We start from the raw sequence: 57,671 nt of genomic DNA, 5'->3' as shown, positions 1-57,671 counted from the left end.
TGGTTGTTTGAGGCCCATCAGCATCGGCCCGACCGTGGGCGAGCTGGAGGAGGCGGAGAGCGCCGTCAGCGTGATGTTGGCCGCGTCAAGATTGGGCATCACCAGCAGATTGGCCGGACCTTCAAAGCGCGAGTCGGGAATGAGGCGTTCGCGCAAAGACTGGCTGAGCGCCGCGTCGGCGTGCATTTCACCATCGACCATCAGTTCGGGCGCGGCTTCGCGGACCAGTTTGAGCGCCGACCGCATCTTGCGCGCGCTGTTGCTGTGCGAAGCACCGAAATTGGAGTGGGACAGTAGTGCCGCGCGCGGGGTCAGGCCGAAATTGAGCAATTCCGCCGCCGCCAGCAACGTCATTTCGGCCACCTGCTGCGGTGTCGGATCGGGCACCATGTGGGTGTCGGTGATGAACAGCGCGCCTGCGTCCAGGATCAGGCCAGACAGCGCATAGACGCGGCTCTGTCCCGGCTCCCGGTCGATGATGCGCAGCACATGTTCGACCTGGCCCCAATATTCGCTGTTGCCGCCGACCAGCGCAGCATCGACACGACCGGTACGCAGCAGCATGGCGGCAGTAACGGTCGGACGGCGATAGACATGGCGGACGACTTCGGCGGCCGGCACGCCGCGCCGGGACGCGATGGCGCGATAGGCTTCGACCAGTTCGCCCATGACCAGATGGTCGGTTTCCGGGTCGATCACTTCGACATCGCGGTCCAGCTGAAAGCGCAGGCCAAGATCTGGCAGCTTCTGGTTCAGGATGCGGCGACGCGCGACGATGACCGGGCGCACAATCGCTTCGTCCAGCGCGTCCTGAATGGCGCGCAGCACGCGCTCATCCTCTCCTTCGCCATAAGCGATCCGGCGGCCGCCGCCACGGGCGGCCTCGAACACCGGCATCATCAACTGGCCGGAGCGGGTGTTCTGGCGCGACAGGTTGCGCTTATAGTCTTCCAGATCGATCGGGCGGCGGGCGACGCCGCTGTCCATCGCAGCCTTTGCCACGGCGGGCGCGATCTCCGCGATCAGACGCGGATCGAAGGGGGTGGGGATGATATAGTCCGGGCCGAATGCCAGCTTCCGGCCGCCATAGGCTTGCGCGACGCTGTCATGCGCGGGCAGGCGCGCAAGGCCGGCAATGGCTTCGGCAGCGGCGGCCTTCATCGCTTCGTTGATCTGGGTCGCGCCGACGTCCAGCGCACCCCGGAAGATATAGGGGAAGCACAGGACATTGTTGACCTGATTGGGATAATCCGACCGGCCCGTGGCGATAATGGCGTCGGGGCGCACTTCGCGCGCGGCTTCGGGCCGGATTTCCGGTTCCGGGTTGGCGAGCGCGAAGATCAGCGGATTGGGGGCCATCAGCGGCAACCATTCAGGCTTCAGCACGCCGGGGGCGGAAAGACCCAGGAACAGGTTGGCGCCGGGCAGCACGTCGGGCAGGGAGCGGGCGTTGGTGACGCGGGCGTAGCGCGCCATGTTGGGGAGCATCCCTTCGCGCCCTGCATGGATGACGCCGTCCTTGTCGGTCATGGTGACGTTATCGACCGGCAGGCCCATCGACACGAGCAAGTCGACGCAGGCAAGCGCAGCGGCACCCGCGCCGGACGTCACCAGCCTGGCATCGGCCAGCGTCTTGCCCTGCAAGACGAGCGCGTTGCGCACGGCGGCGGCGACGACGATGGCGGTGCCATGCTGGTCATCGTGAAAGACCGGAATGTTCATCCGTTCCTTCAGCCGCGCCTCGATCGCGAAACATTCTGGTGCCTTGATATCTTCCAGATTGATGCCGCCGAAGGTCGGCTCCATCAGCGCGACGGCTTCGACGAACTTGTCGGCGTCAGTCGTATCGATTTCGATGTCGAATACGTCGATGTCGGCGAATTTCTTGAAGAGGACCGCCTTGCCCTCCATCACCGGCTTCGATGCCAGCGCACCAATTGCGCCGAGGCCAAGGACAGCCGTGCCGTTGCTGATGACCGCGACAAGATTGCCCCGCGCGGTATAATCGAGCGCCTTGTCGGGATCGTCCGCGATTTCCATGCAGGGCGCGGCAACGCCGGGAGAATAAGCCAGCGCCAGATCGCGCTGGTTGACCATTCGCTTGGTCGGTTCGATGCGGAGTTTCCCCGGTCGGGGAAAGCGGTGATAGTCAAGGGCGGCGCGGCGTGTGTTGTCGTCCATGAAATGCCCTTAGAGCGGCTGCGCGTCAGGAGCAATGGCCGTGCGCTCCCAAGGTGGGGTTGGCGCATAGAGATTGGTCAGAAAATCGACGAAGCTGGTGATTGCGAGCGGCGGATTTTGCTGCGGCAATTGCACCGCGAACAGGCCAACATCCAAAGAACCTTCAAAGTCGGGCAAAATCTGCCGTACATCGCCGCGCGCCAAAGCGTCGCTAATGTCCCACAAGGATCGCAGTGCGATGCCGCCGCCAGCGAGCGCGATTTCGCGGACGACTTCGCTGCTATTGGTACGGACGTGGCTGCGGCCCTCTATCGTCACCGGACCTTTCGGCCCGACCAGCCGCCAGGGCATCTGCCCGTCAGCGGCGAGCAGGCGATGAGCCTTTAGGTCCGCTATCCGCCGGGGCGTGTCAAACCGGTCGAGATAAGCGGGCGCAGCGCACAGGATGCGGCGATTGGTGGCAAGCCGCCGGGCGGCAAGGGTTGGGCCGGGATCGGCAGTGATACGGATGGCGAGGTCCGCGCGCGCCTCGATCAGGTCGGCGAAATCGTCGGATAGGTTGAGGGTCAGGTCGACACGGGGGTGATCGTCGAGAAAGCGGGGAAGCCAGGGCGCGAGATGAAGGCGGCCAAAGGATGTGGGCGCGGTGATGCGGAGCGGTCCGACAGCAACGGCCGAGACGCCCGACACGCGCCGTTCAGCCTCGTCGAGCGCCGCCAATATGGCGCGCAGGTCGGTATGGAGCCGCTCCCCCGCCGGGGTGAGCGCCAGACGTCGGGTGGTGCGATGGATCAGCCGCGCGCCAAGCCGCTCCTCCAGCCGGGCGAGGCGCTTGGACATCATGGCGGGTGATATATGCAAGCGGCGGCCCGCTGCGGCCAGGCCGCCTTCGTCCACGATGGTCGTGAACAGTTCATGGTCCGGGTCCATCATATTAATTCACCATGGGAAATACTGTGTTCGTATAATAGTGAATATACGACATAATCGAAAAGGTCTATGGATGCGCCAACCAAGGAGTGGAATGATGACCGAACGCATGATCGACAGGGCTGGCCTTCAGGTCGCAGCTTCGCTCGCCGCCTTTATCGAAGACCAGGCGCTGCCCGGCACCGGGATCGAGCCTGAAGCCTTCTGGGCCGGAACAGCGGATATTTTTGCTCGGTTTGCGCCCGATAATGTTGCTTTGCTGCGCAAGCGCGACACGATGCAGGCCCAGATCGATAGCTGGCACGAACAGCGCGCCGGGCAGCCGCATGACGCCGCCGCCTATCAGGCGTTCCTGCGCGAAATCGGCTATCTGGTCGCAGAGCCTGCACCCTTCACCATCGGCAGCGAGAATGTCGATGATGAGGTCGCACGGCTCGCCGGGCCGCAGCTGGTCGTTCCCATCCTCAATGCGCGTTTCTTGCTGAACGCGGCCAATGCGCGCTGGGGCAGCCTTTACGATGCGCTCTATGGCACCGACGCGATCCCCGGATCGGCTGCAGGCAAAGGCTATGACGCTGCGCGCGGGGCGCAGGTCATCGCCTGGGCCAAGGCGTTTCTGGACGATGCGGTACCGCTGGCCAATGGGGGCTGGGCGGATCTGACCAGTGACGAGATCATCCTTGCCCATCCGGCGCAATATCTGGGGCAGAGCGCGAAGGGCCGTCTGTTCCGCCATAACGGCCTGCATATCGAGGTTGTTTTCGATCGCGACCATCCGATCGGCGCGACCGATCCCGCTGGCATATCCGACGTCATCCTTGAATCGGCGCTGACCGCGATCTGCGATCTGGAGGATTCGGTCGCGGCGGTCGATGCGGAGGACAAGGTTGCGGCCTATGCCAACTGGCTGGGCCTGATGAAGGGCGACCTGACCGAGACGTTCGAAAAGGGCGGCGCGATGATGACCCGCGCGCTCAATCCCGACCGCGCCTATAGCGCGCCCGATGGCAGCAGCTTCACCCTGCCGGGCCGCAGCCTGTTGTTCGTCCGCAATGTCGGTCACCTCATGACCACGCCCGCCATCCTGCTGCCCAATGGCAAGGAAGCACCCGAAGGCATATTGGACGGCATCGTCACCAGCCTGATCGCGCTGCATGACTTGCAGCGGGACGGCGGCAACAGCCGGGCGGGTAGCGTCTATATCGTCAAGCCCAAGATGCACGGGCCGGAGGAAGCGGCCTTCACCAACCGCCTGTTCGACGCGATCGAGGATATGCTGGGCATGGCACGCCATACGCTGAAAGTCGGCGTCATGGATGAGGAACGGCGCACCTCGGCCAATCTGGCCGCCTGTATCCATGCCGTTCGCGACCGGATCGTTTTCATCAACACCGGCTTCCTCGACCGCACCGGGGACGAGATGCACACGTCGATGCAGGCCGGGCCGATGATCCGCAAGGGCGAGATGAAGAGCAGCGACTGGATTGCGGCCTATGAGGATCGCAACGTCCAGATCGGCCTTGCCTGCGGGCTGTCGGGCCGGGCGCAGATCGGCAAGGGGATGTGGGCCGCGCCCGATCGCATGGCTGACATGCTGGAGCAGAAGGCCGGGCATCCCAAAACCGGGGCAAACACTGCCTGGGTGCCTTCGCCCACCGCCGCGACCCTGCATGCGACCCATTATCACCGGATCGACGTTTTTGCCCGGCAGGAGGAGCGCAAGGCAGAGGGCATTGCCTCGCTCGACCGGCTGCTGGCCATTCCGGTCGCTAACGGGCGCAACTGGTCCGAGGAACAAATTGCCGAGGAACTGGACAATAATGCGCAGGGCATGTTGGGCTATGTCGTCCGCTGGATCGATCAGGGGGTCGGTTGTTCAAAGGTTCCTGACATTCACGACATCGGCCTGATGGAGGATCGGGCGACGCTGCGTATTTCATCGCAGCATATGGCCAACTGGCTGCTGCATGGCGTCTGCACGGCGGAGCAGGTCGATGCGGCGCTCGCGCGAATGGCGGCGAAGGTCGATGCGCAAAATGCAGGCGATCCGCTGTATCAGCCGATGAGCGGTCGGGAAGCGGAGAGCCTGGCCTTTCAGGCTGCGCGGGCGCTGGTGTTTGAAGGCGTCGAACAGCCCAACGGCTATACCGAGCCGCTGCTTCATGCCTGGCGGGCGCGGGCCAAGGCGCAGGCGGCGCTCGAACCGGCATAAGCCATTGCCACAAGCAGCCTTTTGACAGGTTTGGGCGTTCTCTCCTCATTATGTGGGAGAGGATCATCTTGAAACAGTCTCTGCTTGTGGTGGCCCTGTGCTGTTCGGCGTGCAACCTGTCGGTGACAGAGGCGAATGACAGCGCCCCCGCGCCGCAGGGGGAAGAACGTAGCGTAGCGCAGGCCGCGATCGATCCCTACGCCTTTGTCCTGCAGCCTGAACCGGCTGGTGTGCCGCCGCGCGTGGATTCGATCCTTCAGGCGCAGGTCGCGCTCGATCGGGCGGGTTTTTCGCCCGGCGTACTGGATGGCAAGGAGGGCATGTCCTTCACCAAGGCGCTCGCCGGCTTTCAGCAGGCGCGCGGGCTGACCCCCAATGGCAAATATGATGAGGCGACGGCGAAAGCCCTGCTGGGCGATGCGCCGCCACCCGCCACATGGATCGTGCAGGTGCCGGAGGGTTTTGCGCGCGGGCCGTTTGCCGAAATTCCCAAGGGGCTGAACGAACAGGCGAAGCTGCCTGCCTTGTCCTATCGCAATCTGCTGGAGAAGCTGGCGGAGCGGTTTCACACAACGCCGGAGGCGCTGGTGGCGCTGAACCAGCCGGGTACGCGGGTAGGGGCGGGGGCCAACATCCGGGTGCCGGCGATCGCCAACCAGCCCGTCGCCACGATCGAGGGCGATGCGCGCGGCTGGGGCGAGACGCTGGCCAGCCTGGCGGTCGCGAAGGACCAGCCCAAGGCCGATCATATCGTGGTCGACAAGTCCGAAGGGCTGCTTAAGGTCTATGACGCCGAAAACCGACTGATCGCGCAATTTCCGGCGACCACCGGGTCACAGCATGATCCCTTGCCGATCGGCGACTGGACGGTGAAGGGCGTCAGCCGCAATCCCGATTTCCATTATAATCCGGACCTGTTCTGGGATGCGTCGGCCAAGGATGAGAAGGCGGTGCTGAAGCCCGGTCCCAATGGTCCGGTCGGTGTGGTCTGGATCGACCTGTCCAAGGATCATTATGGCATTCATGGCACGCCGGAGCCGCAGAATATCGGCCGGACCCAAAGCCATGGCTGCATCCGTTTGACCAATTGGGATGCAGCGCGGCTGGCGCAGATGGTGCAGAGCGGCATGAAGGCGGTGTTCCAGCCGTGAAACTGCGGGCGCGACGGTGGGGCTGGGTGGCAGTCGTGCTGCTGGCCTGCGTTGCCTTTGCGCATTTTTGCGTACGCATCGTCCCTGCCGATGCGCCCGCTGGCGATCCGGCGCCTGTCCAAGAGGCTGCGGATCGTGGCGGAGCGTTGATCGTGCCGGTCGCGGGCGTCTCGCCTGCCGCATTGACCGATACGTTCACGCAGGCGCGGCAGAGTGGAGCGCGGCGACATGACGCGATCGACATCATGGCACCACGCGGCAGCCCGGTCATTGCGGTGGCGGATGGAAGGATCGAAAAGATATTCTGGAGCGAGGCGGGCGGACGGACGCTCTATCTGCGCTCGCCCGACCGGCGCACCCTCTATTATTACGCCCATCTGGACAGCTATGCGCCCGGCGTGCGCGAAGGACAGACGGTGCGCCGGGGGCAGTGGATCGCGCGTGTGGGGAGCAGCGGCAATGCCAATCCGGCGGGGCCGCATCTCCACTTCGCGGTCCACATAATGACGCCGGACGAGCCGTGGCATGGCGGGCGTCCGGTCAATCCCTATCCGCTGTTGACCCGCGCCCGATGACGCCCCTCTTGCCCTGAGGCCCGTCTGTCTGTATTGGCCCGGCCAGCCTTTTTTGATGAAGGCGCGGCTCTTTTCACCACAGACATATAGGCAGGCTCTTCCCATGAAGATCAGCGGCGTGGACATTCGTCCCGGCAACAATATCGAATATGAAGGCGGCCTGTGGCGCGCTGTCAAGATTCAGCACACCCAGCCCGGCAAGGGCGGCGCCTATATGCAGGTCGAACTGAAAAATCTGATCGACGGTCGCAAGAATAACGTCCGTTTCCGCTCCGCCGAAAGCGTCGAGCGCATCCGGCTCGACACCAAGGATTTCCAGTATCTCTACGCTGAAGGCGACATGCTCGTTTTCATGGATCAGGAAAGCTATGAGCAGATCAACCTGCCGCAGGAATTGCTGGGCGATGCCGCTGACTTCCTGCAGGACGGCATGGAAGTGACGCTGGAAATGTATGAGGAGCGGCCGATTTCGGTGCAGTTGCCCGACACGATCGAGGCGACCGTGGTGGAAGCTGACGCCGTGGTGAAGGGGCAGACCGCCTCTGCCAGCTACAAGCCCGCAATTCTGGACAATGGCGTGCGCGTCATGGTCCCGCCGCACATCGTCAGCGGCACGCGCATCGTGGTCGATGTCTATGCCCGCGAATATGTGAAGCGCGCGGACTGACTCGCGCTTGAAGCCAAGGGGAGGGTGGGTCGCGCCCTCTCCATCACATGCCCTCCCCCCGACCCCTTCCGCCAGCGGGAGGGGAGAAAGACATAAAAATGGTCAGCCATTCAGGCCTTCTCACCGTCATGGAACGCGCCGCGCGCAAGGCCGGCTCCAAGCTGCGCCGCGACTTTGGCGAGGTTGAGCATCTTCAGGTGTCGCGCAAGGGGCCTGCCGATTTCGTGTCCAAGGCGGACAAGCAGTGCGAAAAGACGCTGGTCGAAGAGTTGCAGAAGGCACGGCCCGACTGGGGTTTCTTGCTGGAGGAAGGCGGGGTGATCGAGGGCGATCCGACCAAGCCGCGCTGGATCATCGATCCGCTCGATGGCACCACCAATTTCCTGCACGGCATTCCGCATTTCGCCATCTCGATTGCGGTCGAGGAGCCGCTTTATGGCGGCAAGCGCGACATTACGACGGGTCTGGTCTATCAGCCGGTTTCCGATGAAAGCTATTGGGCGGAAAAGAGCCGCGGCGCGTGGCGGCATGACCAGCGGTTGCGCGTGTCGGCGCGGCGCGACATGGGCGAATGCCTGATCGCGACCGGCATACCGTTCATGGGGCATGGCGACTTTGCGCAATGGACCCGCATTTTCGGCGCGGTCGCGCCTTCGGTCGCGGGGATTCGCCGCTTTGGCGCGGCGTCGCTGGATCTCGCCCATGTGGCGTCGGGCCGGTATGACGGCTTTTGGGAAAGCGGCCTGCAGCCCTGGGACGTGGCGGCTGGCATATTGCTGGTGCGAGAGGCGGGCGGCTTCGTGTCCGACTTCCGTGGTGGCGATCAGGCGATCGAGCGCAAGGAAGTGATTGCGGGCAATGACGCGATCCACAGCAAATTGCACAAGCTGGTCGCCAACGCCCTGCGCTAAAGGGCATCTAGGCCAAGCGGTTCAGTCACTTGGCCTTTTTGCGATTCATTCTCAGTCCTTAGGCCCCTTGCTTCGCATATGCAGCAGGCCTAAAGCGCCCCCACAACCTTTTCGCCCAGGGGATAACGTTGGTCGATCTTGCCCAATATCTGCCGATCCTGATCTTTCTTGGGGTCGCGCTGCTGCTCTCCAGCGCATTCGTCTTTCTGCCGATGCTGGTGGGTCGCCTGACCGGCGCGTACAAGCCGAACCCGGCCAAGCTCAGCGAATATGAATGCGGTTTTCCCGCGTTCGAGGAACCGCGCAGCCAGTTTGACGTCCGCTTCTATCTGGTGGCGATCCTCTTCATCATCTTCGATCTTGAAGCGGCGTTCCTGTTTCCCTGGTCGGTAAGCCTGGACCAGATCGGCTGGGCCGGCTGGGCGACGATGATGATTTTCATAGCGGAGCTGGTGCTCGGCCTCGTCTATGCGTGGAAGAAGGGAGCGCTCGATTGGGAGTAGAACTCTATAGCCCGGCGCCCGGCACCTTGCCGCCCGTCGGGACTCAGCCCGATCAGGACTTCTTCAATTCGCTCAACAGCGAAGTGAATGACAAGGGTTTCCTGGTCACATCGACCGAAGATCTGTTCACCTGGGCGCGCACCGGGTCGCTGTGGTGGATGACCTTTGGCCTCGCCTGCTGCGCGGTCGAGATGATTCACGTTAACATGCCGCGCTACGATATGGAGCGTTTCGGGGCCGCGCCGCGTGCGTCCCCGCGCCAGAGCGACGTGATGATCGTCGCGGGCACGCTGTGCAACAAGATGGCTCCAGCGTTGCGCAAGGTTTACGACCAGATGTCTGAACCGAAATATGTGATTTCCATGGGCTCCTGCGCCAATGGCGGTGGCTATTATCATTATAGCTATTCGGTAGTGCGTGGTTGCGACCGGATCGTGCCGGTCGACATCTATGTGCCGGGTTGCCCGCCGACTGCCGAAGCGCTGCTCTATGGCGTGATGCAGTTGCAGCGCAAAATCCGCAGGATCGGGACGATTGAGCGTTAAGATGGGTCATTCCGCACCGAAAATCGCGACCATCGAAGGGATCGTGCAGGAAATCGAGGCGATCCTCGGTTCGATGCTGATCGAGACGGTCGACCATGCCGACGAACTGGGCTTCATCGTGCAGCGTGAAGCGCTGTCGCAGGCGATGACGTTGCTGCGTGACCGTGCGCAATATCAGCAGCTGATGGAGATTGCCGGGGTCGATTATCCCGATCGCCCCGAACGGTTTGAGGTCGCCTATCACCTGCTGAGCGTGACGCGGAACCACCGCATCCGCGTGAAGGTGTCGACGGACGAGGACAAGCCGGTGCCGACCGTCACGCATATCTGGCCGGTCGCGGGCTGGCTGGAGCGCGAAGTGTTCGACATGTATGGCGTGGTGTTCGAGGGCAATACCGACCTGCGTCGCATCCTGACGGACTATGGTTTCAAGGGGCATCCCCAACGCAAGGACTTCCCGCTGACCGGCTATGTCGAATTGCGCTATTCCGAAGAGGATAAGCGCGTCGTCTATGAGCCGGTGAAGCTGGCGCAGGACTTCCGCAGCTTCGACTTCATGTCGCCCTGGGAAGGCGCGGAATATATTCTGCCGGGCGACGAGAAGGCGAAGGGCGAAGCGCCCGGCGCGCCGACGCCAACCCCTCCGCCGACGTCCACGCCCAAGACCACCGAAAAGAAGGCCGATACCGGCGCTGGCGAAGCGGCGAACAAGGCGGCGCAGGCCAAGTCGGAGGAAGCGCCGGCCAAGCCAGCCGCGCAGACCGATGAAGGCAAGGGCGCCGCCAAGCCGGAGGACAAGGCATGAGTGTCAACCAACCTCCGTTCGCCCTGAGCTTGTCGAAGGGGTCGGCTGAGCTTGTCGAAGCCCCTTCACTTCGTTCAGGCGAGGGCTTCGACTTCGCTCAGCCCGAACGGATTATGGAGGCGGATCATGGCTGATTATCTCGAAAAGCTGGACCACCATACCGACGCCGCCGATCCGGCCTATGGCGACACGGAAATCCAGAATTACACGATCAATTTCGGTCCCCAGCATCCCGCGGCGCACGGCGTTCTCCGCCTCGTCATGGAACTGGAAGGCGAGATCGTCGAACGCTGCGATCCCCATGTCGGCCTGCTGCATCGCGGCACGGAAAAGCTGATCGAATATAAGACCTATTTGCAGGCTTTGCCCTATTTCGACCGGCTCGATTATTGTTCGCCGCTGGGCATGGAGCATAGCTATGTCCTGGCGGTCGAGAAGCTGCTGAACCTGGAAGTGCCGCTGCGCGCGCAATATCTGCGCGTGTTCTTCGCGGAACTGACGCGCATCTGCAATCATATGCTCAACCTGGGTTCGCACGTCATGGACGTGGGCGCGATGACGCCCAACCTGTGGCTGTTCGAAATTCGCGAGGATTGCCTCAACTTTTTCGAGCGGGCGTCGGGCGCGCGCATGCACAGCGCATACTTCCGTCCGGGCGGCGTGCATCAGGATGTGCCACTGAAGCTTTTGACCGATATTGCCGACTGGCTCGACACGCGCCTGCCGCGTCTGTTCGAGGATGCGATCAGCCTTGTCGCGGACAACCGCATCTTCAAGCAGCGCAATGTCGACATCGCCGTGGTCAGCAAGGAAGACGCGCTGAAATGGGGCTTCTCCGGTCCCATGATCCGTGGCTCCGGCATTCCCTGGGACATCCGCAAGTCGCAGCCCTATGACGTCTATGACCGCATGGACTTCGACGTGCCGGTCGGCACCAATTATGACTGCTATGATCGGTTCATGGTGCGTGTCGAGGAAGTCCGCCAGTCGGCGCGGATCATGAAGCAGTGCCTCAATGAGATGCCCGAAGGGCCGATCGCCAGCTTCGACCGCAAGGTCGTGCCGCCCAAGCGCGGCGAGATGAAGCGGTCGATGGAAGCGTTGATCCACCACTTCAAACTTTATACCGAAGGCTTCCATGTGCCCGCCGGTGAAGTCTATGTGGCGACCGAAAGCCCCAAGGGCGAATTCGGCGTCTATCTGGTCGCGGACGGCACTAACAAGCCCTATCGCTGCAAGATCCGCCCAACCGCCTTCTCGCATTTGCAGGCGATGGACTTCATGATGAAAGGCCACATGCTGGCCGACACAACCGCTGTGCTGGGTGCGATGGACATCGTGTTCGGAGAATGTGACCGATAATGGCTGACGCACCTCATATCCCCGATGAAGCTGAAACCCGCGCGCGCTGGGGCGCTTTTGCGTGGACGGCGGAGAATGCCGCGCAGGCGGAGAAGATCATCGCCCGCTATCCGGCCGGTCGGCAGCAATCCGCTGTCATGCCGCTGCTCGATCTGGCGCAGCGGCAGGTGGGGGCGGAAACGCAGACCCAGGGCTGGCTGCCCGTGCCGGTGATGGAATATATCGGGCGTCAGCTCGATATGCCCTATATGCGGGTCTATGAGGTCGCGACCTTCTACACCATGTACAATCTGGCGCCGGTTGGCCGTTATCATGTGCAGGTGTGCGGCACGACGCCCTGCATGCTGCGCGGCTCCGACGATGTGTTCGCGGCCTGCAAGAACAAGGGTCTGGTCAAGGGCGCGACGACGCCCGACGGCCTGTTCACGCTGACCGAAGTCGAGTGCCTTGGCGCGTGCGCCAATGCGCCGATGGTGCAGATCAACGACGATAATTACGAAGACCTGACCTATGACAGCATGAGCGCCGTGCTGGAGACGCTTAGCGCGGGCGGCCAACCCAAGATCGGGCCGCAGATTGATCGCCAGACCAGCGCGCCGGAGGGTGGCCCGACCACGCTCAAGGAGATGGTGTCCGAAAATCACGATTATCGGGGGGATTGGGCATGACCGACGCACCTGCCGCACCGGCCCCGTTTGTCGGCCCGCTTGCCGACAGCGATCGCATTTTCACCAACGTCCATGGTTTTCAGGACTGGGGTATCGACGCCGCGATGAAGCGTGGCGATTGGGACAATACCAAGGCGCTGCTGGCGCTGGGCCAGGACGCGATCATCGACATCATCAAGGCGTCGAACCTGCGTGGCCGTGGCGGCGCGGGCTTCCCGACCGGCATGAAGTGGAGCTTCATGCCCAAGGAAAGCAAGGATGGCCGTCCGAGCTTCCTCGTCATCAACGCGGATGAATCCGAGCCGGGTTCCTGCAAGGACCGCGAGATCATCCGCCACGATCCGCACAAGCTGATCGAGGGTGCGCTCGTCGCCGGGTTCGCGATGCGCGCCCGCGCCGCCTATATCTACATTCGCGGCGAGTTCATTTACGAGGCAAAGGTGCTGTTCGCCGCCGTGGAGCAGGCTTATGCCAAGGGTTTCCTGGGCAAGAACGCCTGCGGTTCCGGCTATGATTTCGACGTGTTCGTCCATCGCGGCGCGGGCGCCTATATCTGCGGCGAGGAAACCGCACAGATCGAAAGCCTTGAGGGGAAAAAGGGCCAGCCACGCCTGAAACCGCCTTTCCCGGCGGGCGCTGGCCTCTATGGTTGTCCGACCACGGTCAACAATGTCGAGAGCATCGCGGTCAGCCCGACGATCCTGCGGCGTGGTGCGTCCTGGTTCAATCGCTTCGGTCGCGAAGGCAATCGCGGCACCAAGCTGTTCCAGATCAGCGGCCATGTGAACAAGCCCTGCGTCGTCGAGGAATCGATGTCGATCCCGTTCCGTGAACTGATCGATCGACATTGCGGTGGCATCCGGGGCGGCTGGGACAATCTGTTGGCGGTCATTCCGGGCGGTTCGTCGGTCCCGCTGGTCCCTGCGAAGGAGATCATGGACGCACCGATGGATTTTGACGGGCTGAAGGCGCTCGGCTCCGGTCTTGGCACCGCCGCCGTCATCGTCATGGACAAGTCCACCGACATCGTGCGGGCCATCAGCCGCCTCAGCTATTTCTACAAGCATGAAAGCTGCGGCCAGTGCACGCCATGCCGCGAAGGCACGGGCTGGATGTGGCGCGTGATGGAACGGCTGCGCACCGGCGACGCCGACCTGTCCGAAATCGATATGCTGCATCAGGTGACCAAGCAGGTCGAAGGCCACACCATCTGCGCGCTCGGTGACGCGGCGGCCTGGCCGATCCAGGGGCTGATCCGGCATTTCCGGCCCGAAATCGAACGCCGCATCAACGAGCGTGGCGCGCCTGTGATGGAGGCAGCGGAGTAATCATGCCTAAGGTCAAAGTTGACGGCGTAGAATTGGACGTCCCGGCAGGCGCGACTGTCTTGCAGGCGTGCGAGTTGGCGGGGAAGGAAATTCCGCGCTTCTGCTATCATGAGCGGCTGTCCATTGCGGGCAATTGCCGCATGTGCCTGGTCGAGGTGAAGCCCGGACCGCCCAAGCCGCAGGCATCCTGCGCGCTGCCCGCTGCCGAGGGTCAGGAGATCCGCACCGACAGCGAAATGGTCAAGAAGGCGCGTGAAGGGGTGATGGAGTTCCTGCTCATCAACCATCCGCTCGACTGCCCGATTTGCGACCAGGGCGGCGAATGCGATTTGCAGGACCAGTCGGTCGCCTATGGCCGCGGTGCGTCGCGCTATGACGAAAACAAGCGCGCGGTGACCGAGAAATATATGGGTCCGATCGTCAAGACGGTCATGACCCGCTGCATCCAGTGCACCCGTTGCGTGCGCTTTGCCGAGGAAGTCGCGGGCGTGCCGGAAATCGGCGCCATCTATCGCGGCGAAAATATGCAGATCACCACCTATCTGGAACATGCCGCCAAGAGCGAGCTGTCCGGCAATGTGGTGGACCTGTGCCCGGTCGGTGCGCTGACCGCCAAGCCCTATGCATTCGAAGCGCGGCCATGGGAGCTGAAAAAGACCCATGCGATCGACGTGATGGATGCCGTTGGCACCAACATCCGTCTCGACAGCCGGGGCCGTCAGGTGCTGCGCGCCGTGCCGCGCATCAATGACGATGTGAATGAGGAATGGGCCAGCGACAAGACGCGGCACAATGTCGATGGTCTGGTGCGCAAGCGGCTCGACAAGCCTTATGTCCGCAAGGACGGCAAGCTGGTCCCGGCGACCTGGGCGGAGGCTTTTGCGGCGATCGCGGCGGTCCAGCATGGTGGCAGCGTCGCGGCGGTCGCGGGCGACCTGCTTGACTGCGAGACGATGTTCGCGGGCAAGGCGCTGGTCGAGAAGCTGGGTGGGACGATGCTCGAAGGGCGTCAGACCGGCCTCGCCTATGACGTGTCGAGCCTGTCGTCGGTCGTGTTCAACACGCCGCTGGCGGATCTGGAAACGGCGGACGTTATCCTGCTGGTCGGCACCAATCTGCGCTGGGAAGCGCCGCTGGTGAACACGCGGCTGCGCAAGGCGATCAAGAAGGGCGCCAAGGTTTTCGGCATCGGGCCTGAGTTCGACCTGACCTACAAGGTCGAGTGGCTGGGCAATGATGCGTCGCTGCTCGCCAAGCTGCCGGAAGCGGTGGTCGAGGCATTCGGCAAGGCAGCGCGGCCCGCGGTGATCGTGGGCGGCGGCGTGCTGGCCAAGGATGGCGCACATGGTGACACGCTGGCGCTGGTCGAGACGCTGGGTCTGATCAAAGACGGCTGGAACGGCTATAACGTCCTGCATTTCGCGGCGGCGCGGATGGGCGGGCTGATGCTCGGCTATGCGACGGCTGGCGGGATCAAGGCAGTGGCGGCTGCCAAGCCCAAGCTGCTTTTCTCGCTGGGCGCGGACGAGGTGGATTATGCCGCCTTCGAGGGCAGCTTCAAAGTCTATGTCGGCCACCATGGCGACAAGGGCGCGCATGCGGCGGACGTGATCCTGCCGGGCGCAAGCTATGCCGAAAAGGCGGGCACCTATGTCAATCTGGAAGGCCGGGTGCAGCGGGGCGAAAAGGCTGTGTTCGCACCGGGTGACGCCCGTGAGGACTGGTCGATCCTGCGCGCCCTGTCGGACGTCATGGGTGCAACGCTGCCGTTCGACAGCTTCGAACAGTTGCGCGCCGAGATGGTCAAGGCCGTGCCTGCTCTGGGTATCGAGGGACTGGCCGATTATGGCTGGTCGATCCCCAAGCTGCCGACCGGCGCGACCGGCGAACTGGCTTCGCCGATCAAGGATTTCTACCTGACCAACGCCATCTGCCGCGCCAGCCCGACGATGCAGCAATGCTCGGCCGAACTGGTCCATGGCGTTGAATTTGCGGAGGCGGCGGAATGATGCACCTCATCCGTGTTCGCTCTGTTAACGCCGGGGGCGCGAAGTGACCGCTTTCTTCCAAAATCTGGGCCTGCCGTTTGAAGGCGCCTGGTTCCTGTCGACCATTATCGGCATCCTCGTCATTGCCCTGCCGCTGATGCTGGCGGTGGCGATGATCATCTATGCCGATCGCAAGATCTGGGCGGCGATGGCGCTGCGGCGCGGGCCGAACGTGGTTGGCCCCTTCGGCCTGCTTCAGTCCTTTGCGGACGGGGCCAAGGTGTTCCTGCAGGAAACGATCATCCCGTCGGCGGCGAACAAGGCGCTGTTCATCATTGCGCCGATCATCACCTTCACGGTCGCGTTGCTTGCCTGGGCAGTGGTGCCGTTTGATGTTGGCGTCGTGTTGGCGGACATCAATGTCGGCCTGCTCTACATTCTCGCGATTTCGTCGCTTGGCGTCTATGGCATCGTGCTGGCGGGCTGGGCGTCCAACTCCAAATATCCCTTCTATTCCGCGATCCGCGCCAGCGCGCAGATGATCAGCTATGAAGTCTCGATCGGCTTCATCCTGATCAGCGTTGTGCTGTGGGCCGGCAGTTTCAACCTGACCGCGATCGTGGAGAGCCAGAAGGGCTATTACGGCTTCCTCAACGGCAACGGCTTCAACCCGCTGCTCTTCCCCATGGCGATCATGTTCCTGATTTCCGCCATGGCGGAAACGGCGCGCGCGCCGTTCGATCTGACCGAAGCGGAAAGCGAGCTGGTCGCGGGCTATCAGACCGAATATTCGTCGATGGCCTTCGCGCTCTACTGGCTCGGCGAATATGCCAACGTCATCCTGATGTGCGCGCTGAACGCGATCCTGTTCTGGGGTGGCTATCTGCCGCCGCTCGACTGGGCGCCGCTCTACATGGTGCCGGGGATCATCTGGCTGTTCGCCAAGATCCTCTTCTTCTTCTTCGTCTTTTCCTGGGTAAAGGCGACGGTGCCCCGCTACCGTTATGACCAGTTGATGCGGCTGGGCTGGAAAATCTTCCTGCCAACCTCGCTCTTCTTCGTCTTTCTGGTGTCGGGCTTCCTCATGCTGACGCGCTATGGAGGCGCACAATGAGCCTCGGATATTACGTCAAGTCTTTCACCCTCTGGGAGTTTGTGAAGGCGCACTGGCTGACCTTGAAATATTTTTTCAAGCCCAAGGCGACGATCAACTATCCCTATGAGAAGAACCCGATTTCGCCGCGGTTCCGGGGTGAACATGCGCTGCGTCGCTACCCCAACGGGGAAGAGCGTTGCATCGCGTGCAAGCTGTGCGAGGCGGTGTGTCCGGCGCAGGCGATCACCATCGAGGCGCAGCCGCGCGAGGATGGCAGCCGCCGCACGACGCGCTACGACATCGACATGACCAAATGCATCTATTGCGGTTTCTGCCAGGAAGCCTGCCCGGTGGATGCGGTCGTGGAAGGGCCGAACTTCGAATTCGCGACCGAAACGCGCGAGGAGCTGATCTACGACAAGGCCAAGCTTCTTGAAAATGGTGACAAGTGGGAACGCGCGATCGCCGCGAACCTTGCCGCCGATGCGCCTTATCGGTAATGCGCGCCGTGTCTAACTCAAACCCGTTCGCCTTGAGCTTGTCGAAGGGCTCGACTGAGCGCCGCGAAGTCACTTCACTTCGTTCAGTGGAAGGCTTCGACTTCGCTCGGCCCGAACGGTTTCCGGGGGCCATCCTGTGATCCACGTCTTAGCCTTTTACCTGTTCGCGATCCTGGTGGTGTCCAGCGGTGCGCTGACCATATTGTCGCGCAACCCGGTCCATTCGGTGCTTTGGCTGATCCTGGCCTTCTTCAACGCGGCGGGTCTGATGATCCTGCTGGGTGCAGAATTCATCGCGATGCTGCTGGTCATCGTCTATGTCGGCGCGGTCGCGGTCCTGTTCCTGTTCGTCGTCATGATGCTGGACATCGACTTTGCCGAACTGCGCGCCGGTTTTGTGAGCTATCTGCCGTTCGGCCTGCTGATCGCGCTGGTGCTGCTGGCGGAAATCGTGCTGGGCATTGGCCTGTGGAGCGCCGGTCCGATTGAACTGGCGCAGCGCGCGGCGCCGGCCACGCCGGACGAATCGAACATCAAGGCGATCGGTGCGCTGCTTTACACCCGCTATATCTTCCTGTTCGAAGCGGCAGGCATCGTCCTGCTGGTTGCGATGATCGGTGCGATCGTCCTGACCCATCGGGCACGCGGCGGGGTGAAGGGCCAGAATATCGCCAGGCAGAATCGTCGCCGTCCGCAGGATGCGGTCCGCAATATCAATCAGCCCGCAGGGCAGGGGGTGGAGCTGTGATCGGCCTTCAACATTATATGGTGGTCAGCGCCATCCTGTTCGTGATGGGGGTGCTGGGCATCTTCATCAATCGCAAGAATGTCATCATCATCCTGATGGCGATCGAGCTGATCCTTTTGAGCGTGAACATCAACCTTGTCGCTTTCAGCGCCTTTCTGGGCGATCTGGTCGGGCAGGTGTTCAGCATGTTCGTGCTGACCGTCGCGGCGGGTGAGGCGGCCATCGGCCTTGCCATCCTCGTCATTTACTTCCGTGGTCGCGGCACCATCGCCGTCGACGATGTCAACCGGATGAAGGGCTGAGCCTGAACTCATGATCCAGCTTATCGTTCTTCTTCCGCTGCTGGCCGCTGCCATTGCGGGCCTTGGCAACAAGGCGCTGGGCAAGCTGCCCGCCAAGATCGTCACCACGGGCGCGCTGTTCGCCAGCTGCGCCATGTCCTGGCCGATCTTCATCAGCTTCCTGACCGGCAGTGCCGAAGCGCATGTGACGCCGCTGTTCACCTGGATCCAGTCGGGCAGCTTTGACGCGCAATGGGCCTTGCGGGTCGATGCGATGACGGCGGTGATGCTGGTGGTGATCACCAGCGTGTCCAGCCTCGTCCACCTCTACAGCTGGGGCTATATGGAAGAGGAGCCGGATCAGCCGCGCTTCTTCGCCTATCTCTCGCTCTTCACCTTCGCGATGCTGATGCTGGTGACGGCCAACAACCTGCTCCAGATGTTCTTCGGCTGGGAAGGGGTGGGCCTCGCTTCCTACCTGCTCATCGGTTTCTGGTTCCGCAAGCCGTCGGCCAATGCCGCCGCGATCAAGGCGTTCGTGGTCAACCGCGTAGGCGATCTTGGCTTCATGATGGGGATTTTCGGGACTTATCTGGTGTTCAACACCATATCGATCCCCGAAATTCTGGAAATGGCCCCGTCGATGGCGGGATCGACCATCGGCTTCCTGGGCCATCGTTTCGACACGATGACGGTGCTGTGCCTGCTGCTGTTCGTCGGCGCCATGGGCAAGTCGGCGCAGCTAGGCCTTCACACCTGGCTGCCGGACGCGATGGAAGGCCCGACCCCCGTGTCGGCGCTGATCCACGCCGCGACCATGGTGACGGCGGGCGTGTTCATGGTGTGCCGCCTGTCGCCGATGTTCGAGACGTCAGCGACGGCGCTAACCGTGGTAACCTATGTCGGCGCAGCGACCTGCCTGTTCGCGGCGACCGTGGGCACGGTGCAGACCGACATCAAGCGCGTCATCGCCTATTCGACCTGTTCGCAGCTGGGCTATATGTTCTTTGCAGCGGGCGTTGGCGCCTATGGTGCGGCGATGTTCCACCTGTTCACCCATGCCTTCTTCAAGGCGCTGCTGTTCCTGGGGGCCGGTTCGGTCATCCATGCGATGCATCATGAACAGGACATGCGTTATTATGGCGGCCTGCGGAAAAGCATTCCCATCACCTTCTGGACGATGACGCTCGGTACGCTGGCCATCACGGGCGTTGGCCTGCCACTCGTCGGCGTTGGCTTTGCCGGTTTCTATTCCAAGGACGGCATTCTGGAGGCGGCCTATGCTGCGGGCGGAGCTGGCACCGGCGCGTTCATCGTCGGCGTATTGGCCGCGCTGCTGACCAGCTTCTATAGCTGGCGTCTGGTGTTCCTGACCTTCTTCGGCAAGCCGCGCTGGAACCAGTCCGAGCATATCCAGCATGCGCTGCATGACGCGCATGGCCATGACGATCATGCAACCCACGGCCATGGATCGGCGCATGACAACGCACCGGCCCAGGAAGATGCTGGCCATGATCCGCATGCGGCTGAGGCAGGCGCACATGAACTTCCCGCCGGCACGGGCGGCTATCATCCGCATGAAAGCCCGCTGGTAATGCTGATCCCGCTGATCATGCTCAGCCTTGGCGCAGTGTTTGCGGGCTTCCTGTTCCACGATCAGTTTATCGGGGCAGAGGGCGGCATCGAATTCTGGAAGGGCGCATTGTCGTTCGACAGTCATCTGATGCACGCGGCGCATGAAGTGCCCACATGGGTCAAATTCTCGCCGTTCACGGTGATGCTGACCGGGTTGCTGATTGCCTATCTCAGCTATATCAGGAACACCGACTGGCCGCAGCGCTTCGTCGCGACCTTTGGTGGACTCTACACCTTCCTGCTCAACAAATGGTATTTTGACGAGCTGTATACCTTCCTGTTCGTCAAGCCTGCCTTCGCCATCGGCCGCTTCTTCTGGAAGTTCGGGGACATCGGTTTTATCGACCGGTTCGGACCCAATGGCCTGGCCGCCCTGGTCGTGCAGGGCAATAAAGTGACCCGTCGGCTCCAGTCCGGCTACCTCTACACCTACGCGCTGGTGATGCTGATTGGCCTCGCCGCTGCCGCAACTTGGGCGATGACACGATAATGGACGGCTTCCCCATCCTTTCCCTGATGATGGCAGTGCCGATGGCGGGGGCCATCGCCTGTCTGTTCGTCGGCGCGAACAGCGCGCGCTGGATCGCATTGATCGCCACTCTGGTCGATTTCGTCCTGGGCATGGCCCTGTGGGCGCAGTTCGACCAGTCGGGCAGCGGCGCGCAATGGCAGTTTCAGGAATATGCGCCGATCTTCGGCAAATTCGCCTGGGCGCTGGGTATTGACGGCATTGCCCTGATGCTGATTGCGCTGACGGTGTTCCTGATGCCGATCTGCATCGGCGCCAGCTGGAACGCGATTGAAAAGCGCGTGGGCGAATATATGGCGGCCTTCCTGTTCATGGAGGTGCTGATGATCGGCGTCTTTACGGCGCAGGATCTCTATCTTTTCTACATCATGTTCGAAGCCGGCCTGATCCCGATGTATCTGATCATCGGCATCTGGGGCGGTGCTGACCGGATTTACGCCAGCTATAAATTCTTCCTCTACACATTGTTCGGATCGGTGCTGATGCTGATCGCGATGATGTGGATGGTGCATGAAGCAGGCACGACCGACATCCCCGTGCTGATGGCGTATAATTTCGATCCGCATATCCAGACCTGGCTGTTCCTGGCTTTCTTCGCCAGCTTCGCGGTCAAGATGCCGATGTGGCCGGTCCACACCTGGCTGCCCGACGCGCACGTTCAGGCGCCGACGGCCGGTTCCGTCATTCTGGCAGGCGTGCTGCTGAAGATGGGCGGATACGGCTTCATCCGCTTTTCGCTGCCGATGTTCCCCGAAGCCTCGGCGCAGCTTGCGCCGCTGGTCTGGGGTCTGTCGATGGTCGCGGTGGTTTACACCTCGCTCGTCGCGCTTGTTCAGTCGGACATGAAGAAGCTGATCGCCTATTCGTCCGTCGCGCATATGGCGATCGTCACGGTCGGCCTGTTCGCCTTCAATCAGGCGGGCATCGAAGGCGCGATGATGGTGATGCTGGGCCATGGTCTGGTCGCGGGCGCGCTGTTCCTGTGCGTAGGCGTCATCTACGACCGGCTGCACACGCGCGAGATTGCCCGTTACGGTGGCCTGTCAATCAACATGCCGCGCTACGCCATGCTGTTCCTGTTCTTTACCATGGCATCGGTGGGCCTGCCCGGCACGTCCAACTTCGTCGGCGAATTTCTGTCGCTGATGGGCATCTATCAGGCATCGAGCTGGGTGGCGCTGATCTGCACCACGGGTATCATCCTGGGCGCGGCCTATATGCTCTACCTCTATCGCCGCATCTGCTACGGCGAGCAGGTCAATGCCGATGCCGCCGCGATGCCGGACCTGTCGGGTCGCGAAATCTGGCTGCTTGCGCCGATCGCTGCCGTGGTGCTGTGGATGGGGGTCTATCCCGAAAGCTTCCTCAAGCCCATGCGCCCGGATATTCACGCACTCGAAGCCCGCCTGGCGCCAGCCGCGCCGGCCGGTGATTCCAAGATCAAGATGGGTGCGCCCAAGCCTGCGGGCGAAGCGCATGAAGGTGCCCATCACGAAGAAGCTCCTGCGCACGGGGAGGCGCACTGATGATCGACTCCGCTTCCCTTCTGGCAGTCCTGCCGGAACTGATTTTGACGGCCGGCGGCCTGATCCTGCTGATGGTGGCTGCTTTTGGCGGCGATGGCACCGCACGGATTGTCAACGCATTGTCAGTGCTGACGCTGATCGTTGCGGGTGTGGCGCTGTCCAGCACGATCGCCCATGGGCCGGATGCATTTGACGGCCTGGTCCGTGCCGATGCTTTCTCCGTCTATGCCAAGGCGCTGATCTACGCGGCGGCCGCCGTGGCTATCCTGCTTGCGCCGCGCTTCTTTTCTACCGACAGCGCGCTGCGGCCTGAATATCCGATCCTGATCCTGTTTGCCGCGATCGGCATGGGCATGATGGTGTCGGCGGGCGACATGCTGACTCTTTATGTCGGCCTCGAAATGAACAGCCTGGCCTCCTATGTTCTTGCGAGCTTCATGCGGCAGGACGGGCGTTCGTCCGAAGCGGGCCTTAAATATTTCGTGCTGGGTTCGCTGGCCAGCGGTATCCTGCTCTATGGTATCTCGCTGCTCTATGGTTTTACCGGCAGCACCGCGTTTGATGGCATTGCCGTTGCGCTGGGCGATGGCGTGGGCAAGGGCGAATTGTTCGGCCTGGTGTTCGTGCTGGCGGGTCTCGCGTTCAAGATCAGCGCCGTGCCGTTCCATATGTGGACCCCGGACGTCTATGAAGGCGCGCCAACGCCGGTGACGACCTTCTTTGCCAGCGCGCCCAAGGTTGCGGCCATGGGCCTGACCGTCCGCGTCGCGATCGAGGCGCTGGGCCCGGCGGGTATGGACTGGCAGCAGATCGTGATCTTCGTCGCGCTCGCTTCCATCCTGTTCGGCGCGGTCGCGGCAATCGGCCAGAGCAATATCAAGCGGCTGATGGCCTATTCCTCGATCAACAATGTGGGCTTCGCCTTGATCGGCCTGGCCGCTGGGACGCCCGCAGGTGTTGCCGCGACCATGAGCTATATGGCGATCTATGTCGTGATGACGATTGGCGCGTTCGCCTGCATCCTTCAGATGCGCGACGCCGACGGCAAGCCGGTCGAGACGATCGCCAGCCTCGCGGGGCTGTCGCAGTCGCGCAAAGGGCTGGCGGCCGGATTTGCGATCTTCATGTTCTCCATGGCCGGTATTCCGCCGCTGTTCGGTTTCTGGGCCAAGTTCCTGGTGTTCGATGCGGCGGTGGCGTCTGGTCTGACCGCGCTGGCGGCGTTCGGCATCGCAGCGTCGGTGATTGGCGCTTTCTATTATCTCAAGATCATCAAGACGATCTATTTCGATGAGCCGACCGGCGCCTATGAGGCGAAGGGCGGGGCAGTTGAAAATATCGTCCTGACTGCCTGCGCCGTGGTCATCGTCATGGGCTATCTGCTCAACCCCCTACTGGATCAGGCGAGCGCCGCCGCTGCGGCGTCCCTGTTCTGACCATTCGCTTCGTCGCGGAGACCGGCTCCACCAATGCCGATATGCTGGCATTGGCGGAGCAGGGCGCGCCGGACGGCATCTGGCTGCGCGCGGGGCGGCAGACGGGCGGCAAGGGACGGATGGGCCGGGGCTGGGAAAGCCCGGTTGGCAATCTCTATTGTTCCGCATTGGTCCGGCTGCGCGCGAGTGACCCCATGCCGCATACGCTGGCGCTGGTCGCGGCCAATGCAGTTCACGCGCTTGTCGCGCCACTCTGCGCAGGGCAGGCGCGGATCAAATGGCCCAATGACATATTGGTCGATGGCGCAAAGATCGCTGGCATTTTGCTGGAGCGGGCCGGTGATGCGATCGTCGTGGGGATCGGCATCAATGTCACCGATTATCCCCGCGGGCTGGATCGTCCGGTCACCAGCCTTTTGGCGCAGGGCGCCAAGGATGCTGACGCTGGTGCGCTGATGGAGCGACTGGCGCAACTGTTCGCCCATTGGCTTGCGATCTGGCGCGCGCAGGGGCTGGACCCGGTGCGGACGCACTGGCTGTTGAACGCACACCCGACCGGCACGCCCATGCGGGTGGTTCAAGCCGATGGCGAGAGCGTCGAGGGGGCATTTGATACGCTCGACCAGCAGGGCATGTTGATCCTGCGCTTGGCGAACGGACACAGCCGTGCCATTCACGCGGGCGACATATTTCTCACCTGAACCAAGGACCGGCCATGCTCCTCGCGATCGACGCGGGTAACACCAATGTGGTTTTCGCGCTACTCGAAGGGCGGGACATTCGCGCGCGCTGGCGGATCGCGACCGATCCGCGCCGTACGGCGGACGAATATGCGGTGTGGCTCAACCAGTTGCTGATGCTGGAAGGCTATAAGATCACGGACGTCCATGCCGTGATCATCGCGACGGTCGTGCCGCGCGCGCTGCATAATTTGCAGGTGCTGGCGGAAAAATATTTCAAGACGACTCCTCTGGTTGCGGGACAGCCGCCGGTTGATTGGGGCATCGAACTGGACGTGGCCGAACCGGGATCGGTGGGCGCTGACCGGGTTGTAAACGCCATTGCCGCGCACCATCTTTATGCAGGCGACCTGATCGTCATCGATTTTGGCACCGCGACGACATTCGACGTTGTCGATTATAGCGGCGCCTATAAGGGCGGGATCATCGCGCCGGGGATCAACCTGTCGCTCGATGCGTTGGTCGCCGCGGCGGCGAAGCTGCCCAAGATCGCGATCGCGCCGCCGGAAAATCGATCGGTCATCGGTCGCACGACCGAAGCGCAGATGCATATTGGTGTATTTTGGGGCTATGTAGCCATGATGGAAGGGCTGGTCGCCCGGATGAGGGCCGAAATCGGCCGCCCGACCAGAGTGATTTCGACAGGGGGCCTGGCGGTCCTCTTCAATGACAATAGCGATATTTTCGATGCGATCGCGCCGGACCTGACGGTTCAGGGCCTCGCGCTGATGCACGAACGGAGTTTACAAGCGTAATGAAACCCAAAGATGAGCTGCTCTTCCTGGCCCTGGGCGGGTCGGGCGAGATTGGCATGAACGTCAATCTATATGGATGCCAGGGCAAATGGGTGATGGTCGATCTCGGCATGACCTTTGGCGATCCCAATTATCCGGGCATCGAACTGGTGCTGCCGGACCTCAGCTTTATCGAGGAACGGCGCAAGGATCTGCTCGGCATCGTGCTGACCCACGGGCATGAGGACCATATCGGCGCGATCCCCTATCTGGCGGCCGACCTGGGCGTGCCGCTCTATGCGACGCCGTTTACCGCCGGCCTTATCCGCCTGAAGCTGGAGGAAGAGGGGCTGACCAAGGAGGTCAAGCTTCACGTCATTCCCAATGAAGGCAGCTTCGAACTGGGGCCGTTCGGCTTCCGTTACATGCCGCTGGCGCATTCCATCCCGGAAGGCAATGCGCTGGTCATCGATACGCCCTATGGCCGCATATTCCATACCGGCGACTGGAAGCTGGACGATCAGCCGCTGCTCGGCGTCCCCTCGACCCCGGAACAGTTGACGGCGGTGGGCGATCAGGGCGTGCTGGCGCTGGTATGCGACAGCACCAATGTGTTCAATGACAAGGCCAGCGGTTCCGAAGGCGATGTCCGCGAAGGGCTGATGCAGGCGATAGAGGGGGCCAGGGGGCGGGTGCTCGTCACCACCTTTGCGTCCAATGCCGCGCGCGTTCAGACGCTGGGCGAAGTGGCGACGGCGATGGGGCGCAAGGTGTGCGTCGCGGGCCGCTCGCTCGACCGGATCATCGGCATGGCCAAGGCCAGCGGCTATCTCAAGGATTTTCCGCCGACGGTCGACTGGGACGATGCGATGAAACTGCCGCGCGATGAGGTGATGATCATCGCCACCGGCGGTCAGGGGGAGGCACGCGCCGCACTTGCGCGCATCGCATTCGACAGCCATCCGATCAAGCTGACCGACGGTGACCTGGTCGTCTTTTCGTCCAAGCAGATCCCCGGCAATGAAATCGCGATCGGGCGCATCCAGAACGCGCTTGCGGCGAAAAATATCGTGATGGTGACGGACCGGCAGGCCGAAGTCCATGTGTCGGGACATCCGGGGCGTCCTGAACTGGAAGCCATGTATCGCTGGATACGGCCCGAAATATTGCTGCCGGTCCATGGCGAACGACGGCATATGGCCGAACAGGCGCGGCTTGGCCTGGCGACGGGCATCCCCAATGCGGTGGTGCAGTCCAATGGTGATCTGCTGCGGCTGGCGCCGGGCGCACCGGCGATCATTGGGCGGGAAGAGGTCGGTCGACTGGTGCTGGATGGCGACGTCATCCTGCCAGCGGAAGGTGCGACCATGAACGAGCGGCGCAAGCTGGGTCTGCATGGCCAGATCAGTGTAGCCGTCGCGCTCGATGCCAAAGGAAGGCTGATTGGTCGACCGACGCTGCGGACGCAGGGCGTTCCGGTGGAAGAGGACAAGGCGGACTTCCTGGCCGAAGCGGCGGATGATGCTGCGGACGTGATTGCCAAGGGATCGCATGAGGAAGAGGCGGTGCGTGAGCGTATCCGCCTGGCCGTACGCCGCGCGGCGACGCGCTGGACCGGCAAAAAACCGATTGTGGACGTGTTGCTCATTCGGGCCTAAATCGCCCGTATGAATCTTTACGCCATCTTCGCCATCTATGTGCTGTTCTGGGTGATCAGCGCGTTCATCATGCTGCCCTTTGGCATCCGCACGCCCGACGAGACGGGCGAGCAGTTGCTCAAGGGGCAGGCGGATAGCGCGCCCAGCAATTTCAGGCCCGGCGTGGTGGTGCTTCGCGCGACCATTCTGTCAGGACTGCTGTTCGGTCTCTATTACGCCAATTATGTGCAGGGCTGGATCACGCTGGACATGCTGCCAGGCTATACCCACCAGAATTGACGGTTTGGGGATTAAGCCCCGATCCTGATGTCGAAGCGCGCGCCGGGATCAATCGGCGCGCGTCCGTTACTGGCGCAGCCGCTCGATCGCCTGCGCCAGCGCGACATAGAGCTTGCCCATGTCGGACGAGAGAATGGCGACGCCCAGCGCGTTGCCGTCACGCGCCGACAGGATGATCCGCAGCATGCCTTCAAAATCATGGATGTAGCGGTTCACATGATCGCGGAATTCCGCGTCATTGTCGTAATGGAGAGCAATCTCGCGCGATTCCCCTGCGTCCAGCAGCTTGACTGCGCGCCGGGTGAATACGCCGCGATCGCCCTTCAGATAGGCCGACCAGCTTGAATCGGTGACGTCGTTCGACAGGATCTTGGCGACGTCGATCGCGGTGCTGTTGAGCGATTCGATCAGCAGCGCGGAGCGACGGGCAAAATGGTCGCGGTCGCGATTTTCCGCCGCCCGTTCCGCTTCCTCGATACGCTGTTCGACATTGGCGCTGGTGTCGGCGATGGTCAGCAACTGGCGCGTCAGGCGCTCGGACGCGTGATGCGCGGCATTGACGGCTTCTTCGGCGACGCGCGCAACCTGTTCGATCTGCGCCGCGACCTTGTCTCCAATCGCGTTCTGCATCGCCTGTTCACTGGCGTCGGCCAGAGCCTGCGCGGCTTCGGGAATGGTCCGGCCCAGCGCCTGACGCGCACGCTCGGCGGCCTGATCGGCCGTATCCTTGACGCGCAGCAACGCGGTGACGAGCAAGGGTCCGGCGCCTTCTGTGATGCGGGTCGCATCCTGATGGGCGCCGTCCAGTGCGACGCGCAGCCGTTCGACCAGATTGCGATTGGCCTCCAGCCCGCCCTGCGTGCTTTCCAGCCATTCGGTCAGGCGACTGCCCTGGCCGCGCAGCATCGATTCGGCCTCTTCCGCCCGGCCGACCAATGCCTGCGATATGGCTTCCAGTCGCTCCATTTCGGGCGTCGTGTGGCCCAGCAGAGCGCGGCTTTGTTCCAAGCGGGCGTCGAACCGCTCCAGTGCCGCGGGATAGGTCTCGTCCAGTTCGCGCACGCCCGAATCGAGGGCGACGAGAAGGGTTTCGGCACAACCGATCAGCTTTTCGGCGGTCACGCCTCCGTTGGCCAATGCGCCGTCGATGCGCTGGGTTTCGGCGGTCAGGCGCGTAAGCGCTTCGGTCAGCCTCTCGCTCCGGGCGAGCGCGACTTCCTCCAGAGTCGCAAAGCGATTCTGGGTCGATGTGATCGTTTCGTCCAGCCCCGACTGGATACCAGCCATCAGGCTATGTTGCCCGGCCATGACCTCGTTCATCTGGTGCAGGCGGTTTTCCACGTCGCCGATCGTGTTGGCCAGACCCGTGACCGTCTCGCTGCCGATGGCGTCGAGGCTGTCGCGTGAGCGGGTGACCAGAGATTCCAGCGCGGCCGACTGGGTCGACAAATTGCCCTCGGTCAGCGCCAATGCTTCCTGCGCGCGGGCCAGCGCGGTGTCGAGCCGTTCGCGCAGATCCTTCTCGATCGCGTCCATGTCCCGCGTCAAGGTGGCCAGGGTCGTTTCGCTGACGTCACCGATGCCCGATTGCGCCGCCGCGACCAGCGCTTCGAGATGTTCGGCGCGGCGCGAAAGGCCTTCGTCGGTCGTTGCCATCGTCGCGCGCACGCTGCGCAAGGCAGCGTCGAGGCGTGCGGTCAGGTCGGCCTGCGCCCGGTCAAGATCCTCGATCAGGGCCGCGCGTACAGTGTCGCTGGTGCTGGCGATGCCGGTTTCGGCGGTTTCGATCAGCGTCGCGAGAGCGGCTGCCTGAATTTCCACATCCTGACGGGTCCGGTCCATCGCCTGCCGCGCGCTCTGGGCAGTCGCATCGATCCGTCCGGCGGCGATTTCCGCCATGCCCGTCACTTCCTCATTGGCGGCGCGGGTCGATTCCTGAAGCTGCGTCAGCTGGCTCGACAGGCTCTTGGTCGCGGACAGGGTGCGGGCACGGGCGTCGTCGGACAATTCGGCCAGGGCGTGAAGCCGCGCTTCCAATGTGTCGATTCGTTCTGCCAGCGCATGGCCGTTGTCCATGATCTGCGCCGCCATCCGGCCGGTGCGGTCCTCCAGTTCGGGGATCGTGGCGATCAACGAGTCCATCTTGGCGACCAGCGCAGCACTTGCCCGCTCGGCCGATTCGGCGCGATCGACCGTTGCTTGGGACCGGCTGGCGATCAGTTCGGCGGACGCCTCCATATTGCTGCTGGCCGCAGCGCCATAGCTGTCGAGCAATTCGGCCTGCTGCTGCATCGACTGACGGGCGGTTTCCAGCTGGGTGGCGATCCGTCCCAGTCGCAGTTCAAGCAGATCGGCTTCGGTCCGCAGGGCGCGGGCAGTGTCGAGATAGCGGCGCGATTCGGCGCGGCTGTTGCGCATCAACAGCAGATAGGCGAGGCCCAGCAGGATGAGCGGGACGACCAGCGTGGCGATGGCATTGGCCCAGAACAAGGGGCCGCCGGGCAGGTCGCCCGTCGCGAAAATCGCCCAGCCGGCAAAGCCGACCCAGCCGATCGCGAGCAGGCTCAAGCCCACGCGTATGCGTTTGACCCAGCCATCGCCCGCGCCATCATCCGAATCATCTTCGTCGATGTTGAGAGACGCCTGTTTCAAAAGCAAAATGTCATCCGCCTGCGACGCGTCGCTAGCTGCGCTTGATTCGTCGCGCCAGAACTCGACGATTGTGCTGCCCCCTGTCATGTCGTGCATCCTAGCAGCTTTTCCGTCCGCGCAAATGCCCTGTTACCAAAACTTAACGCAAGCCAGATAGCGTCTGTCTCTATGTCCTATGATCCCGGCGCCCTTCATGCAGCTTTATCCGCAGCCGTCGGCGATGACAGCGCCCTGATCGCGGACCTGCGCGTGGCCTTCATGGAAAGTGCCGAGCGGCAGATCGATCTGCTGGGGCGGGCGCGGTGCGACGCCAATTGGGAATTGGCGGCATGGCGGCTGAAAGGGTTGGCGGCCAGCTTCGGGCTTACCGCACTGATGGCGCTGGCCGATGAGGCAGCAGAGGCCGCACCGGGCGATCCGCGCGTGCTGCGCCGGTTGCGCGCTGCGCTGGCGGTGCTGCAACAGACCTGAATTGAAGCATCGGTACGGCTGCGCTTGCGCGAAGCCGCCAGCCTTGCGACAAGGCCCGCTGCACAACAATCGGGTCGATACCATAACGATATGAGTTTCGCGGCTATTCTCAGCGCCAGCCGGGCTTCGGGCGATTCGTCTGGTGGCCAGACGACCGTTGGTCAGCGCGCGAGTCTGTATTTTGCCGGACAGACGCTGGTCGAATATCAGGCACGGCAAGCGGCGCAGGCCGGTGCGGATCGAATCATGATATTGGTGAGCGTGATCACCCCCGCCCTGTCGCAGGCGGTCGATCGGCTGAGCGCCGACGGGATCGCGGTCGCACTGGTGCGCGATATGGTGTCGATGGTGCGGGATGCGCCGCGCGATGCCGACGTCCTGCTGGTGGCCGACGGGGCGATCGTGTCGCAGACCCATTTCGAGGCGATGGCGAGCGCTGAGGGCAATGCCCTGCTGGTCACGGATGACAGCCGCGCCAGTACCCCGTTCGAACGGATCGACGCGGGACAGCGCTGGGCCGGGCTGGCGCGAATCAGTCCGACCTTATTGTTCGGCACGCTCGACATGATCGGCGACTGGGATTTGTCGCTCACGCTGGTACGGGCAGCGGTGCAGAAGGGCGCGCGCCGCGTCACCGTGGCGCAGGATGATCTGCTCGAAGGGCGCGTCGCGCTGATCGAGACCCAGCAGCAGGCCGATCTGGTGGCGCAGGCGGTCACGGCGGCAGGCGCTTCGTCGGCGCGGGCGCGGGGTGGCGTTGAACATTATCTGCTTTCGCCGCTGGCCCGGATGATCAGTCCGGCCCTGATGCGCATGCAGGTTCCCGCAATGCAGGTGCGGATCGCCGCCATCGCGCTGGCCGCGATCGCGCTGGTGCCGGTCGAGCTGTTATGGACGCTGACCGGGTTCGCGCTGCTGCTGGGCGCGCTGTTACTGGCGGAAATTGCCGATCGTCTGGAGGAACTGGCGCTGCGACCGGCGCCGACGGGCTGGCTGGCATTTGTCACGCCATTACTGGCGCTGACCGGCATCGTGTTGGCGGGCAGCAGCACGATGGCCGCCGATCTGGCGCTGCTGCTGGCGATCATATTGGTGGCGGATCGCTGGCGGCGTACCGGCGGCGCCCGGCCATGGATGATCGTTACGCCCGGCACCGTGCTGCTCATGCTGATGCTCGCCGGATTGGTGGGCATGCTGGCGCAGGGTATCAGGGTGGCAATGCTGGCGCTGATCGCGTCGGCTGGTGCGATCATATTGCGCCCGCGCGACTGATATATTTCGACAGCAGGGTTTAGTGCATTTTAAGGACGTCGGGCTATGGTCCCGGTATGAACGCCTATTCGTCCCTTACCGGTGCGGTCATGGCGGACAGCTGGCCGATGGCGCAAGTCATGGCGGGCATGTCCGCCGTGCCGGTTGGCCATGCCATCGATCTGGCTTTCTTTTTCCCGGTCGAGGAACAGGCGCGCCACGATGCGTTGATCGCGGAAACGCGGCGGCATCTGGGCGGATGCCTGAACGCGATCGAGATGGCGCTGCGGCTCTCGCTCGACCACGCACCGGACGTTGCCCACATATTGTCGCGCTCGTCAGAACCGATTTGCTGGCCAACCGTACGGGCGCAACCGACGATGATCGGGCCGGCGCTGCTGGCGCATATGCAGATGCGCGCTGGCGTCAGCCTGATGCTGCGCCAGTTCGGCCAGGCCGATGTTGATCGGACGGACGATGGCGATGGGGGCGTGCTCACGCTGGGCGATGATCCGATGATCGGCGACGCCCTGTCTGCGCTGGCGCTGGCGGAGGGGCGCTGGATCGCGGCGGGCGGCGAGGATCGGCCGATGCGGCCGGACCTGCCCGCTGAATATTTTGCCGAACTGGTCTGGACGGCGGCTGCCTGTCTGGCCGCTGTGGTTCAGCGGAGCGCGCCCGATCTGGGAGACGCGATGCTGGTCGGGTTCGAGCGGTCGGGCTGGGCCTTGCTTGCCGATCATGACGAAAGTGCCAGCCCCATTGCGGAGGCGGATCGGCTGGTGCGGCGGATCGGCGATCTTGCGGATTCGCCCGAATTGATGGGTGTCGCGCTGGGGCAGCGCCGCTTTCTGCTGTTTGCGGCGCTTGCGGCGCGGCGGCTGCGCATGACCACGGTGCAGGCGACCGAAATATTGGTGTTGGGTCCATTGGCGCAGGTAGCGATGCTGTGCCGTTCGCTCGGTGGATCGGATGCCGATTATCGCCATTTGCTGCTGGCGCTGCAGCCGGTGCGTCCTTCACTGTCCGACGCGGCTATCGTGGCGGAGGCCGAACGCTATCAGCAACTGACCGAGACGCAGGCTGATGCAGCAGTCAGCGCGTTGCGCACGCCGCCCGCTTTCCGTTCACGGCTGGACCATCTGCGCCGGGTAACAGGCGCGTGAATATGCCGTCCCATCCCGCGATCATCCGGGCGTTTATCTCCGCCGATGGCCTTTTGCTCAGCGCTGACCTGCCCTTGCTGGCGCTTCAGCGGGAGGCCGGGGGCGATCTTGGCGCGCCGGTCGCGGTACCGCAACTGGCAGCGATCGCGCGGTTGTGCGTGCGATTGGGCATTACCGTCTCGCGGTCGATCATCGCGGCGACCCAGCATGGCGACATCGACATGTGGGTGCGGGCGCGGCCTGACAGCGATGGCGTCACTCTGTCGATCATTGACTGGCATGAGCGGCCAGTCGCTGCGTTGCCAGCGGACATAGCGCGGCGTGAAGCGGATATTGCGGCGCTGGCTGACGGCTGGAACTGGCAGATAGACGTGCAGTTGCGGTTCCAGATGGTGCTGGCCGGAAGCGACGGCCATGGCGCGCTGCCGCCCGATCCGCCCGTGCCGGGCAGCCGCTTTTCCAGCTATTTTCAGCTTCAGCCAGACGATGATGGCGACATGGCGATGCTGCGCGCCTTTGCCCAGCGGCGCGCCTTTCGGGACCAGACGGCAGCGTTGGTCAGCGATCCGGCGCGGACGTTTCGCCTGTCGGGTTTCCCCATGTTCGATCTGGCCGGACAACTGACCGGCTATCGCGGCACGGCATTCGCTTTGGAGCAGATGGCGACTGGTCCGATCGTGCAGGAGGCGGCAATTGCGCTGTATCCGGGCGAATTCGGCAAACGGCTCGACCGGTCGCTGCGCCAGCCATTGGGGCGGATCATCGCCAACGCCGATACGATCAGTGCCCAGTTGGAGGGGCCGTTGCGCCCCGACTATGCCGATTATGCGACGGACATCGCAGCGGCGGGACGGCATCTGATGGCGCTGGTCGATGATCTGGCCGATTTGCAGGCGATCGACCGACCCGATTTCAGCGTGATCGCAGAAGAGATTGATCTGGCCGATCTGGGCCGTCGCGCCGCCGGGTTGCTGGCGGTCAAGGCGCTCGACCGGAATATTCGCATATCAGCGCCGGACCCGGACGCGACCATGCCCGCGATCGGCGAATTTCGCCGCGTGCTACAGATTTTGGTGAATCTGGTGGGCAATGCGGTGCGCTATTCGCCCGAAGGCAGCGAAGTGCGGATCGTCACCGAATGTGATCATGGCCAGGCGCGGATCATGGTCATCGACCAGGGGCAGGGGGTCGCCGACGCGGATCGCGAACGGATATTCGAGAAGTTCGAGCGGCTGGGCCGCGACGATTCCGGGGGCAGCGGGCTGGGCCTCTATATCTCCCGCCGCCTTGCCCGCGCGATGGGCGGCGATATTCGCATTGGCGGCGCGCCCGGCGAAGGCGCGCGCTTTATCCTGACATTGCCGGTGGACGATTGATCCCCATGAAAAACGGCGCCCCTTTGACAGGGCGCCGTTCTGCATTTTGCATTGGGTCGCGCAGGCTTAGCGCTTGTCGACCGGGATATAGTCGCGCTGCACAGGGCCGGTATAGAGCTGACGCGGGCGACCGATCTTCTGCGCTGGGTCCGAAATCATTTCGTTCCACTGGGCGACCCAGCCGACGGTGCGGGCCAGGGCAAACAGAACGGTGAACATCTCGGTCGGGAAGCCGATGGCCGACAGGATCACACCGGAATAGAAGTCCACATTGGGGAAGAGCTTCTTTTCGATGAAATAGGGATCGCTGAGCGCAATCTTTTCCAGTTCGCGCGCGACGTCGAACACCGGGTCGGTGACGCCCATCGTGCGCAGCACGTCCTCGGCGGTCTTTTGCATGACGGTCGCGCGGGGATCGTAATTCTTATACACGCGATGGCCAAAGCCCATCAGGCGGAACGGATCATCCTTGTTCTTGGCGCGGGCGATATATTCCGGAATACGATCGACAGTGCCGATTTCGCGGAGCATGTTGAGCGCGGCTTCGTTCGCGCCGCCATGCGCCGGACCCCACAAGCACGCAATGCCAGCCGCGATGCACGCGAAGGGATTGGCGCCCGACGATCCCGCCAGACGAACGGTCGATGTCGATGCATTCTGTTCATGGTCGGCATGGAGGATGAAAATCTTGTCCATGGCGTCCACGATCACCGGATCGGGAACATATTCTTCCGCCGGGACGGAGAAGGTCATGCGCAGGAAGTTGGCCGTATAGGACAGGTCGTTGCGCGGATAGACGAAGGGCTGACCCACCGAATATTTATAGGCCATGGCCGCGATCGTCGGCATCTTGGCGATCAGGCGATGGCTGGCGATCCTGCGCTGCATCGGATCGTTGATGTCGGTCGAGTCATGATAAAAGGCCGACAGCGCGCCCACGACGCCGCACATGATCGCCATGGGATGCGCGTCACGACGGAAGCCGCGATAGAAGGTCGTGAGCTGTTCATTGACCATCGTGTGGCGCGTGATGGTACGGGTGAATTCGTCCAGTTCCTGGCTGGATGGCAGTTCGCCGTTCAGCAGCAGATAGCTGACTTCCATGAAGCTCGATGCTTCGGCCAGCTGGCCGATCGGATAGCCGCGGTGCAGCAGGACGCCTTCGTCACCGTCGATATAGGTCAGGCCGGATTCGCAGCTCGCGGTGGACGTGAAACCGGGATCATAGGTAAACATGCCGGTGTTGGCGTAAAGCTTGCGCACATCGATGACCTGCGGACCGACCGAACCGTCCATGACGGCATAGTCCTTGGTCTCTCCTCCGACGGTCAAAGTGGCTTTGTTTTCCGACATATTGTTCTCCATTTATGCCATCAGCCAACCGATGCGTGCCCAACATCGGTCAGCCGTTCCAAGCTCCCCTCTTTCCCCAACAGGAAGAGGACATCAAAAATACCCGGCGAGACGGTGCGCCCGGTGAGTGCCGCCCGAAGCGGCTGCGCCACCTTGCCCAGCCCCAGGCCGGCATCCTCCGCCACGCGGCGAATTGCGTCCTCGATCGCTTCGACCGTCCATGTTTGAACTGGTCTCAAAGCGTCGGCTGTCTTGACCAGCAGCGCGCGCGCCGAGTCGTCTAGCAGAGCCAATGCCTTTTCGTCAAAATCCAGCGGGCAATTTTTGAACAGAAATTCGGCGCCCTCGGCAATTTCATTAAGCGTCTTGGCGCGCGGCTTGAGCGAGGGCATCGCGGCCGTCAATAGCGTCATGCCGGTGTCCGGCAAGGCGCGATCCAGACGGGCGGCGACGCGCGGCGCGACCAGCGCGGCGAGGCGGGCGTCGTCCGCTTCGCGCAGATAATGGCCGTTCAGATTTTCCAGCTTCTTGATGTCGAAGCGCGAGGGCGATCGGCCGACGCCGCTAATGTCGAACAGCTCGATGGCACGGGTGATCGGGATAATCTCCTCGTCGCCATGGCCCCAGCCCAGCCGCAGCAGATAGTTGAGGACCGCTTCGGGCAGCATCCCCATATCGTCGCGATAGGCATCCACGCCCAGCGCCCCGTGGCGCTTGGACAATTTCGCGCCGTCCGATCCGTGGATCAGCGGGATATGGGCATAGACCGGCTCGTCCCAACCCATGGCACGGATGATGCAAAGCTGGCGGAAGGCGTTGTTGAGATGATCGTCGCCGCGGATCACATGGGTGACGCCCATGTCATTATCGTCGACGACGACGGCCAGCATATAGGTGGGCGTGCCATCGGACCGCAGCAGGATCATATCGTCCAGTTCGGCATTCTGTACGACGACACGGCCCTGCACCGCATCCTCGATCACCGTTTCGCCTTCGCGCGGGGCTTTCAGACGGATGACGAAAGGCGCGCCTTCAGGCGCTTCTTCGGGCGAACGGTCGCGCCAGCGCCCGTCATAGCGCATCGGCTGCTTGGCCGCGCGCTGCTGTTCGCGCAGTTCCGCCAGTTCTTCGGGCGTGGCATAGCATTTATAGGCATGGCCGTTCGCCAGCATCGCGTTGGCGACTTCGGCATGGCGCGGCGTGCGGGCGAATTGAAACACCGCCGGTTCATCGCCGCCCAGACCCAGCCAATCCAGCCCGTCGAAAATCGCTGCCACCGCCTCTTCGGTCGAGCGGGCGCGGTCGGTATCCTCGATCCGCAGCAGGAATTTGCCGCCATGGTGACGGGCGAACAGCCAGTTGAACAAAGCGGTGCGCGCGCCGCCAATATGCAGGAACCCGGTTGGCGATGGCGCGAAACGGGTCACTACCGGCTTGTTCATTCCCGTTGCACTTGCCGTCATATTCGCTGACATTCGTCCTGCCTGTTCCATGAATGCGTCGCCCCCTAGCATGGCTTTTGAGCCACGACAAACCTCCCTTTGGTGGGGGGCTGCGGCGTGGTTGCGCGGGGCGTTTTCGCGGGTGGAAAGCTGGCTGGAGACGGAGCGCGAGCAAATTCCCCTATGGGTGCCGATCGCGCTGGGCGCGGGCATCGCCGCCTGGTTCCTGCTGCCCGACAGGGCCGGGTGGCTGGCCTTTTGCTGTGGTGCGCTGGCGCTCGCTTGCCTTGGGTCGCTGCTGCCCGATGGCGCGCGGCTGCGACGCATGATCGTGGCGGGCGGAATGCTGGCCTGCATCGGATGCGCGCTGATCTGGGGGAAAGCGGTGCTGTTGGGGCAGCCGCCGCTGGCGCGCGCTGTCTTTACCATGGTGACGGGTGAAGTGATGGCGGTTCGGGCGGTTCCCGCGCAACAGATGGTGCGCACCATGCTGCGTCCGGTCGACGCGCCGGGCCTGCCAGCCACGATCCGGGTCAACATTGCCGAGGCGGATGTTCCGGCCGGATTGGGCGAGGGGGCGGTGATCCGCTTTCGCGTCCGTTTGATGCCGCCTGCCCCGCCCAGCGTGCCGGGTGGCTATGATTTTGCCGCGCGTGCCTATTTTCAGGGGATTGGCGCTACCGGCAAGGCGCTGAAACCGATTGACGTCCTACGCCCGTCAACCGCGCCGCCGCCGCTGCGCGCGCGCTTGTTCGCGCATATTCGGGAGCAGGTGGACGGGCCGGCGCAGGGCATAGCCGTGGCGCTGGCGACGGGGGACCAGGGCGCGATTGCGGAGGCCGATGCCGAAGCGATGCGCCGTAGCGGGCTTGCCCACCTGCTCTCGATCAGCGGCTTGCATGTTACGGCGCTGATCGGCGCGGTTATTTTCCTGTTGACGCGGGTGATGGCGTTGAGCCAGCGAGCGGCGCTCGACTGGCCGCTGATGCTGATCGCGGCAGGGGGCGGGGCGCTGGCGGGGATCGGTTATACGCTGCTGACCGGGGCGGAAGTGCCGACGCTGCGGTCCTGCATCGCCGCGCTGCTGGTGCTGGGCGGGCTGGCGCTGGGGCGCGACGCGATCACGTTGCGGCTGGTCGCGGTGGGCGCGCTCATCGTCCTGGTCCTCTGGCCCGAAGCGATGACGGGGCCGAGTTTCCAGATGAGCTTTGCGGCCGTTACCGCGCTGGTTGCGCTGGCCGAGCATCCGCGTTTTCGCGCCTTGACCAGCGCGCGGGATGAGGGGTGGGCGCGCAGGGCTGGGCGGGTGCTGGCGGCGATGCTGATGACCGGCATTGTCGTCGAACTGGTGCTGATGCCGATCGCGCTGTTCCATTTTCACAAGGCCGGGATGCTGGGGGCGTTCGCCAATCTCGTCGCCATCCCGTTGACTACCTTTGTCGTGATGCCGCTGGAGGCGCTGGCGTTACTGTTCGATCTTGTCGGACTGGGCGCCCTCTTCTGGTGGATGACCGCGCAGACGCTGAACCTGTTGCTGCTGATCGCCCATGGCGTCGCCGCCAGTCCAATGGCGACAATGCTGACGCCGGCGGTGCCATCCTGGCTGTTCGCGCTGATGATCGGCGGGCTGCTCTGGTGCCTGTTGTGGCGCAGCGGGTGGCGCTGGCTGGGCCTTGGGCCAGTGGCGATCGGCGTGACCGGCGTGCTTTTGCTATCACCGCCCGATATTCTGGTGACGAGCGATGGCCGCCACGTCGCGGTGCGGACATCGACGGGCGGCATGGCGCTACTGCGCGCGGGCGCAGGCGATTATGTGCGCGACACGCTGGCGGAGAGCGCGGGCTATGACGGGCCGATCGAAGCGATGGCGGACCTGCGGCAGGCGCGCTGCTCGACGGATTTGTGCGCAGTGGGGATGCAGGCGGGTGGGCGGCGCTGGCATGTGCTGGCCACCCGCAGCGATATGCTGGTCGAACGGGCCTTGTTCAGCCAGGAATGTGCCGCCGCCGACATCGTCATTGCCGATCGCGCGCTGCCACGTTGGTGCCGCCCGCGCTGGCTGAAGATCGACCGACGGATGCTGGCGCGAACCGGCGGCATTGCCATCGACCTGGACGATGCGCGGGTCAGCACGGTGAGGATGGCGGGCGACGCTCATCCCTGGATCGTCGCACCGCGCCCTCGCCGCAGCCCGTCATGGCGGCCTCAATTATAGCGGCGCAGCAGTCCCGCCAGCTTGCCCTGAATTCGCACCTGTCGCGGATCGTAGATTTGCGGCTCATAGGCGCTGTTGGCGGGATCGAGCCGGACGCGCTGTCCTTCGCGGCGGAAATATTTGAGCGTTGCTTCCGCATCGTCGATCAGGGCGACGACGATCTGGCCTTCGCGGGCAACATCGGTACGCTGGATCAGCGCAAAATCGCCGTCCAAAATTCCTGCCTCCATCATCGAATCGCCCGACACTTCCAGCGCATAATGATCACCAGCCCCCAGCAGCGCAGCGGGGACGGACAGCATATTCTGCCCCTCCATCGCCTCGATCGGGACGCCTGCGGCAATACGGCCGTGCAGCGGGATTTCGATGACGTCATTGGCAGCGATCGGCAGGCTGGGCGCCAGTTGCGGCTTGGCCGGAGCAACCGGTGCGGGGACGCGGTGCATGGCATCGGGCAGCTTCAACACCTCCAGCGCGCGGGCGCGATTGGGCAGGCGGCGGATGAAGCCGCGTTCCTCCAATGCATTGATCAGCCGGTGAATGCCGGACTTGGATCGCAGGTCGAGCGCATCCTTCATCTCCTCGAAAGAAGGGGATACGCCACCTTCCTCCAGCCGGGTCTGGATGAAACTCAGCAATTCCTGCTGCTTGAGGGTCAACATGCCTGCGGTCCTCCATGGAACGTATAAGGAACACATAGGAAACGGAAGGAGGCGAGTCAAGCGAGCAACAACGGACCGGAAGCGGCGCATCCGGCCATGGGGACCGGATCCAATCCTATGGTCGATCAGTCCGTCAGAGGCAGGATGGTGACGATGTCGCCTGCGGCGGCGATCGATGAACCGGCAGGGCGGACAATCAGGCAGTCGGCCATAGCCATGGCGGCCGTGGCGGCGCTGTCCTGCGACGTGACGGAGACGATCCCTGCCTCCCCCCGATAGGCGCGCAGATAATCGTCGCGATCGCCGGTCGCGGGCAGCGGCGCGGCAAGGCGCGCCTCGCTCAGGCGCGGGAGCGGCGCGGTCGATCCGGCGCGATGGCGCACCAGCGGCAACAGGAACAGGGTCGCGGTGACAAAGGCAGAGACCGGATTGCCCGGCAGACCCAAAAATACGGCATCGGCGATGGTACCGGCCATCAGCGGCTTGCCCGGCCGCATCCTGATCTTCCAGAAATCGAGCGTACCCCCCGCCTGCGCAAAGGCAGGCCGGACCATGTCATGATCGCCGACGGATGCGCCGCCCGTGGAGACGATGATATCCGCCGACGCCGCGCGTTTCAGCGCAGCGGTCATGGCATCAAGATCATCGGGAACGATGCCCAGATCAACGACGTCGCACGGCAGGGTTGCCAGCATCGCCGCCAGCATGGCCGCATTGGAAGAGGGCAGGCTGCCCGCCGGGGTCGGCGCGCCGGGCGGCACAAGTTCGTTGCCGGTCGAGATCAGCGCGACCGTTGGGCGGCGGCCGACCGGCAGCGTCCCATGGCCGCCCAGCACGGCGAGCGCGATGCGCGCGGGCGTAAGGGCGCTCCCGGCTGCCAGCAACAGTGCGTTGGTTGCAAAGTCCGACGCGGCCGGGCGTATGTTGCGCCCGACAGGCAAAGGATCGTCGCTGGCGGTCAGTCGGTCGCGCTCGCGGGTGGCATTTTCCTGAATCAGGATCGTGTCTGCGCCTGCTGGCAGGGGCGCGCCGGTGAAGATGCGGCAGGCTTGTCCGGGCGCCAGCGGCGCAGGCACAGCGCCGCCAGCCGCGCTTTCGCCAGCGACCAGCCACGGCCCCGGCCATTCAGCGGCACGCACGGCATAGCCGTCCATCGCGGACAGATCGGCCCAGGGCTGGTCGCGAAGCGCCAGTAGGTCGCAGGCCAGCCAGCGTCCGTTGCAGGCGGCGACCGGTGCTGTTTCCGCTGGCAGCGGGGTCGCAAGGGCGAACAGGCGGGCCTGCGCCTCGGCGACGGGCAGCAGGCTCATGCCGCGCGCCAGTCGCCCGACTTGCCACCGCTCTTGGCGATCAGGCGGACCTGGCCAATGACCATGCCCTTGTCGAGCGCCTTGGCCATGTCATAGATGGTGAGCAGCGCGACCGAGGCACCGGTGAGCGCCTCCATCTCCACGCCCGTCTGGCCAGCGGTGCGCGCGGTGGCCGTGACGGTCACGCCGCTTTCGTCCAGATCGAAGTCGATATTCACGCTGCTCAGCGCGATCGGGTGACAAAGCGGGATGAGGTCGGCCGTGCGCTTGGCCGCCATGATCCCTGCGACCCGCGCGACCGCCAGCACGTCGCCCTTCTTGACCAGTCCCTGCGCAATCGCGGCAGCGGCATCGGCGATCATGTCGATCCGGCCACTTGCAATCGCTTCCCGCGCGGTCACCGCCTTGGCCGACACATCGACCATGCGCGCCGCGCCGTCCGCGTCGAGATGGGTAAGGCCCGTCATGCGCCGGTCAGCAGGCTGCGCGTCGCCGCCTCGACATCGGCCTGCCGCATCAGCGTTTCGCCAACCAGGAAGCAGCGCACGCCATGATCGGCCATGGCGGTCAGGTCGGCATGGCTGCCAAGGCCGCTTTCGGCGACGAAGGTGTAACCGGTAGGCGCCTTGCCCACCAGTTCATAGGTGCGGGCGAAATCGACGCTGAAATCGCGCAGGTCGCGATTGTTGACGCCGATCAGGCGGGATCGCAGCTTGAGCGCGCGCTCCATTTCCGCCTCGTCATGCACTTCGATCAGCGCGTCCATGCCAAGCCCAAGCGCTGCATCCTCAATCTCTGCCATCTGCCCGTCGTCAAGGGCGGCGACGATGATCAGGATCGCGTCGGCCCCCAGCGATCGGCTTTCCAGTATCTGCCAGGGATCGACGATGAAATCCTTGCGCAGCACGGGAAGCGCGCAGGCGGAGCGGGCCGCCATCAGATAGTCGTCATGGCCCTGAAAATAGGGTTCGTCCGTCAGCACCGACAGACAGGCCGCGCCGCCAGCGGCATAGGCCTGCGCATGGGCGGGGGGATCGAAATCTTCGCGGATCAGCCCCTTGGACGGGCTGGCTTTCTTGATCTCCGCAATCAGGCCGAAGCCGGAACGGGCTGCGTCGTCCAGCGCCTTGCGAAAGCCGCGCGGGGGCGTCTGTTCGCTGGCGCGGGCGTGGAGCGACGACAGCGATGTCGCGGCCTTGCGCCGGGCGACATCCTCGCGCTTGAAATCGCAAATCTCGATCAGCTTGTTGGTCATTGATAGGCTATCCAGCAATTGAGCAGGGCATTGGCAAGGCCACGGTCGATCGTTTCGGCCGCTTCCTCCACGCCCTCCTTAAGGTCCGCAACCGCATCGGCCACGACAAGGGCGGCCGCGGCGTTGAGCAGCACTGCGTCACGATAGGCGCCCGGTTCGCCCAGCAGCAGCGCGCGCAGGGCGGCGGCGTTATGTGCTGCGTCGCCGCCCCGGATCGCGTCGACTGGCGCAGTGGAGAGGCTCAGATCGGCAGCGGACAGGCGATGCATGGCAACCACGCCATGGCCCGCGACTTCGGCAATGTCGTTGCCGCCTGCCAGCGACAGTTCGTCCAGCCCTTCATCGCCCGACACGATCATGGCCCGGTCGACGCCCAGTTCGGCAAGTGCCTGCGCATAGATAGGGACATAGGCGGGGCGGGCGATGCCGACCAGCTGGCGGCGCACCCCGGCCGGGTTGGCGAGCGGTCCCATCAGGTTGAAGATGGTGCGTTCGCCGATCGCCTTGCGGATCGGGCCGAGCCGCTTGAGCGCGGGATGGTAATTTTGCGCGAAGAGGAAGCAGATGCCGATCTCCGCCAGTGTCTTTTCGGCGCTGGCCGCCGCCCGGTCGAGGTCGAGCCCAAGCGCTTCGAGCGTGTCGGCTGCACCCGCCTTGGACGATGCCGCGCGGTTGCCATGCTTGGCGACGGGGACGCCAGCGGCCGCGACGACCAGCGACACGGCGGTCGAGACATTAAGGGTATGATGGCCATCGCCCCCGGTGCCGCACACGTCGATCGCGCCTGCCGGGGCGGTGACCGGGATCATCCGGGCGCGCATGGCGCGCGCGGCAGCCGCGATTTCGATCGCGGTTTCGCCGCGCCGGGCCATGGTGACGAGAAAGGCGGCGATGTCCGCTTCGGGAAGGTCGGCGTCGAACAGCATGTCGAAGGCGCGGGCGGCGGCCTGCGCATCAAGCGGACTGGAAGGATCGGGCAGGCTGGTCATCGCGCTTGCCTTAATCATCAGCGGGGTAGTGAGTCGAGGGGTGGCGACGGCAATTTTGCGTGTGGGGGCCAGTCGCTCGGCCAAACCCCGACCTTGCAATCGGTCGTCGCCCCGCTATGAACCGCGACATTCGCAAGGACCCGGTGAAATTCCGGGTGGCTATTCCGGCCGCCGATCCGCCGGACAACATCACGCATGTTCTTACGCCAGCGCCTGTATCCCGGCGCGATATGCCCTGATGTGGAATTTTCAGATGACAGATTTTTTGACACGCTATCGCCAGCAATGGTTCAGTGACGGACAGGCTGCGCGTCGGGACGTCATGGCGGGTATCGTCGTTGCGCTTGCCCTCATTCCCGAAGCGATCGGATTTTCGATCATTGCGGGCGTCGATCCGCGTGTTGGCCTCTATGCCTCGGTCGTCATTGCGATGGTCGTGGCCTTTACCGGCGGTCGGCCAGGCATGATCTCAGCCGCCACGGCTGCGGTCGCCGTGCTGGTGATGCCGCTGGTTCGCGACCATGGGGTCGAATATCTGTTCGCCGCGACCATCGTGATGGGCATTGTCCAGATCATTGCGGGGCTGTTGCGGCTGGACCTGCTCATGCAGTTCGTGTCCCGGTCGGTGATTACAGGGTTCGTCAATGCGCTGGCGATCCTGATCTTCCTGGCGCAATTGCCGCAATTGACCAATGTCGGCTGGGAAACCTACGCCATGATCGCGGGCGGCCTTGCGATCATCTATCTTTTGCCACGCCTGACCAAGGCTGTGCCGTCGCCGCTGGTCGCCATATTGGCGTTGAGCGCAATCAGCATCGGCATGGGCTTGTCCGTCAACACCGTCGGCGACATGGGCAAGTTGCCGGAAGGGTTGCCGAGCTTTGCCTTTCCCATGGTGCCATTCACGCTCGAAACCTTGCAGATCATCTTGCCATATGGGCTGACGATGGCGGCTGTCGGCCTGCTCGAGTCGCTGCTGACGGCGCAGATCGTCGATGACATGACCGATACCGACAGTGACAAGCGGCGCGAATGTGCAGGGCAGGGGAGCGCCAACATCGTCGCGGCGCTGTTCGGCGGCATGGGCGGCTGCGCGATGATTGGCCAGTCGGTGATCAATGTGACATCGGGCGGACGCGGTCGTCTTTCCACCTTTGTATCGGGCGCATTCCTTCTCTTTTTGCTGGCGGTGCTGGGGCCATTTGTCGGGCAGATCCCCATGCCCGCGCTGGTGGCGGTGATGATCATGGTGTCGATCGGCACGTTCAGCTGGAATTCCATCGCCAATTTGCGCCGCCATCCGCCCACATCGTCCGTAGTGATGGTGACGACCGTGGTTGTCGTGGTCGCGACACGCGACCTGTCGCTGGGGGTATTGGCTGGCGTCCTGCTGTCGGGCATTTTCTTTGCAGGCAAGGTTCGGCGGATGTTCGCGGTGGAACGCAAAGTATCGACGGACCATGTGACCTATAATGTCGTCGGCCAGATATTCTTCGCGTCTGTCGATCGCTTTACCAGCGCCTTCCAGGCCGAAGATGGATCGACACCCGTGTTGATCGACGTATCAGGCGCGCATTTCTGGGATATTTCGGGGGTTGGCGCGCTCGACAAGATCATCGCGCGCCTGCGCCGCGACGGCTGCACTGTCGATGTGATCGGCTATAATCGCGCCAGCGCGGACATTGTCGATCGCTTCGCGCTGCATGACAAGACCGGCGTGGAAAGCGGCCTCGCCCCGCATTGAAGATGGGGTGGGAGGCGGCCCCGATCAGGCCGCTTCGCGCGCCTTCACCTTCATGCCCGCTATCTTCATGAAATTGGCCAGCATGTCATGGCCATATTCCGTGGCGATGCTTTCGGGATGGAACTGGACTGAATGGATCGGCAGCGTCGCGTGGCGAAAGCCCATGACCGAGCCGTCCTGACTGGTCGCGTTGACGACCAGGCTGTCCGGAATATCATCGACGATCAGCGAGTGATAGCGGGTCGCGGTGAAGGGGGAGGGGATGCCGGCGAACATGCCGGTGCCGTCATGCGTGACGGGCGATGTCTTGCCATGCATCAGGCCGCCGCGCACCACCTTGCCACCGAAATGCTGGCCGATCGCCTGATGACCCAGGCACACGCCCAGCAACGGCGCGCCCGCATCGGCGCAGGCCGCGACCAGATCGAGGCTGACGCCCGCTTCATTGGGGGTGCAGGGACCGGGCGAGAGCAAAAAGGCCTTTGCCCCGCTGGAAAGCGCCTGGCCCGCCGAAATGGCGTCGTTGCGGACGACCTCCACCCGCGCGCCCAGTTCCATCAGATAATGGACCAGGTTCCAGGTGAAGCTGTCATAATTGTCGATGACGAGGATCATGGGATCAGGGCTATAGAGAGGCAGCGCGGCAAGGGGAAGCGGGCTGCGCCATAAATGTCGCGACGGGAACACATGCCTCTGCTAAAGCCAGCCTATCGACGCGAACCCTGCCCGCAAGCATTCGCGTGACCGAGAGACACCAGCGCTCCCGCTTGCCAGCAAGGCGCTTTCTCTTGGATCATTATATTCGTCTTTCCATCACCCCTGTCGTCGGCCGCGACGCATGAGCCGCGCGATCAACGTCAACGCACCGCTGGCCGATGTGCAGGCGCTCTGCACCAAGCACGCGCTGGCTATATCCACCATCGAAGCGCTGACATCGGGCGGCACCCGCGTGGTGATGCTGAACCCTGATGGAGCCGACCGGATGCGCGACCTCATGAAAACCAGGCTGATCGAGTCGCCGGTCGTGCGCTCCTCGCTGCATCTCGCGCGTCAGCCTCGGTCGGGGCTGCGTTAAAGCGGCCAGGCGAACGCCATCATGGTCTCGCCAGTCGGCTGCCCTTGATGGGCCGCCCATGCCATTGTCACGATGCACATGGGCCTTACCCTCATGCGGCGGCTTGAAAAGGCGCAACTTTACGCCCATATGGGTCGTGCCGGGTTCGCCCGGCTATGGTGATAAATTGTGTCGTGTAATAGACGCAGCGGACCCGGGGGCAGTACCCGGCGGTTCCACCACATATCCCGGTCGACCTATTGGCTGAACGGGATGTCTGACGGGGCCGAACTAGGATCGACGTGTGTTCAAAGACGATGTTTTTACCCGGCCCGTGTAAGCCGTTAAACTGTGCAAAACTCACAAGTGCCAACGATAACGAAGCACTCGCCATTGCAGCGTGAATGAGGGCCTAACGGCCTGACTTCATTCTAAAATAGCGCGGTTGAACCCACCGGGCAACAGAAGGGAATTCAGCGGCCTCCGGGAGGGCCGGGCAACAGAACCTCCCGGACCTTCATCCCCTTTGCAGTCCTCGTTTGGCGGGCGTCGCTTGGTCGATTGCCTGACGCTGAACCTGTGCCCGTCGCCGCTCAGCGCGAAACCGGCCAGCACCGCGCGAATCGCTATCGACTCTGCGCATTCGTTCAATTACACTTTTATGACAGTATGAAGAAAAAATAATAAGTGTCTGTTTTCACGGAAAAGAAAATCCTTTTTCGACCATCGAACCGCTATTGCTCAAATGTCATCATAATGAAATAATCAGGGCTATAGTTAGAAGGTTTTGCTGGAGAAAATATGATGCTGAAGGTCGCCCTCATCGCCGGTTTTGCTCTCGCTTGCGTCTCGCCTGCCATGGCGCAGAGTGCGCCGGAGGATGTGATCGTGGTCGGCGTTCCCGACGGCGGCCTTGCCGCGCGCGACCTGACGGCTGGCGATTATGCAAAGGCGGCCAAGCGGCTGAAGGCCGTGTGGCCCGATAGCGCCAATGATCCCGCGCGCCTCATCAACCTGGGCAATGCCTATGCGGGCATGGGGCGCATGGTCGATGCCCGCTCCGCCTATAAGTCCGCGCGCTTCTCCCCGGAAATGACGCTGGTGATGGCCGACGGCAGCGAACAATCCTCGCGCGATGTGGCGCGGCGGGCGATGAGCCGCCTGACGCCGGTTTATGCGTCGCGCTGATCGAAGCGTTCTGTTTCAAGCAATTGCACGGGGCGCGGGGCTTAACCGCGCCCTTGTCATGAAAGCATAACCAAAGTCACTAAACTGTCATTTTAGTGACGCTGTTTCGTCACTAAATCAAAACAAGCCTGTCACCGGACGTCCCTAACTGCCCCTTCGGAGGGCGACAGGGGGCGTTGTCCGAATCATATCCCCTGCGCTCCGCACAGCAACAATCCCGGTATTTTACCGGAGCGGAGACGACATGGCCAAGATTAACCGTATCCACACGATCCTGATGGCGAGCTGCGCCTGCATAGGCCTGAGCGCCTGCGGCGCTGACGACATCGCTTCGCCGGGCGAGGGCACCATTGTCATCCCCGCGCCGACCCCGGCCCCCACGCCTACGCCTACGCCGACCCCCACGCCGACCGGCGTGACCCCGGCTGCCAACTGCCCGACCATCGCCGGTTCCGCGCAGCTTGCAGACCTCGGCACCATTTCCGATGGTGGCAATACGTGGCGCAACTGCGGTTTCCCGACCCGCTTCACCAGCACGACCGCGATCGCCAAGGTTCCGGGCGTCATCTATTCGCTGCCCGGCCGCGTCGATGTCGGCACCGACCAGGGCGCTGCCAGCACCAACACCGACGTCACGCTGACGATCGATCCGGGCGTCACAGTATTCGCTGCCACCGGCAACGCCTATCTGGCGGTCAATCGTGGCAACAAGATCAACGCTGTCGGCACCGCGTCGCAGCCGATCGTTTTCACCAGCCGTGAAAACGTGCTGGGGACCACGACTGACCAGTCGTCTGGCCAGTGGGGTGGCATCGTGCTGCTGGGCCGCGCGAAGATCACCGACTGTCTGGCCCCGGCCGCAGCGGCAGGCACCACGGCGTGCGAACGTGATACCGAAGGCAGCAGCAACGCGCTCTATGGCGGTGCGAATGACGCCGACAGTTCGGGCCGTATGTCCTATGTCCAGATCCGCTATTCGGGTTTCGTGCTGGCTGACGGCAAGGAACTGCAAGGCCTCACGCCTTCGGGCGTCGGCACTGGCACGGTTCTTGATCATATCCAGATCCACAACAGCTCCGACGACGGCATCGAAGCCTTTGGTGGCTCGGCCAACATGCGTTATCTGGTGCTGACCGGGAACGAAGACGACAATCTGGATACCGACGTCGGTTTCCGCGGCACGGCGCAGTTTGTCATCTCGGTTCAGCGGGAAGGCAATAATATCGGCGACACCTTCCTCGAAACCGACTCGAACGGTGGTTCGGCCTCCAACAACGGCGAAGATGTGCTGCCCCGCCAGTATCTGAAGGTCGCCAACTTCACGCATATCCAGCGTTCCAACACCGGCGACGACGGCGCTTCGATGCTGCTGCGCGGCGGCGCCGATCTGGCGCTGGTCAACGGCATCATCGTCAGCCCCAACCAGAGCTGCCTGCGCATCAACGGCGCCGCTGCTGTGCGTGATGCTGACACCGCGCTTCAGGATGCTGGCAAGCCGCGCTACATCTCGGTTGTGATGCAGTGCAACGGCACGCCCTTCAAGGGCACTGGCACGGGCGTCGATGCAGCGCTGGTCCAGTCGATCTTCACTGCCGGTGCGAACAGCAGCTTCACCTACACCCCGTCGCTGACCAGCCTGTTCATCAACGGGGCAACGGAAACCGCTGTAGTGGCGATCGACCCTAAGACGATCGACAGTGCCTTCACCACCACCAACTATATCGGTGCCGTGAAGGACAGCAGCGACACTTGGTATGCCGGCTGGACCTGCAACTCGGCAAGCGCCAGCTTCGGCAGCACCAGCAAGAGCTGCACGGCGATCCCGACGACCTGATCGGACCCACGACCTCAACAGGGGCGGGGGAGCGTGCATCTGCGCTTCCCCGCCTTCTTTTGCACTGCAATTCCCAAAGGGGGACCCCTAGCATGTCGAAGCCGCTCAGCCTGGCGCGCCTGCTCCTGATTTCATCCGCCCTGGTCGCACCTGTGGCCCTGGCGCAAACCGACCCCGCTGGCACGACCGGCGCGGATGCTGGCGGTGCCGTTACATCCGGCACGCCGACCGCCGCCGAACAGGCCGATTCCGATGCAGGCAATGTCGACGTGTCGATCCCCGGCGCGGACATTGTCGTCACCGGCCGCCGCACGACCAACGTGTCGCAGGCCGCGCCTCAGGTGGTCAACGTGCTGTCGGCCGCCGACATCAAGCGTACGGGCGAAGGCGATATTGCCGGTTCGCTCCAGCGCGTCACCGGCCTGTCGGTCGTATCCGGCGGCTATGTCTATGTCCGCGGCCTGGGTGATCGCTATTCGCTCGCGCTGCTCAACGGTTCGCCGCTGCCAAGCCCGGAACCGCTGAAGCGCGTCGTGCCGCTCGACATCTTCCCGACCAGCGTGATCGCATCGACGCTGGTGCAGAAAACCTATTCAGCCAATTTCCCCGGCGAATTTGGCGGCGGCGTCATCAATCTGACGACCAAGGCGATCCCGGCCGAAAGCTATCTGGAAATCGGCTTTGGCAGTTCGGCCAACACCGAAACGTCCGGCCAATTGGGCTATACCCATTATGGGTCCAAGTCCGACTGGACCGGCTTTGACGACAGTTCGCGCGATGTGCCGCCGCTGCTCAAGCAGGCGTTTGCCAGCGGAACCCCGTTCCCGAACATCAGCCGGACGGATCAGCAGGCAATTGCGATGCAGTTCCTGAATGCCGACACGTCTGTCGTGCAGCGGACCAACAGCCTGCCGTTCAACTTTTCCGCGTCGCTCAATGGCGGCACGGCGGTTGATGTCGGCAGCGACGGACGGCTGGGCGTGATCGCCACCGCATCCTACAGCAACAAGTGGCGCACCCGCGACAATCTCCAGCAATCCTCGCTCGACGTGTCGCAGGGTGCTGGCAAAAGCTATCAGCAGGTCGCGACGGATAATGAAATCACGGTCAACGGGCTTCTTGGCCTGGGCCTGGAACTGGGCGAGCAGAAGCTGCGCTGGACCAACCTCTATATTCGCGACACGTTGAAGCGTAGCGCTTTGACCATCGGTCAGAATGACGGTTTGATCCAGGGCGCTGATTATTTGACGCAAAGCACCGGCTGGTATGAGCGTCAGTTGATCGACACCCAGTTGGTCGGTGAATTCAAATTCTCCGATGCCCTCAGCCTCGACGTGCGCGGCGGTTTTGCCAATTCGCAGCGTGAAGCGCCCTATGAGCGCGAATTCACTTACGTCCGCAGCAATCGCGACCTGGCGACCGATCCTGTTGGCGACCGTTTCGTCAATGCGCTCAATCGTCAGCGCGGCGATGCGTCGGTCACCTTCAGCGACCTCAACGAAGATCTGTGGTTCGCTGGCGCCGACTGGAGCTACAAGATCGCGCCGGGTTTCTCGCTGACGGCGGGTTATGCCTTCAACGACACAAAGCGTCGTTCGTCGCGCTATGAGCTGCATTTCGATGCCGTCAACCTGCCGGTGCCGGTGCAGCAGTTGCGCCCCGACTATCTGTTGTCGGACGCGACAATCCAGCTCTACGATCTCGGCCTGCTCGAATTTTCGGGTAACTATCCGGTCTATGACGCGGCGCTGCGCACCCATGCGGGCTATGCCCAGGTGCAGGCGGACCTGTTTGCCGGCCTGTCGGTCAACGCAGGCGTTCGCTACGAAAAGGGCGAAATGTCGGTGACGGGTGTTGACGTTTACAATACCGGGCTGACGCCGTTCAACGAAATCCGCAAGGATTACTGGCTGCCTGCCGTGACCTTCACGTTCGAAGCGGCCAAGGGTCTGCAACTGCGTGCCAGCGGGTCCAAGACCATCGCCCGCCCGCAATTCCGCGAACTGATCGCCCAGCCCTATCTCGACACCGAATCCAACCGCTTCTTCCGCGGCAACCCGTTCCTGCAGGACAGCCAGCTGTGGAATGCGGACATCCGGGCCGAATGGTATATGGGCAAGGATGAACGGATCACGGCGGCGGCCTTCTACAAGAAGATCGACAATCCGATCGAAACCTACACGACCATCACCGACACCTATAATGTCACGACCAGCTTCGCCAATGCGCCCGAAGCGACGCTGTATGGCGCGGAAGTGGAAGTGCAGAAATATGTGCCGCTGGATACCCTGTCGGATTCCAGCTTCTTCGTCAGCCGCCGCATCGCGCTGATCGGCAACTATACCTACACCCAGTCGAAGCTGAAGGTCGGCGCCGGGGACACGACCATTCCCTATACCTACACGACCGGGGAGCCGCCGGCGGCGTCCGACTTCTTCCTGAACGGCGTGCCGCTGACGGGGCAGTCTGACCATCTGGTCAACCTGCAACTGGGGCTGGAGGACACCGATACGCTGTCGCAGCAGACGTTCCTGCTGACCTATGCCAGCGATCGCGTGACCAGCCGTGGTCCCAACCTTCAGCCCGACATCAAGGAACGGCCGGGTGTCCAGCTCGACTTCGTGGCGCGCCAGGGGGTCAAGCTGCCCGGTGGCATCAACAGCGAAGTCAAGTTCGAGGCGCGCAACATATTGGGCCGCAAGTTCCAGGAGTTCCAGGAACAGGACGGCAACCGCGTCTATTATAACCGCTACAAGATCGGCACGACCATCGCTGCATCGATGACGGTGGCCTTCTGACATGAACGGGGCCGCGAAGGCGGTCCCGTCACCGACAAGACGACCGGTCCGTTTCAGGCGGGCCGGTCGTTTTGCGTCAGGCTATCCCCACGGCTTTTCGCGATACCATTTGGTGATGACATTCTTCACGCCCACGCGAACCTTCATGCCATGGTGCAGGCTCGCGGGATTGGGCTGACCCGGCGCAATCCGGTTGTTCCACGCAAGCAGCTTGCCGGTTTCCGGCTGGATGGTCTTGCCGATTTTGGGAAAGCGGGTCGCGCCGCCTGCCCTGGGTTCGTCCAGATAGACCATCAGGGTCCAGGTGCGGTTACCCGCGACCGAACAATATTTGGGATAGTCCGCACCCTTGGGATCGAAATAGTCGGTATGGGCCTTGAACTCCTGCCCCACATCATAGCGCTGACCCTGGATCGGTTCGCCATAGGCGGGGTCGATCCCGGCAAAGGCCGCCAGTTTCGCGTCGATCGTCGCCACGAACGGGTCGCCATGGTCCAGGTCGCAGGTTTCGCTGGTGCGAAAATAGCCGTCGCCATTGGCATCCGCGATGGTGGACGGGCGGCGATTTGCTTCGATTCGCTCAATCAGCGCCGCGCATTCGGCGGCGGACAGAAAATCGCGCCGGATGAACAGCGTCAGATCCCGGCTGGGGACGCGCTGCACGCGGGCATGGCTGGCGATCCACGCAGGATCGGCATCGGGGGCGGCGGGATGATTGGACATAATACTCGCAAGCATGGCCTGAGAGGGCAATTTTGCTACTGGCCGGGGCCGGAAATGCAAGCGTCATGACAGCGGAATTTCCCCTGTCACAAATAGGTCATATGACTGTCATCCAGCCGTAAAACGAAGCGCCTAGCAGCGGTCCCATCATAAAGGGGCAAGCGGGCAGATGCGGGTGGCGATCGCCAACAGGTTGCGGGGCCGGTCGATTGACGGGCTGGCGTTGCTGGAAAAGGGGCTGATCGCCCTGCTGGCGCTGCAACTGGTGCGGCTGGCCTGGGTCGTTGTGACGCCGGTCGGCAGTTTTGGTCCATGGGAAGGGCGGCAGGCGCAACTGCTGCCTCCCGCCGCGCGACAGGCGCTGTTCGCCAGCTTCGATCCTTTCTTTCGCAGCGGCGCGCCGCAAACGGCAGGGAAGGGTGTCGTCACGTCGTTGGCGCTGACACTCTATGGCATCCGGTTGAACGAAGGATCGGGCCTGGGATCGGCGATCATCGCCGCGCCGGACGGTGTGCAGAACAGTTTTGCCGTGGGGGATGAGATCCTGCCCGGCGTGGTGCTGAAATCGGTTTCGTTCGATCATGTCACGATCGACCGGGGCGGGGCGGAGGAGCAGATATTCCTCGACCAGTCGGCGCCGGTACCTACGGCCGCCCCGGAAGGGGGCGAAGCACCGGCATCGCCACCAGCGTCGCCGCCGCCATCTTCGCCCCCGGCAGCGGCTGGCCCGACCGCCGACAGTCTGAAACGCGACATCGCCTTTGCGCCCCGGATGCAAAATGGCCGGGTCACGGGTCTGGTAGTCAGCGCAAAGGGGCCGGGCTTTGCCAGCGCCGGTTTCCGGCCCGGCGACATTATCAGCCAGATCAACGGCCAGCCAGTGGGCGATCTTCAGTCCGTGCAGAACCAGATCGCGCCCGGCGCGCGCCTGTCCCTGACCGTGGAGCGCGGTGCGACCGTCGCTTCGGTGAACCTCATAGTGCAAGGCCAATGACCAGATATTTCCTTCCCCTTTCCGCCGCGCTTGCGCTGGTTCTGGCCGCGCCGGGCATGGCGCAGCAGACGCTGAACGTCCGTGATGCCGATATTCGCGCCTTCATTCAGGACGCTGCGCGCGTGACAGGCCGCACCTTCATCATCGACAATCGGGTGCAGGGGAAAGTGTCTGTCGTCACCGACCGGCCCTTGTCACGATCCGAATATTTCGAGATCGTGCTGTCCACGCTGCGCGCCAACGGTCTGGTCGCGGTGCCAGCCCCCGGCGGGGCATATCGCATCCAGCCCGCCGACGGCGCGGCGGGGCAGCCCAGCGGTGTTGGCCGTGCGGCCAATCGCAACAGTTTCGTGACGGAGGTGTTCCGCCTGCGTTCCATCGACGCGGCGAGCGCGCTGGAAACGCTGCGCCCGCTGGTCAGCAAGGACGGTTCGGTCACCGCCAATCGCGCTGGCAACAGCGTGGTGGTGGCGGACTATGCCGACAATATCGCCCGTATCCGGCAAGTCATCGCACGGGTCGATCGCGATATTTCATCGACGCAGATGGTGATGCTCAAAAATGCCGGTGCGCGGGAAATTGCGACATCGCTCCAGGCATTGGTGGAAAGCGGCGGCGGGGAAAATGCTGCCCCTTCGGCTGCGACCGTCGTGCCGATCGACAGCAGCAATGCCATCGCGATCCGCGGGGACGCCAACACGGTAGCACGCCTGGCCGCGATGGCCCGGCAACTCGATCAGCAGGCCGCGAGCGGCACCGAAATCCGGGTCTATTGGCTGGAACATGCGGATGCCGAAAAATTGCTGCCGGTGTTGCAGCAACTGGTCGGGCAATCGACCAGCCAGCCGGTAACCGCCTCCACCCCGGCGGCGGGCGGCGCTGCGCCGGCGAGCGCGGCGGCCGCGCCGGTTGCTGCGGCATCCTCCTCCTCCAGCGGCAGCGGCATTTCCACGCGCGGCCCCGCGATCGTCACCCGCTATGAGGGCGCAAACGCCATCATCGTGGCGGCCAATAGCGACGTGCAGCGGATGCTGGGCGAAACCATCCGCCAGATCGACACGCGCCGCGAACAGGTGCTGGTCGAAGCGATCATCGTCGAAATCAGCGATGCAGCGGCCAAGAAGCTGGGCGTGCAATTCCTGATCGGCAGCACATCGACCGGCTTTGCCGCGACCAATTACAGCAATGCCTCGCCCAATCTGCTGACGCTGGCGGGCGCCTATGGCGCGACACAACTGGGCACAACCACGACAACGGTGGTGGCGCCCGATGGGACGAAAACCACGACCGAAGTGCAAAATAGCGGCGATCTGGCCAGCACGCTCCAGCAATCGGCGATCAACAGCCTGACCAGCGCAACCGGCGCGATTGCCGGGCTGGGCGGCAGCATCGGCAAGAACGGGATTTTCGGCGCGATCATCAACGCGGTCAAATCCGACACGGAAAGCAATCTTCTGTCCACGCCGTCGGTGATGACGCTGGACAATCAGAAGGCGTCGATCCTGGTCGGCCAACAGGTGCCGGTGACGACCGGGGAAGCGCTGAGCCAGAATTTCGACAATCAGTTCCGCACCGTCCAGCGGCAGGATGTCGGCATCAAGCTGGAGGTGAAGCCGCAGATCAATACCGGCGGCGCAATCAAACTCTTCCTGCGGCAGGAAGTGTCGAGCGTGGCCGGGCCGGTCAGCAACTCCAGCAGCGACCTCATCATCAACAAGCGCGAGATCGAAACCACGGTCACGGTCGACGATGGCGAGATATTGGCGCTGGGCGGATTGCTGGACGATAATGAGCGCAAGACGATCGAGCGGATTCCCTTGCTCAGCGACATTCCGGGGCTGGGCGAACTGTTCAAATCGCGCAGCCGCAGCCGGACCAAGACCAATTTGATGGTGTTCATCCGCCCGACCATCCTGCGGTCGAAGGAAGATGCGCAGAAGCTGACCCAGCAGCGCTACGGCTATGTCCGCAACATGCAGTTGCAGCGCAATCCCGACATGGAGCCGACGATCGACGAACTGGTCCGCGACTATATGGGCGCGACCCCGCCAGTCGCGCCGCAACCGGGCGATGCCATGGTACAGCCGGATGCGCCGCAAATGATCGAACCGACCGTGCGCCAGTCAAGCGGCGTGGTGCGCCCGGTCGAGATACCGGCAAGCGGAGAACGCAAGTGAGCGAGAATGGGCAAGGTGCTCCTGCGCAGGCAGGAGCCCAGGGCGGAGAGGGCAGTGTCCAGAACCCTGGGCTCCTGCCTGCGCAGGAGCATGAGGCTTTTGCATCAGCCCATCCACGCGCCATCGACATTCCCTATGGCTTTGCGCGCAAGCATGGCGTGGTGCTGCTGCCGCAGGAGGGCGAGCGCCTGTCCATCGCAGTGCGCGAAGGCAGCGATCCGCGGGTCTTGCTGGAAGTCCGTCGTCATCTGGCGCGCAGTTTCGATGTCAGTTTCGTCGATCAGGCCGAATTCGACCGGCATCTGTCCAACCATTATGCGATGGACGGCAGCGCGGCGGCCATGGCCGGGTCGATCGAAATGGGCGCGGACGAACTGGACATGCTGGCCGCCGACATGCCGACCGCCGACGATTTGCTGGACAGCGCCGATGACGCGCCCGCGATCCGGCTGATCAACGGCATCATCGCCGAAGCCGCGCGGCAGGGCGTGTCGGACATTCATATCGAACCCTATGAAACCGGCCTGGTCGTGCGGATGCGGATCGACGGCGTATTGCGCGAAACGCTGCGGATGCCGCCCCATGTCGCGCCGGTCGTGGTCAGCCGCGTCAAGGTGATGGCGCGGCTCGACATTGCCGAACGGCGCGTGCCGCAGGACGGGCGCATCGGCCTGACGCTGGGCGGCAAGCTGCTCGACGTGCGCGTGTCCACCCTGCCCAGCCGGGCGGGCGAGCGAGTGGTGCTGCGTATCTTGGACAAGGAAAATGCCGGGATCACGCTCGACCTGTTGGGCATGAACGGCGTGCCGGACCGGATTTTCCGCGAAGGCCTCAGCGAACCCAATGGCATCATCCTGGTCACCGGGCCGACCGGATCGGGCAAGACGACCACGCTCTATGCAGGCTTGCGCCAGCTCAACGATGGCAGCCGCAATATCCTGACGGTCGAGGATCCGGTCGAATATGCGATGGAGGGCGTGGGGCAGACGCAGGTGAATGCGAAGGTCGGGCTGACCTTCGCTGCCGGGTTGCGCGCAATCCTGCGGCAAGACCCGGACGTGGTGATGGTCGGCGAAATCCGCGATCGCGAGACGGCGGAAATTGCGGTGCAGGCGTCGCTGACCGGGCATCTGGTGCTGTCGACCGTTCACACCAACGATGCGGTCGGCGCGATCACGCGGATGCGCGATATGCGGGTCGAACCCTTTCTGCTGGCCTCCACCCTGCGCGCGGTCATCGCCCAGCGGCTGGTGCGGCGACTGTGCCAGCATTGCCGCGAACCCGTGCAGGCGGACAAGTCCGCCAGCGCCCTGCTGGGCTTCGATCCCGGCACGATCATCTATCGCGCCAGGGGTTGCAGCGAATGTGGCGGTACGGGGTATAAAGGCCGGATCGGCGTGTTCGAGGCGATCCGGGTGGACGATACGATCCGGCGCCTGATCAATGACGGTGGTGATGAATCGCTGATCGCGCGCCATGCTTTCCTCAATGCCCCCAATCTGGGATCGGCAGCGCGGGCATTGGTGCGTGACGGGCAGACGACGGCCGAAGAGGCCATCCGCGTGTCGCGGCGCGACAGCGTGGACGCGGAAACCATCGCCGATGGCTGAATTTGACTATGTCGCGATCGACCCGGCTGGCAAGGAGCGCAAAGGCGCGCTGAAGGCGCAAACGCTGGAGGATGCGCGGGCGAAGCTCGACGCGCGCAAGCTGTTCATTGTCGAACTCAGCGTCGGCGCGGTCGAGGTGGCCCGCAAACGCACCGGCCTGTCGCTACGCACCCCGCGCCTCAGTCCCAAGGAACTGACGCTGTTCACCCGGCAACTGGCGACGCTGACGCAAGTCAGCCCGCTGGAGGAATCGCTGCGCACGATCGGGCGGCAGAGCGAGCAGGACCATGTTCGGCTTATTGTCGGCAAAGTGCATGGCGGCGTGATGGAAGGGCGGCGGCTGGCCGAAGCGCTGGGCGTCGAACCCAAAAGCTTTCCGCCCCTCTATCGCGCGATGATCTCCGCTGGCGAAAGTTGGC

General features: G+C 63.3%; 49 protein-coding genes, 1 other RNA gene and 1 other annotated feature (1 of these 51 running past the window's edge). Of the genes, 38 read left to right on the top strand and 12 right to left on the bottom strand.

The genetic code is table 11. The features are described from left to right. Positions 1-2,181 carry the 5' portion of an NADP-dependent malic enzyme gene (locus tag SX1_RS15150; RefSeq protein ID WP_017184613.1) on the bottom strand. It extends 87 nt beyond the left edge of the window, so 2,181 of the gene's 2,268 nt are visible here — the first part of the coding sequence; the start codon lies at positions 2,179-2,181; its stop codon lies off the left edge, out of view. Between the two features lie 9 nt (positions 2,182-2,190). Continuing rightward, positions 2,191-3,114 carry a LysR family transcriptional regulator gene (locus tag SX1_RS15145; RefSeq protein WP_019053675.1) on the bottom strand — a complete coding sequence of 308 codons (924 nt, stop codon included), beginning with the start codon at positions 3,112-3,114 and terminating at the stop codon, positions 2,191-2,193. 91 nt (positions 3,115-3,205) lie between these two features. Here SX1_RS15145 and SX1_RS15140 point away from each other — a divergent pair, with 91 nt between their 5' ends. The 23 genes from SX1_RS15140 to SX1_RS15025 all read left to right on the top strand — a co-directional run bounded on the left by SX1_RS15140 (position 3,206) and on the right by SX1_RS15025 (position 26,988). Further along, entirely contained in the window at positions 3,206-5,323 is a 2,118-nt protein-coding gene (locus SX1_RS15140) for a malate synthase G (protein ID WP_019053674.1), read from the top strand. 50 nt (positions 5,324-5,373) lie between these two features. Continuing rightward, positions 5,374-6,474, top strand: a complete 1,101-nt coding sequence (locus SX1_RS15135; protein ID WP_019053673.1) for a L,D-transpeptidase family protein — start codon at positions 5,374-5,376, stop codon at positions 6,472-6,474. Positions 6,475-6,476: 2 nt separating this feature from the next. Beyond that, the gene (locus SX1_RS15130; protein ID WP_026149802.1) at positions 6,477-7,049 is read left to right on the top strand and encodes a M23 family metallopeptidase; all 573 of its coding nucleotides are present in this window, start codon (positions 6,477-6,479) and stop codon (positions 7,047-7,049) included. A 103-nt stretch (positions 7,050-7,152) separates the two neighbouring features. Next, positions 7,153-7,716 (top strand): elongation factor P, encoded by a 564-nt coding sequence (gene efp, locus SX1_RS15125; protein WP_017184608.1) that lies wholly within the window; start codon positions 7,153-7,155, stop codon positions 7,714-7,716. Between the two features lie 98 nt (positions 7,717-7,814). Beyond that, positions 7,815-8,627 carry an inositol monophosphatase family protein gene (locus SX1_RS15120; protein WP_017184607.1) on the top strand — a complete coding sequence of 271 codons (813 nt, stop codon included), beginning with the start codon at positions 7,815-7,817 and terminating at the stop codon, positions 8,625-8,627. 128 nt (positions 8,628-8,755) lie between these two features. Continuing rightward, complete coding sequence (locus SX1_RS15115; protein ID WP_019053670.1) at positions 8,756-9,130, top strand: NADH-quinone oxidoreductase subunit A; 375 nt, start codon at positions 8,756-8,758, stop codon at positions 9,128-9,130. Further along, positions 9,121-9,675, top strand: a complete 555-nt coding sequence (locus SX1_RS15110) for a NuoB/complex I 20 kDa subunit family protein (RefSeq protein ID WP_026002669.1) — start codon at positions 9,121-9,123, stop codon at positions 9,673-9,675. Before SX1_RS15115 ends, SX1_RS15110 begins: the two co-directional genes overlap by 10 nt. Position 9,676: 1 nt before the next feature. Then, complete coding sequence (locus tag SX1_RS15105; protein ID WP_019053669.1) at positions 9,677-10,480, top strand: NADH-quinone oxidoreductase subunit C; 804 nt, start codon at positions 9,677-9,679, stop codon at positions 10,478-10,480. A gap of 126 nt (positions 10,481-10,606) precedes the next feature. Next, positions 10,607-11,842, top strand: coding sequence for an NADH-quinone oxidoreductase subunit D (locus SX1_RS15095; RefSeq protein WP_019053668.1), 1,236 nt, complete (start codon positions 10,607-10,609; stop codon positions 11,840-11,842). Next, positions 11,842-12,510 (top strand): complex I 24 kDa subunit family protein, encoded by a 669-nt coding sequence (locus tag SX1_RS15090; RefSeq protein WP_017184601.1) that lies wholly within the window; start codon positions 11,842-11,844, stop codon positions 12,508-12,510. Before SX1_RS15095 ends, SX1_RS15090 begins: the two co-directional genes overlap by 1 nt. Beyond that, entirely contained in the window at positions 12,507-13,838 is a 1,332-nt protein-coding gene (nuoF, locus tag SX1_RS15085) for an NADH-quinone oxidoreductase subunit NuoF (RefSeq protein WP_019053667.1), read from the top strand. The genes SX1_RS15090 and nuoF overlap by 4 nt, the downstream gene beginning before the upstream one ends. Positions 13,839-13,840: 2 nt before the next feature. Further along, entirely contained in the window at positions 13,841-15,847 is a 2,007-nt protein-coding gene (gene nuoG, locus SX1_RS15080; RefSeq protein ID WP_019053666.1) for an NADH-quinone oxidoreductase subunit NuoG, read from the top strand. A gap of 43 nt (positions 15,848-15,890) precedes the next feature. Beyond that, positions 15,891-16,940, top strand: a complete 1,050-nt coding sequence (nuoH, locus tag SX1_RS15075; protein ID WP_017184598.1) for an NADH-quinone oxidoreductase subunit NuoH — start codon at positions 15,891-15,893, stop codon at positions 16,938-16,940. After that, positions 16,937-17,422, top strand: a complete 486-nt coding sequence (nuoI, locus tag SX1_RS15070; protein ID WP_017184597.1) for an NADH-quinone oxidoreductase subunit NuoI — start codon at positions 16,937-16,939, stop codon at positions 17,420-17,422. The genes nuoH and nuoI overlap by 4 nt, the downstream gene beginning before the upstream one ends. Positions 17,423-17,558: 136 nt before the next feature. Further along, complete coding sequence (locus SX1_RS15065; RefSeq protein WP_019053665.1) at positions 17,559-18,170, top strand: NADH-quinone oxidoreductase subunit J; 612 nt, start codon at positions 17,559-17,561, stop codon at positions 18,168-18,170. Beyond that, on the top strand, positions 18,167-18,472 hold the full coding sequence (gene nuoK / locus SX1_RS15060) for an NADH-quinone oxidoreductase subunit NuoK (protein ID WP_004211745.1): 306 nt from the start codon (positions 18,167-18,169) through the stop codon (positions 18,470-18,472). Before SX1_RS15065 ends, nuoK begins: the two co-directional genes overlap by 4 nt. Before the next feature lie 10 nt (positions 18,473-18,482). Beyond that, the gene (nuoL, locus tag SX1_RS15055; protein ID WP_019053663.1) at positions 18,483-20,576 is read left to right on the top strand and encodes an NADH-quinone oxidoreductase subunit L; all 2,094 of its coding nucleotides are present in this window, start codon (positions 18,483-18,485) and stop codon (positions 20,574-20,576) included. Further along, a complete protein-coding gene (locus SX1_RS15050; protein ID WP_019053662.1) occupies positions 20,576-22,141 on the top strand; it encodes an NADH-quinone oxidoreductase subunit M in 1,566 nt (521 codons plus the stop codon). The genes nuoL and SX1_RS15050 overlap by 1 nt, the downstream gene beginning before the upstream one ends. Continuing rightward, positions 22,141-23,577, top strand: coding sequence for an NADH-quinone oxidoreductase subunit NuoN (gene nuoN, locus SX1_RS15045; protein WP_019053661.1), 1,437 nt, complete (start codon positions 22,141-22,143; stop codon positions 23,575-23,577). Before SX1_RS15050 ends, nuoN begins: the two co-directional genes overlap by 1 nt. After that, positions 23,574-24,278 carry a biotin--[acetyl-CoA-carboxylase] ligase gene (locus SX1_RS15040; RefSeq protein ID WP_081609966.1) on the top strand — a complete coding sequence of 235 codons (705 nt, stop codon included), beginning with the start codon at positions 23,574-23,576 and terminating at the stop codon, positions 24,276-24,278. Before nuoN ends, SX1_RS15040 begins: the two co-directional genes overlap by 4 nt. Positions 24,279-24,292: 14 nt before the next feature. Then, a complete protein-coding gene (locus tag SX1_RS15035) occupies positions 24,293-25,072 on the top strand; it encodes a type III pantothenate kinase (RefSeq protein ID WP_017184591.1) in 780 nt (259 codons plus the stop codon). Beyond that, entirely contained in the window at positions 25,072-26,709 is a 1,638-nt protein-coding gene (locus SX1_RS15030; protein WP_017184590.1) for a ribonuclease J, read from the top strand. The genes SX1_RS15035 and SX1_RS15030 overlap by 1 nt, the downstream gene beginning before the upstream one ends. A 9-nt stretch (positions 26,710-26,718) precedes the next feature. Further along, positions 26,719-26,988, top strand: a complete 270-nt coding sequence (locus SX1_RS15025; protein ID WP_017184589.1) for a DUF1467 family protein — start codon at positions 26,719-26,721, stop codon at positions 26,986-26,988. Between the two features lie 66 nt (positions 26,989-27,054). On the opposite strand, the gene SX1_RS15020 is transcribed toward SX1_RS15025, so the two are convergent. Next, positions 27,055-29,727, bottom strand: a complete 2,673-nt coding sequence (locus tag SX1_RS15020; RefSeq protein ID WP_019053659.1) for a coiled-coil domain-containing protein — start codon at positions 29,725-29,727, stop codon at positions 27,055-27,057. A gap of 81 nt (positions 29,728-29,808) precedes the next feature. Between SX1_RS15020 and SX1_RS15015 the strand changes: the two genes are divergently transcribed. The 4 genes from SX1_RS15015 to SX1_RS15000 all read left to right on the top strand — a co-directional run bounded on the left by SX1_RS15015 (position 29,809) and on the right by SX1_RS15000 (position 33,904). After that, positions 29,809-30,111 (top strand): hypothetical protein, encoded by a 303-nt coding sequence (locus SX1_RS15015; protein WP_019053658.1) that lies wholly within the window; start codon positions 29,809-29,811, stop codon positions 30,109-30,111. Positions 30,112-30,201: 90 nt separating this feature from the next. After that, positions 30,202-31,383, top strand: a complete 1,182-nt coding sequence (locus tag SX1_RS15010; protein ID WP_017184586.1) for a hypothetical protein — start codon at positions 30,202-30,204, stop codon at positions 31,381-31,383. Between the two features lie 56 nt (positions 31,384-31,439). Beyond that, positions 31,440-32,528: a DUF2336 domain-containing protein gene (locus tag SX1_RS15005; RefSeq protein WP_019053657.1), complete on the top strand. Its 1,089-nt coding sequence runs from the start codon at positions 31,440-31,442 to the stop codon at positions 32,526-32,528. Continuing rightward, a complete protein-coding gene (locus SX1_RS15000) occupies positions 32,525-33,904 on the top strand; it encodes a sensor histidine kinase (protein WP_019053656.1) in 1,380 nt (459 codons plus the stop codon). Before SX1_RS15005 ends, SX1_RS15000 begins: the two co-directional genes overlap by 4 nt. A 66-nt stretch (positions 33,905-33,970) precedes the next feature. Here SX1_RS15000 and SX1_RS14995 read toward each other — a convergent pair whose 3' ends face one another. Both SX1_RS14995 and gltX read right to left on the bottom strand, forming a co-directional pair. After that, positions 33,971-35,257, bottom strand: a complete 1,287-nt coding sequence (locus SX1_RS14995; RefSeq protein ID WP_026002667.1) for a citrate synthase — start codon at positions 35,255-35,257, stop codon at positions 33,971-33,973. Positions 35,258-35,277: 20 nt separating this feature from the next. Then, positions 35,278-36,699: a glutamate--tRNA ligase gene (gene gltX, locus SX1_RS14990; RefSeq protein WP_019053655.1), complete on the bottom strand. Its 1,422-nt coding sequence runs from the start codon at positions 36,697-36,699 to the stop codon at positions 35,278-35,280. Between the two features lie 70 nt (positions 36,700-36,769). Between gltX and SX1_RS14985 the strand changes: the two genes are divergently transcribed. Continuing rightward, positions 36,770-38,914: a ComEC/Rec2 family competence protein gene (locus tag SX1_RS14985; protein WP_026149801.1), complete on the top strand. Its 2,145-nt coding sequence runs from the start codon at positions 36,770-36,772 to the stop codon at positions 38,912-38,914. Here SX1_RS14985 and lexA read toward each other — a convergent pair. The 5 genes from lexA to trpD form a co-directional block, all read right to left on the bottom strand. Then, entirely contained in the window at positions 38,905-39,576 is a 672-nt protein-coding gene (gene lexA, locus SX1_RS14980; protein ID WP_017184580.1) for a transcriptional repressor LexA, read from the bottom strand. The genes SX1_RS14985 and lexA overlap by 10 nt on opposite strands. 125 nt (positions 39,577-39,701) lie before the next feature. Beyond that, on the bottom strand, positions 39,702-40,886 hold the full coding sequence (locus SX1_RS14975) for a molybdopterin molybdotransferase MoeA (RefSeq protein WP_019053653.1): 1,185 nt from the start codon (positions 40,884-40,886) through the stop codon (positions 39,702-39,704). Continuing rightward, the gene (moaC, locus tag SX1_RS14970; RefSeq protein WP_019053652.1) at positions 40,883-41,353 is read right to left on the bottom strand and encodes a cyclic pyranopterin monophosphate synthase MoaC; all 471 of its coding nucleotides are present in this window, start codon (positions 41,351-41,353) and stop codon (positions 40,883-40,885) included. Before moaC ends, SX1_RS14975 begins: the two co-directional genes overlap by 4 nt. After that, complete coding sequence (trpC, locus tag SX1_RS14965) at positions 41,350-42,141, bottom strand: indole-3-glycerol phosphate synthase TrpC (RefSeq protein ID WP_019053651.1); 792 nt, start codon at positions 42,139-42,141, stop codon at positions 41,350-41,352. Before trpC ends, moaC begins: the two co-directional genes overlap by 4 nt. Continuing rightward, a complete protein-coding gene (gene trpD / locus SX1_RS14960; protein WP_026149800.1) occupies positions 42,138-43,130 on the bottom strand; it encodes an anthranilate phosphoribosyltransferase in 993 nt (330 codons plus the stop codon). The genes trpC and trpD overlap by 4 nt, the downstream gene beginning before the upstream one ends. Before the next feature lie 133 nt (positions 43,131-43,263). After that, positions 43,264-43,319: a sequence feature (sul1 is cis-regulatory element that is thought to sense ions involved in sulfur or methionine metabolism; They are found in Alphaproteobacteria), on the top strand. Between the two features lie 64 nt (positions 43,320-43,383). Here trpD and SX1_RS14955 point away from each other — a divergent pair. Further along, complete coding sequence (locus SX1_RS14955) at positions 43,384-44,874, top strand: SulP family inorganic anion transporter (protein WP_026149799.1); 1,491 nt, start codon at positions 43,384-43,386, stop codon at positions 44,872-44,874. Positions 44,875-44,898: 24 nt separating this feature from the next. Here the strand turns inward: SX1_RS14955 and SX1_RS14950 are convergent, their stop codons facing one another. After that, on the bottom strand, positions 44,899-45,489 hold the full coding sequence (locus SX1_RS14950; protein WP_019053647.1) for an anthranilate synthase component II: 591 nt from the start codon (positions 45,487-45,489) through the stop codon (positions 44,899-44,901). A 223-nt stretch (positions 45,490-45,712) separates the two neighbouring features. On the opposite strand from SX1_RS14950, the gene SX1_RS14945 reads away from it, so the two are divergent. The 5 genes from SX1_RS14945 (at position 45,713) to SX1_RS14925 (ending at position 51,748) form a co-directional block, all read left to right on the top strand. Then, the gene (locus tag SX1_RS14945) at positions 45,713-45,949 is read left to right on the top strand and encodes a hypothetical protein (RefSeq protein ID WP_019053646.1); all 237 of its coding nucleotides are present in this window, start codon (positions 45,713-45,715) and stop codon (positions 45,947-45,949) included. Positions 45,950-46,048: 99 nt separating this feature from the next. Beyond that, positions 46,049-46,404, top strand: a transfer-messenger RNA (tmRNA) gene (gene ssrA, locus SX1_RS23840). A gap of 328 nt (positions 46,405-46,732) precedes the next feature. Continuing rightward, on the top strand, positions 46,733-47,116 hold the full coding sequence (locus SX1_RS14935; protein ID WP_026149798.1) for a tetratricopeptide repeat protein: 384 nt from the start codon (positions 46,733-46,735) through the stop codon (positions 47,114-47,116). Between the two features lie 244 nt (positions 47,117-47,360). After that, a complete protein-coding gene (locus SX1_RS14930; protein WP_019053644.1) occupies positions 47,361-48,950 on the top strand; it encodes a beta-helix domain-containing protein in 1,590 nt (529 codons plus the stop codon). Positions 48,951-49,042: 92 nt separating this feature from the next. Further along, entirely contained in the window at positions 49,043-51,748 is a 2,706-nt protein-coding gene (locus SX1_RS14925) for a TonB-dependent receptor domain-containing protein (RefSeq protein WP_019053643.1), read from the top strand. Between the two features lie 81 nt (positions 51,749-51,829). Here SX1_RS14925 and SX1_RS14920 read toward each other — a convergent pair whose 3' ends face one another. Beyond that, complete coding sequence (locus SX1_RS14920) at positions 51,830-52,471, bottom strand: prolyl hydroxylase family protein (RefSeq protein WP_019053642.1); 642 nt, start codon at positions 52,469-52,471, stop codon at positions 51,830-51,832. Between the two features lie 169 nt (positions 52,472-52,640). On the opposite strand from SX1_RS14920, the gene SX1_RS14915 reads away from it, so the two are divergent. From SX1_RS14915 to SX1_RS14900, 4 genes are all read left to right on the top strand, one after another. Then, the gene (locus tag SX1_RS14915) at positions 52,641-53,465 is read left to right on the top strand and encodes a type II secretion system protein N (RefSeq protein ID WP_019053641.1); all 825 of its coding nucleotides are present in this window, start codon (positions 52,641-52,643) and stop codon (positions 53,463-53,465) included. Beyond that, on the top strand, positions 53,462-55,642 hold the full coding sequence (gene gspD / locus SX1_RS14910; protein WP_019053640.1) for a type II secretion system secretin GspD: 2,181 nt from the start codon (positions 53,462-53,464) through the stop codon (positions 55,640-55,642). The genes SX1_RS14915 and gspD overlap by 4 nt, the downstream gene beginning before the upstream one ends. A gap of 74 nt (positions 55,643-55,716) precedes the next feature. Further along, positions 55,717-57,252, top strand: a complete 1,536-nt coding sequence (gene gspE / locus SX1_RS14905; protein ID WP_174302240.1) for a type II secretion system ATPase GspE — start codon at positions 55,717-55,719, stop codon at positions 57,250-57,252. Continuing rightward, on the top strand, positions 57,245-57,671 hold a 427-nt coding region (locus SX1_RS14900), incomplete at its 3' end, for a type II secretion system F family protein (RefSeq protein WP_019053638.1). The genes gspE and SX1_RS14900, both read left to right, overlap by 8 nt.

It is taken from the genome of Sphingobium xenophagum NBRC 107872 (genome assembly GCF_000367345.1).
GTDB classification, from domain to species: domain Bacteria; phylum Pseudomonadota; class Alphaproteobacteria; order Sphingomonadales; family Sphingomonadaceae; genus Sphingobium; species Sphingobium xenophagum.
This window is presented reverse-complemented; position numbering and strand designations above follow the sequence as displayed.

Bases quoted from the DNA above. Each gene is read 5' to 3' on its own strand.
- SX1_RS14920 (WP_019053642.1), bottom strand. From the start codon at position 52,471: ATGTCCAATCATCCCGCCGCCCCCGATGCCGATCCTGCGTGGATCGCC.
- SX1_RS15090 (WP_017184601.1), top strand. From the start codon at position 11,842: ATGGCTGACGCACCTCATATCCCCGATGAAGCTGAAACCCGCGCGCGC.
- nuoF (WP_019053667.1), top strand. From the start codon at position 12,507: ATGACCGACGCACCTGCCGCACCGGCCCCGTTTGTCGGCCCGCTTGCC.
- SX1_RS15120 (WP_017184607.1), top strand. From the start codon at position 7,815: ATGGTCAGCCATTCAGGCCTTCTCACCGTCATGGAACGCGCCGCGCGC.
- trpC (WP_019053651.1), bottom strand. From the start codon at position 42,141: ATGACCAACAAGCTGATCGAGATTTGCGATTTCAAGCGCGAGGATGTC.
- SX1_RS15105 (WP_019053669.1), top strand. From the start codon at position 9,677: ATGGGTCATTCCGCACCGAAAATCGCGACCATCGAAGGGATCGTGCAG.
- nuoL (WP_019053663.1), top strand. From the start codon at position 18,483: ATGATCCAGCTTATCGTTCTTCTTCCGCTGCTGGCCGCTGCCATTGCG.
- SX1_RS14955 (WP_026149799.1), top strand. From the start codon at position 43,384: ATGACAGATTTTTTGACACGCTATCGCCAGCAATGGTTCAGTGACGGA.
- SX1_RS15095 (WP_019053668.1), top strand. From the start codon at position 10,607: ATGGCTGATTATCTCGAAAAGCTGGACCACCATACCGACGCCGCCGAT.
- moaC (WP_019053652.1), bottom strand. From the start codon at position 41,353: ATGACGGGCCTTACCCATCTCGACGCGGACGGCGCGGCGCGCATGGTC.
- nuoI (WP_017184597.1), top strand. From the start codon at position 16,937: ATGAGCCTCGGATATTACGTCAAGTCTTTCACCCTCTGGGAGTTTGTG.
- SX1_RS14930 (WP_019053644.1), top strand. From the start codon at position 47,361: ATGGCCAAGATTAACCGTATCCACACGATCCTGATGGCGAGCTGCGCC.
- SX1_RS14950 (WP_019053647.1), bottom strand. From the start codon at position 45,489: ATGATCCTCGTCATCGACAATTATGACAGCTTCACCTGGAACCTGGTC.
- SX1_RS15050 (WP_019053662.1), top strand. From the start codon at position 20,576: ATGGACGGCTTCCCCATCCTTTCCCTGATGATGGCAGTGCCGATGGCG.
- SX1_RS15030 (WP_017184590.1), top strand. From the start codon at position 25,072: ATGAAACCCAAAGATGAGCTGCTCTTCCTGGCCCTGGGCGGGTCGGGC.
- SX1_RS15140 (WP_019053674.1), top strand. From the start codon at position 3,206: ATGATGACCGAACGCATGATCGACAGGGCTGGCCTTCAGGTCGCAGCT.
- SX1_RS15005 (WP_019053657.1), top strand. From the start codon at position 31,440: ATGAACGCCTATTCGTCCCTTACCGGTGCGGTCATGGCGGACAGCTGG.
- nuoG (WP_019053666.1), top strand. From the start codon at position 13,841: ATGCCTAAGGTCAAAGTTGACGGCGTAGAATTGGACGTCCCGGCAGGC.
- SX1_RS14995 (WP_026002667.1), bottom strand. From the start codon at position 35,257: ATGTCGGAAAACAAAGCCACTTTGACCGTCGGAGGAGAGACCAAGGAC.
- SX1_RS14935 (WP_026149798.1), top strand. From the start codon at position 46,733: ATGCTGAAGGTCGCCCTCATCGCCGGTTTTGCTCTCGCTTGCGTCTCG.
- SX1_RS14915 (WP_019053641.1), top strand. From the start codon at position 52,641: ATGCGGGTGGCGATCGCCAACAGGTTGCGGGGCCGGTCGATTGACGGG.
- SX1_RS15020 (WP_019053659.1), bottom strand. From the start codon at position 29,727: ATGACAGGGGGCAGCACAATCGTCGAGTTCTGGCGCGACGAATCAAGC.
- SX1_RS14945 (WP_019053646.1), top strand. From the start codon at position 45,713: ATGAGCCGCGCGATCAACGTCAACGCACCGCTGGCCGATGTGCAGGCG.
- SX1_RS14975 (WP_019053653.1), bottom strand. From the start codon at position 40,886: ATGAGCCTGCTGCCCGTCGCCGAGGCGCAGGCCCGCCTGTTCGCCCTT.
- SX1_RS15015 (WP_019053658.1), top strand. From the start codon at position 29,809: ATGTCCTATGATCCCGGCGCCCTTCATGCAGCTTTATCCGCAGCCGTC.
- SX1_RS15025 (WP_017184589.1), top strand. From the start codon at position 26,719: ATGAATCTTTACGCCATCTTCGCCATCTATGTGCTGTTCTGGGTGATC.
- SX1_RS15145 (WP_019053675.1), bottom strand. From the start codon at position 3,114: ATGATGGACCCGGACCATGAACTGTTCACGACCATCGTGGACGAAGGC.
- gspD (WP_019053640.1), top strand. From the start codon at position 53,462: ATGACCAGATATTTCCTTCCCCTTTCCGCCGCGCTTGCGCTGGTTCTG.
- trpD (WP_026149800.1), bottom strand. From the start codon at position 43,130: ATGACCAGCCTGCCCGATCCTTCCAGTCCGCTTGATGCGCAGGCCGCC.
- gltX (WP_019053655.1), bottom strand. From the start codon at position 36,699: ATGAACAAGCCGGTAGTGACCCGTTTCGCGCCATCGCCAACCGGGTTC.
- SX1_RS15010 (WP_017184586.1), top strand. From the start codon at position 30,202: ATGAGTTTCGCGGCTATTCTCAGCGCCAGCCGGGCTTCGGGCGATTCG.
- SX1_RS15135 (WP_019053673.1), top strand. From the start codon at position 5,374: ATGTGGGAGAGGATCATCTTGAAACAGTCTCTGCTTGTGGTGGCCCTG.
- SX1_RS14925 (WP_019053643.1), top strand. From the start codon at position 49,043: ATGTCGAAGCCGCTCAGCCTGGCGCGCCTGCTCCTGATTTCATCCGCC.
- efp (WP_017184608.1), top strand. From the start codon at position 7,153: ATGAAGATCAGCGGCGTGGACATTCGTCCCGGCAACAATATCGAATAT.
- SX1_RS15035 (WP_017184591.1), top strand. From the start codon at position 24,293: ATGCTCCTCGCGATCGACGCGGGTAACACCAATGTGGTTTTCGCGCTA.
- SX1_RS14985 (WP_026149801.1), top strand. From the start codon at position 36,770: ATGGCTTTTGAGCCACGACAAACCTCCCTTTGGTGGGGGGCTGCGGCG.
- lexA (WP_017184580.1), bottom strand. From the start codon at position 39,576: ATGTTGACCCTCAAGCAGCAGGAATTGCTGAGTTTCATCCAGACCCGG.
- nuoN (WP_019053661.1), top strand. From the start codon at position 22,141: ATGATCGACTCCGCTTCCCTTCTGGCAGTCCTGCCGGAACTGATTTTG.